This window comes from Mucilaginibacter gossypii, assembly GCF_017569325.2.
In the GTDB taxonomy this organism is placed as follows: Bacteria; Bacteroidota; Bacteroidia; order Sphingobacteriales; family Sphingobacteriaceae; genus Mucilaginibacter; species Mucilaginibacter gossypii.
On record NZ_CP071878.2, the window covers coordinates 5,994,493 to 6,052,163 of the forward strand.

A 57,671-nucleotide genomic window follows, 5' to 3' on the forward strand; every position below is an offset into this window, starting at 1 on the left:
GGCTGATGAATATTTTATGGGCACTGCCTGCCCTGTTATTGGTGATCGCCATATCATTTGCGCTGGGTAAAGGATTATGGCAAATATTTATAGCCGTTGGCCTTTCCATGTGGGTTGAAGTGGCGCGCCTGGTGCGCGGCCAGGTAATGGGCCTTAAACAGGTGGAGTACATTGAGGCCGCACGTGCATTGGGTTTTAGCAACAAGCGTATTATAGCTAAACATATTTTGCCTAACATAACCGGGCCAATACTGGTTTTGGCCTCCTCAAATTTTGCCTCGGCTATACTTTTAGAGGCGGGGCTTAGCTTTTTGGGTTTTGGCGCACAACCGCCTATGCCAACCTGGGGCGGCATGATCAAGGAGCATTATGGATATATTGTTATGGACTCAGCTTTTTTGGCTATCATTCCTGGTATGGCCATTATGCTGCTGGTTTATGCTTTTAACCTGGTAACCGTTGGCTTGCGCGATGCCTTTGATATAAAATCACAAAGTACTCGTATTTAAAAATTATTTCCTCTATTTTAGTCAGCGTACTTATATCAATATGCTGAATGTAGACGACGGTTCCGGCGAAGACGAATTGATCAGGCTTTTGCTCAAACGGCAGTCGGAATTAAATTCTTTATTGGAAATAACGCGGGCCATAAACAAAAATACCGCTACTCCTATCCTCATTCAAATGCTGGAAGTTATTCTGCAAAACTATTTGCAGGTAGGTAAACTCAGGTTTTTGATTGAAAAGGATGATAAATTTGCCTGTATAGCCAAGTATGGCGGCGACGTTGAATCATCGGTAGTGCTGGCGCGTGCGTGTAAAAAGCTGAGTAAAGTTAAAGCGCCTATAGCTATTGCCGGGCATCGCGACCCCCTCCTTAAAAAATACAATTACTTTATCCCGGTATATCACAAAAGCAAAGCTCTTGCCTATGCCCTTATCGGCGATTTTAATACCTCGGGCGAGATGCTTAACAATGATCTCAATTTCATCCAAACGCTGATGAACGTGATCATTGTGGCGCTTGAAAATAAAAAACTTTTCCGCGAACGGCTGCAATCAGAACGTTTTTTGCGCGAGATGGAGCTTGCGGTGGAAGTGCAGAATATGCTGATCCCCATGCGTGAACATAAAGATGATAGTGTGGAGATTGGGGCTAAGTATCTTCCGCATCAAAACATCGGCGGTGATTATTTTGATTTTATCCGCCTTAATGAGCATGAGTTTTTATGGTGTATTGCCGATGTATCGGGTAAGGGTATTTCGGCTGCTTTGCTGATGGCCAATTTCCAGGCCAGCCTGCATGCCTGGGCGGCGGTTGAGGATGATTTGACCAATATTATTGACCGTTTAAATAAGATTGTACTCAGCAATACCAAAGGCGAACGGTTTATCACCCTGTTCCTTGCGCGATATAATCAAAAAAAACGACGGCTTAATTATATCAATGCGGGGCACAACCCAACTATACTTTATTCAGAAGGCGGTGCCATTCCACTTAAACTGGGTACCACCATGATTGGGGTTTTTGAAGATCTGCCTTTTTTAAACGAGGGCGAAGTTGATGTGGAGCCCGGCAGCCTGATCTTTAACTATACAGATGGGCTCATGGATTTTGAATCGCCCAGCACCAAAATATGGAATGAGGATAAATTACTTGATTTTGTGCTTGCGCATGGCGAGCTATCGCCCGATAATTTTAACCAGGCGCTGTTGGATTATTTGAGCAACGTTTATAAAAGCAAGCCCATTGATGATATTACCCTGCTTACGCTAAAAATTTTTTAAGTAAAGGATGCGTTAACTACATGTTGAAAAACACATCATACTAATTGTTTTACTAACACGTTTACAACTCTTATTATATTTGCCGGATGTTATCAGCCAGGTACCAGTACGAATTTTTGGAAGCAGGATGCGATGAAGCGGGACGAGGATGTTTGGCCGGGCCTGTTTTTGCCGCCGCAGTTATTTTACCCCCTGATTTTGATCATCACCTGCTAAACGATTCCAAACAAGTTACCGAAGAGATAAGGTACCAGCTTCGGGCCGAAATTGAGGAAAAAGCGGTGGCTTACGCCGTAGCATCTGTTGATAATCTGGAGATAGATGAGATCAACATTCTCAATGCATCATTCCTGGCAATGCACCGGGCCATCGAAAAATTACATCTTGAACCCCAGTTCCTGATCATCGACGGCAATCGCTTCAAAAAATACCGGAACATCCCACATGAGTGTATTATACAAGGCGATGGAAAATATTTCAGCATAGCGGCCGCATCTATCCTGGCCAAAACCTACCGCGACGATTATATGATGCAGATAGCGGCCGAACACCCGGAATATGAATGGCATACCAACAAAGGCTATCCAACTATAAGGCATCGTGAAACCGTAATGAAGATTGGTTTTACGCCCTATCACCGCCGTACTTTCAGGGTAACCGACCCGCAGTTAAGTATTTTTTAATGAAGTTTTGAATACCACGTTCAGGATGGTATTTTTGTTAAAAACCAAATCCACCGTTTGAAGATCCTAATTTTAACACATCGTGTACCATTTCCGCAGAATGGCGGTTACGCTATTGTGGTTTGCAATACTATAAAAGGGTTGATTGCACTTGGGCATGAAGTTGCATTGGTGGCTTTAAACGGGAAAAGATATCATGGTAGTGTACAAACAGGCGAAGATGAGCTGATACAGAAGATCAGGTACACATCATATGATATTAACATCAATGTATCGGTACTTGATTCCATAACCAACCTGTTCAACAAAAAATCAAACGATGTTGATCGTTATTACAATGCCGAATTTGAAAAACTCCTGCTGCGCGAATTGCGCCAGACGTCATATGATGTTATCCAGTTTGAAGGCCTGTTTGTAACGCCTTACCTGGCCGCTATGCGTAAGTATACCAAAGCCAGGTTAATTTACCGGTCGCATAATATTGAACACCAGGTATGGATGAGGCTGGCACAACGAAAAACCGACCTGTTTAAGAAGTGGTACTTGCATTTGCTGGCCCGCCGGGTGAAAGATTATGAGCTGCAGCAGCTTAATAAATTTGATGCCATTGCTGTATTTACCAATGAAGATAAAAAAACGCTGTTATCATACGGTGTTACCATTCCGGTTGATATTTTTCCGGTAGGTATTTCCCTGGCCGATTATAAGCCGGACTATAATAAAACGGAGTTCCCAAGTTTGTTTTTTTTAGGTTCGTTAGATTGGATGCCCAACCGGGAAGGGATTGAATGGTTTATTGAGAATTTTTATAAAGACCTTACCGAGGGCGACCTCCGCGTAAAATTTTATGTTGCCGGGCATAACATCCCCGATAGCTTTGATGAGTACGAAGCGATGGGAAAGATCTTTATCCAGGGTGAGGTTGACGATGCTTCTGAGTTTGTGAACAGTAAGGCTATTATGGTGGTGCCCTTGCTTTCAAGCGGTGGCATGCGGGTTAAAATAGTAGAGGGTATGGCAATGGAAAAATGTATTATCTCAACCTCATTAGGTGCCGAAGGCATCAATTTTACCAATGGCACTAATATCCTTATTGCTAATAACCGGCAGGAGTTTTATGATGCCATTGAACGCTGTATTACCGACGAAGAATTTTGCCGTAATATTGGCCTCAACGCCCGCCGTTTAATTGAAGAACAGCACGATGTGCATGTAATAGCACCGGGCCTTGTTGCTTTTTATCAAAGCCTGAACGTTGATTTACCTGAATAAGGGATTCCCTATGCCGTTGTTGGTGTGGCAACAATTTTTCCGCTGCTGCCGCCAACTGGAAACTGCCACTGCCAACTAACCTACTGTTGCTGTTGTTGCTGCTGTTGTTGAATGATCTCCATATATCGCTGATAGCTGTTTTTAGGAAATTCGGCTACCGCGTGCATAGCCGGCGATTCGTGGGTTTTATCCTCAAAAACAATAGTATCTGCATCGTCAACAATTACTGACACTTCCAGCTTGTGGCCGTAGGCTCCTTTATAAACACCTTTAACCGGCGAACAATCTGAAAAATTGCGGCCCACAGCCAGGCGTACGTGGGTTTCATTGGCAATACAGTTATTTGTAGGGTCGATGCCAAGCCAGCCGTAGTCGGGCACATACACTTCGGCCCAGGCATGGGTTGCACCTTCACCGCGCATAGCGCTGCTATGGGTGCAGATATAGCCGCTTACATAACGGGATGGTATTTTAAGCTGGCGGAGCATCACCATTAAAATATGGGCAAAATCCTGGCAAACGCCGGCTTTAAGCTTCCATACTTCATCCAGTGTAGTTTCAACCGTGGTAACGCCTTTGATGTACTCAAAGTTTTTGTAAACCCAGCCGCAAAAACGAAGTGCTATCTGAAAGGGAGTTTCATCTTTACGCCGTTCCTGTTCAACTATTTCCTGTAGCTCGGGCAGGCCTTCAAAATATTCCTGCTTTAAAAAATCAATATAGGGCACCATGTATTGAAGCCGTTTAAGATCCTCCCATTGCTGCTCCGGAAAAATATCATTAACCGGAAGGGGGCGCTGTCGGGTAATGACAACCAGCTTTGAGTTTATAACCAGCATGTTGTGCTGGTTGCTGTAGGTGAAACTGCCAACCTCGTTGCCATAGTAATCGATATGAGTATCAACAACCGGGCTGCCTGTTATATTTAGCTCCTGTTTTACCACTTCCTGGTATTCATCTTTTATCGGGAACAGGATGATTTGGTTGGCACTGTCACGAACAGGGCCTTCATAGGTGTATTTGGTGATATGTTGGATCTTAAATTCAGGCATTGTTTTAATTTTTTAATTTGAGGATTTGAGGATTTGAAAATGAAAAGATAGACTGGCATTTTCAAATCTTCAAATCAAAACATCTTCAAATTGTGATCATGAATTAGCAAAGTAATGTTGGTTTAGTGAATTGCCTATGCCGTATAGCTCACTCCTGATCTGGGTGAGGAACAAGTGCAAGCCCTCCTGCTTGATACTTTTTACCGAACTATACTTTATGCGGCTTTGCAACCGGCCTATCTGAAACGACATTTCCCTGTAGTCATCGGCATTGCTGTCATTCTTCAATCTGTCGAAATAACGCTGAATATTATTTACCGAATAAATAACCGAGCGCGGAAAATCGTTGTTCAGTACAACCTGTTCCAAAACGTTTTCGGCCTCAAAACCTTCTCGGTATGTTTTTAAATACAGTTCGTAGCCACCCAATGAAAGCAGCAGGTGTTTCCAGTAAGTGGTATCAGTAAGCAGATCGGGGTTATCACTTATCGAGCTGAATTTAGTATCCAAAATATCAACCGACTGGATGGCCCGCTCCAGGTATTTGCCAATGTTCATAAAGGCACGGCCTTCGCCGCGCTCCATAGTGATCTCCACCGTGCCGTAATAAAGCATTACTTGTTTTATCAGCACGTCCAGTACCCCTATCGGGTCTTCCCGGTGCAGGGCGCGTTCCAGTCGCGGATCTTTTACGGTGTGGTAATATTCATTCAGGCATTGCCAAAGGTCTTTGGTGATGTGCTCCTGTACACCGCGGGCGTTTTCTCGTGCCAGTGTAATGATGTTGAGTATGGAATTAGGATTATTTTTCCCGGTAACCATATACTTTAAAACCGACCGGCTGTCGTTGTCGAGCTTTTCGGCCTCGCCGGCGTTTAGCCCGGCAAAAATCCTCATTACGGGCTCCCAGGTAAATTCCTGCACCGTATCCTGCGATGAGGCATAATTAATTTTGAGCATCCGCAGCATACCATCGCTGCGCTCAATGTAACGGCTTAACCAATAAAAACTTGCTGCAACCCTGCTTAACATATGATCTGAATTTCGGAATTAGGATGTTCAATTTCGGATTTACTTAGCTCCGCATCCTTTTTGTTTTTTATTTTGATTTAAAGGCCTTTTACCTTTCAGGCTAACACCCACGTGTCCTTACTGCCGCCACCCTGCGAACTGTTTACCACCAGTGAACCTTCTTTTAACGCCACACGGGTTAGGCCGCCGGGGACTATCTCAATGCCATCGGGGCCGTACAGCGCGTATGGCCTTAAATCAACCCTGCGTGGCTTTAGTTCGCCCTGCATGTAACATGGCGCCGCCGAAAGGCTGATGGTTGGCTGTGCTATGAAGTTACGTGGATCTTTCAGGATTTCCTTTTTATATTCATCTATTTCCTGCTCGCTTGCTGCATGCCCCATCAGCATCCCGTAACCGCCGCTGCCATTGGTTTTTTTAACCACCATTTTATTGAGGTTTTTAAATACCATTTCGCGTTCATCCGGATTGCCTAACTGGTGTGTTGGCACGTTTTTGAGTATGGGTTCTTCGTTCAGATAATAGCGGATCATATCGGGCACATAGGCATAAACCGCCTTATCGTCGGCAACGCCTGTGCCTGTAGCATTTACTATGGCTACATTGCCTTTACGGTAAGCTCCCATAAGGCCTGCTACGCCAAGCATACTTGCCGGGTTAAATACCAGGGGATCGAGAAACTCATCGTCCACCCGGCGGTAGATCACATCAACCTGTTGCAGCCCGGTGGTGGTTTTCATGTACACTTTATGGTTGTTCACTACCAGGTCGCGTCCTTCTACCAATTCAACCCCCATCAGGCGGGCCAGCGTGGTATGCTCAAAATAGGCCGAATTATAAATACCCGGCGTAAGTAAAACAATAGTTGGGTTATGGATCTGCCGGGGTGAAAGCGCCAGCAGGTTTTTATATAGTATTGACGGATATTCGGTAACGCTGCGCACACTGCATTGCGGTAGCAGGTCGGGAAATAGGCGCTTGGTGATCTCCCTGTTCTCGAGCATATAGCTTACGCCCGATGGGGTGCGCAGGTTATCTTCGAGCACGTAAAAAGTGCCGTCTTCATCACGGATAAGGTCGATGCCCGAAATATGTACATAAATATCATAAGGCACCTGGAGCTGGTACATCTCGCGCAGAAAGTGCGGACACGAATAAATAATATCAATAGGTACTATGCCGTCCTTTACAATAAACTGATTATGGTATATGTCCTTCAGAAATAAATTAAGCGCATTAAGGCGCTGCTTGATGCCTCGCTCAACAAAAGCCCATTCATCGGCAGTGATGATACGGGGGATAATATCAAAAGGAAAGATCTTTTCAATGCCTTCGCCGCTGTTATAAACGGTAAAGGTGATGCCCTGGCTCATGAAAAGGCGCTTGGCAAGCTCCTCCTTTTTGTTCAGGTCGTCGGCCGATTCCTTCGAAATGTAGTCAATAACTTTACGGTAATGCTCCCGAACATTAGCATCCAAGCCATACATTTCGTCCCAAACATTATCAATTGGGCTGTATTTGTCAAAATAAGCTGATTCTTCCATGAAAAAATTACAATAAATTAAAAATTGACAATCAGTTATCTTTCAGAATTGTAATTTATGAAGTGTTTTTGAAAAAAAAGCAAATTATTTTGAAATTTTTGAAGATATTTTAATTAAATTTTCAATTCATGGCAATTTTTAAAATATAATTCTTGTTTTATAGGGATGTTGATACAAAACTGACGGGCTTTAAAGTATTAAACAAAGGGATGCAATTCTCCTCCCGCTTTCCTAAAATCAGAAGGATTCATACTTCTGTATTTTTTAAAAATACGGTTCAGGTGGCTTTCATCATTAAAACCAAGCTCGTTGGCAATTTCAACCATACGCATGTTGCTGTGCAGTAAACGGTTCTCAATCAGCTTCAGTTTGTAATTGATGATATACTGCTGCATAGTTTCGCCGGTATGTTTTTTAAAATACTGGCCAAGGTAGTTTTCAGAGATTCCCGCTTTATCGGCTATTACTTTAGCTTTTAGTTTTTCGGGGAAGTAGATGTTGGCCTGGATGTATTGCAGGATATCAAGCGTTTTCTCTTCGGTATTCTCACTAACTTCATCGGGCATGCTCATAGCCACATTACGGGCGGCGATTACTATAACCGTATTGATATATTGCTGAAGGAGCGCTTTACTGTAAAGCCCTTTTTTTTCTTTTTCACTGATGATGGCCTGCATAATGGGTTTTACAACGGCCTTGTCTTCATCGGTTTTTAATATGCATCCCGGTGCCTGGCCTGCGTTTTTTAGCAAAAAATTGAGATGCTCGGTTGTTTCGCTGCTAAGGCCGCGATCTTTAATGTAAAGTGGGTTGAAGCGGATAAACAGGAACTGTGTTTCGGTTAGTATCTCAAAATAATGTGAATCATCAGGTGTAAGTAAAAACAGGTGACCGGGTTTATAGGTAAACTTGCTTTTGTTTATGCACTGTTTTCCGGTACCGCTTACAATATAAATAAACTCGAAAAAGCTGTGTGAATGTTCGCTGCGGGGACAGGCGCTGAGTGGTTCGCGCAAAACAACTTCAAAAGGCTGGTATAAATTATCTTTTACCATAATGTAAATGTACAAATGTTACGAGGGATTGTACAAGGAATATGGCTGCCTCCTTGTATAATTTTGTATTGTAATTAAACAACAACACAATGGAAACTCAAAATACAACAATGCAGGCCCTTATCGCTCCTGAAGCAAATGCGCCTTTCACAATAACCGCAGTTGACCGCCCAATTGCCTCCAAAGGCCAGGTACTGGTGCGTATTATAGCCAGCGGCGTCAGCGTATTGGACAATAAGATCCGTACCGGTAAAGGGGGGCATGCCAGGCAGCCCTTACCTGCAATTTTAGGGATGGACTTTGCCGGCATAGTTGAAGCAGTTGGTGCTGATGTAAATACTTTTAAACCTGGCGATGAAGTGTATGGCCTTGCAGGTGGTATTGGTGGGCTACAGGGTACTTACTCGGAATATGCTGCCTTTGATGCAGACCTGCTTGCTATTAAACCATCTCACTTAAGTTTCAGACAGGCGGCTTCGATGCCGCTTAACTTTATCACTGCCTGGGAGGGCCTTGTAGACAGGGCAAATGTACATGAGGGACAAAAAGTGCTGGTACATGGTGGCGCCGGAGGCGTTGGCCATTTAGCGGTTCAGGTAGCGAAAGCCTTTGGTGCGGACGTATATGCTACCGGCAGCGCGGCCCAACAGCAATATATTGAAAGCATTGGCGCTACTTTTATCGATTACCGCGCCACAACAGTTGACGAATATGTGAACAATTATACTAACGGCGAAGGGTTTGACATTGTATATGATACCCTGGGCGGAGCCACTTTAGATGCATCATTTAATGCGGTACGTTATTATACCGGTCATGTGGTAAGCTGCCTGGGTTGGGGTGAGCATAAGCTGGCGCCCTTATCATTCAGGGGAGCTACATATTCCGGAGTGTTTACTTTGATGCCGATGCTCACCGGTAGAGGCCGCAAACATCATGGTGAAATTATGCAGCAGGCTGCAAAACTTGCAGAAGCTGGTAAAATTGTTCCGCTGGTAGATGAGCGTACATTTAAATTGGCTACCGCCAATCAAGCCCACGAGATATTAGAGAATGGTAAGGCGAACGGTAAGTTGGTGATTGATGTTGCTGAGTAAGGTGGTTCGCCCTTAAATAAGATGACCGCTCAGTTTTCAAAGCCCGGCATTTAAAACGGCCTGAATAACGGGCGGCTGATCAATGGCGAAAACGACCAGGGGATGGAACTTAAAATAACCAGCAGGGCAATGGTTAGCCAAATGGCCGTGGTTTTAAATTTGTCCTTATCAATTGTTTTTCGTTTGGTTTTTGATGAGGCAACAGTGATCAGCGTTATGCCGATCAGCATCATGGTAACGTGTTCCATACCAAAAAACCTGATCTGCCGCTCGTGCACCGCCTCTTTAAAATGGCTGATGAAATAATTGGCTATCGGGCTGATGAAATACAGCCAGAGCCCAATAGTTAGCTGGATATGGGCAATGTTGGTGGTAATAACCCGTACGCGGTCGTCAAATTTTGAATAACTTTTGTTAGTAAGCCATCCGCTGTAGGCGCGATAAAGGGCAAAAAGCAGGCTGGCCAAAACAAACCAGCGCGTAAGAGAGTGTAATGCTAAAATAAAAGCGTGCATATATTAATGTATGACGACCGGCAAAGGAAAAGATTTTATCCGAAATAAAATTATTTTGATACCAATCCCCTTATATAAATTTCACCGGGTTTATCAGTTGGGTGCCTTCCGGCAACAGGACCTTTGCGGGCTTCAGGTGCCAGCATCCAAATGTTGATCGTTACATCCGGCGACCCGTCTTTATTCTTTTTCCAGGTTAGGTTTATTTCGTTGATGTCCTGCGCCGAAATGAGCATACTTTCATCGTCAACAAAATAGCCGTCAACAGCAAACCTCACATTACCACTTACTCCAAACCTTCTTTTTATATCGTCAAAGGTATTTGTTTCAATTTTCACTTCTTTTTTAAGGGTTATCGTTATTATACCAAACCTGCTTAGGTTGGCGACGTTTGCCGGAACATCCTTGTCTTTAAAAACTGTCAACCAGGTAACATCATTTGGATTTATATGGCCAAGACTGGTAATGATTTTGGAGTTAACAATAATTAATGGCTGCCGTTCCTTTGCATCAGGTAAATGGCGGTATAAGGAATCGGCGGGAGACTTAGACTGGTAGCTTTTATATGCATTAGTTGTGTCTTTAAACGAGGGGCTTTGATTGGGGTTTAACAAAGCTTTGCCGGTATCTGGCTTTGCCTGCAAAGGTTGAGCTGATTTACTTTGAGGCGGTGGCGTTTGAGGTAGGGCTGCCTGGGCAAAAGCGGTAATTCCATAAAATAAACACACTAAAACAGCCAAGAGATTTTTCATGTTGTGATTTTACGGATAAGATGCAGGCGCTGTGTGATTTCCATAAATTATTCAAATTATTTATAACGGATTAGTAATCCACCACGTATTTCCGAAAGGGTCTTTTACCCCTGCGCTCCTGCCGTATGGTTGATCGGCCGGCGGCATAATGCTTTCGGCTCCGCTATCAAGGGCCTTCTGGTAAGTTTCGTCACAGTTTTCTACATATACAAACATACCTGAATTTTGCTGTTGATAAGTATCGGTACAATCGGCAAACATGATGGTGCTGCCATTGATGTTAACCTCGGCGTGCATAATGGTGTGTTCATCGCGCATGGTTTTAAACTGTTCCGTTGCACCAAAAACCTTTTGGGTAAACCCGATAAACTGCGCGCCGTTTTTAACAATGAGATAAGGCATAACAGCCTGGTAATTTTCGGGAATGTTTATTGTTGCCATAATTTGTTTTTTCTCAAAATTAGCTGTCCCCCTGTTCTCAAAATTGTAAAAACCGGACATTATGTGTTCCGGTATTCAGTTCCCTCAGCCTTGCCTGAAAAATAAAAGCCCGGATGATAGCCTGTAAACTCCTTCACGTCATGAATAAAGTGCGACTGGTCATAATACCCGCATTCCAGCGCTATCTGGGTTAGTGTTTTATCTGCATTGTATTGAGTCAGAGCATCCTGAAGGCGCACCAGCCGCATATAAGTTTTAGGGCTAAAGCCCGCAGACTCCTTAAATCTACGGTCAAACTGCCGTGCCGATAAATTATAGGCATCAGCCAGTTGAGCAACCGTTCTGTATTGCTTATTATGGATCACATTCCTGATCGCTACCGCTATGCGATCGTCTTTTAACACATTTTGACGTAACCGGGCTATTAAAAATGCAGACAAGATCTCTGCCCGTTTATGGTTATTTCCGGCTACCATGATCTGCTCTTCCAGCTCCCGGCCCGGCCGGCTTAAAAATGTATCGAAATCAAATGCGAGGTTACTGGTTTGGCTGCTGGGGATATTAAAAAAATAAGGCACGGCAAAAGGATAAATATAGGCGCCAAAAATGCCAAAGCTTTCGGTTGTTATAAACCTGCGGTATTGTGTAGTTTGAAATTGAATGCCTGATAAGCTTGGGCGTTGCTCATTCTTCTCCTTCAATTCATTAAACGATGAATGGTAGTGAAATACCAATTCGGTACAGGCATCAGCAACAGAACGATAAATATATGACGAATGATCCGGCTCCAGTTCATGCTCAAGCACCCAGTAAAATCTTACATAAGGTTTAAGCTCGGCCGGTGGCTGGATGGTGAAATAACGCATCTTTCTGATTTCGGAATTCGGATGTTCGATTTCGGGATTAAATAAATTTAGGGTTTTTATTTAAAAGAAGACCATCCGCCAGTTTAGTTATTATTCCTTCACTATTTGAACACCCGTTACTTGCCGCGATTTACCGGCCTGTATTTTTCAGTTGCTTGACTTTAATTAGAATCCGAAATCAAAATCCCTAATTCCGAAATTCACTTACAACCCTTTCGTTATCGCTTCGTAAACCACATCCTGGATCCTCGGCCTGATATTAAGGCTGCCCAATTTACTGGCCACCGAGGGGTTCACCCTGTTTGACAGGAATACATATACCAGGTTGTATTTAGGATCAACCCAGATACAGGTGCCTGTAAAACCGGTATGTCCAAAAGCCTGATCTGACGCCAGTTTTGAAGGATAGTGTCTTTCGGCTATCGGGTCCCAGCGGTCAAAACCCAGTCCGCGGCGGCTCACCGGCGATTGTTTGGAGGTGAACAGGTCAACAACCTCCGGCTTAAAATATTGGGCACCGCCATAACTCCCCTTGTTTAAAACCATCTGGTATAATATGGCCACATCATTGGCACTGCCAAATAAACCGGCGTGCCCTGCAACGCCACCCAAAAGCGCTGCTGTTGGGTCATGTACATATCCATCCAGTAATGACATGCGGTACTCCTTATCATTTTCGGTAGGGATTATCCTGTCGGGCGTAAAGCGGTATAAGGGTAAGAAGCCTGCAGTTTGCATCCCCAGCGGAGTATAAAAATGCTGCTGTACATAAATGTTGAGCGGCACGGCAGTAATGTTTTCAACAACCTCCTGCATAAATAGCATGCTTACATCACTATATACATACTGCCCCCTTGTTTTCAGCGGCGAATTCAGCATATCGGGCAGCATTACATCTTTATAATAGTCTTTACGCAGGTAATAATGATCAGATACTTTTGTTGGATAGGCGGCAGACGAATCGGTACTATGATCTGTCGGTTTTACTTTTTCAAACGACTGGATATCGGGGATCAGGCCCGCCTGGTGCAACAGCACTTCGCGGATCCGGATGTCGTTTTTATTGCTTTTACGGGCAAGGGGAATATAATCGCCCAGGGTTTTCTCCAGGCTTAATTTCCCCTGGTCGGTAAGCTGCATGGTTTCCATGGTAGTTGCCGATACTTTGGTCATGGAGGCAAGGTCAAAAATATCGGTCAGCTTGTCTGGGATCACATTATCATAGGTGTGATAACCGTAAGCTTTATTAAATATCACTTTACCATCTTTAGCAACCAATACCACACATCCCGGGGTGGCATGCTCACGGATGGCTTCCTGTGCTATCTTATCAATGCCCTGCAGATTGGCAGCATTTATACCGGCTTCTTCAGGAACAGTATATTGCAGTCTCGTTTTCTCGGTAGCAAACCCCATCCCGGTTTTATAAACGGCACTGTAGTTTTTCGCTAATTTTTGAGAGATACTTACCCCGCCGAATATAGCTTCGGCACTGTACATGGCCGATACCTCGGATACCCGTTCTGTCCAGATCACGGGGGCGGTTATAACATCAAGCTTGCCTAATAGCGAACCGCTGCCAAAAGCCGCTACAACTATGTTCTTGTTTTTTTGATTGGTGCTGATAAAATCAATCACATCCGGATTGCTTAAATCGGCATCATTTACCTGTACTATAATGGTGTTGTAAAACTTCAGATCGGAAGTAAGATTGGCCAGCGTTTTATTACCCGAATAAGTGGCACCGTCAAGCAGTTGTACTTTGTTATATTTATTAAGCAAGCTATCAAAAACGGCGGCGTACTGGTTATTGAAATGCACACTGGCAATTTTTAAATCCTCCAGCTTTTGCAGCGGCACCAGGTATGAGGCATTGTTAAGTAACACGGTAGAGTTGCCAACCAACCTTTCTTCGGCAATGAAGGCCTGCCCTGTTAACGGTGGATTTTGTGCACAAGCGGTATTAAATAATGCAAACCCTAATAGTACTAAAGGAACACGGCCCCATTTATTTTTTATCATATACTTTAACTCCGTTTATATAGGTTTGGGTCACTTTGGTTGCCGGGATCTCGCTGCCTTTTACTTTCATAATATCTTTGTCCAATATCACGAAGTCGGCGTATTTGCCGGGTTCAATGCTGCCTTTTTCTTTTTCTTCAAAATTGGCTTTGGCTGCCCAAATGGTCATTCCCTTTAATGCTTCAATCCGGGTCAGGGCGTTTTCAGGTTGAAAACCACCTTCCGGGAAACCTTTCAAATCTTTGCGCTCAACCGCTGCATAGAACGTATAAAGCGGATTAATGTTCTCAACCGGGAAATCGGTACCCAAAGGGATCCAGCCGTTTTGCTTTAACAATTGTTTATAGGCATAAGCCGTTTTAAGCCGTTCGCGGCCCAGCCTTTTATCGGCCCAGTACATATCTGATGTCGCGTGCGTAGGCTGTACCGATGGGACAATACTGTATTGGCCAAACATGTCCAGGTCTTGCGGCGATACTATCTGCGCGTGTTCGATACGCCACCTCAGGTCGTTTTTGCCTTTTAAATTAGCCGCATAAATCTTAAGCATTACCCGCACTGCCGAATCGCCAATGGCATGGGTGCACATCTGGAAACCGCGGGCCGCTATTTTTGGAGCTATTTCTTCAAAATGCTTTGGGTTACTCAACAAAAAGCCGCTCCATTTGGCCGAGTCGGCATAGGGTTTTAGCAGGCAGGCCCCTCTTGAACCGAGGGCACCATCGGCATAAACTTTAAAAGCCCTTACATTTAAACGGGGCGTTTTAATAATTCCCTTCTTAAACAGGTAGTCATAATTCTCCTGTCGGTCGGCCAGCATCACATACAGGCGCATTTTCAGGTCGCCTTTATTTTGCAGCTCGGCAATGGTGTTTACCATGGTATAAGGTAGCCCGCAATCATCAACTGTAGTTAAGCCAGCGGCAAAACAATTTTTCTGTGCCGATAGCAAGGCTGTATCTATAATAGCAGCCGTAGGTTCAGGGATTTTACGGGTAACTATACCTACCGCGTTGTCAACCAAAATACCGGTAAGTTTCCCGTTACTGGTTTCTATTTCGCCGCCATTAATGGTTTGCCCCGGTTTAACACCGGCAATGTTCAGTGCGGCCTGGTTAGCTATTGCGGCGTGCCCGTCTACACGGCTAAGGATCACCGGCCTCATCGGGAACAGCGAATCCAGCTTTGCCTTATCGGGGAAATGTTTATTTGTCCAGTCGTTTTGGTCCCAGCCATTACCAATGATCCAGCCATCGGTATTACGTTCGGAATAAGCTTTTACCGAGTCAATAATTTCGGGCCAGCTATGGGTGCCTACCAGGTTTACTTCCTGCAGGCCCATACCATATTCATAAAAATGGGCGTGGGCGTCAATAAAGCCGGGATAAACCGCGGCGCCTTGCGCGTCAACTACTTCGCGGGCGTTGTATTTTTGTTCAAGGGAATCGGCATTGCCTACTGCAAGTATCTTGCCTCCGCTTACTACAAATGCGCTTGCTGTTGTAAAATTGCTATCTACGGTGTACACAACCGCGTTTTTTACCAGCATATCGGCATTGTATTCCTTTTGTTTGCAGGCTGCTGCCAGTAATAGCAGCGCGGGCAATAGTCTCTTCATAAAGTAATTGTATGTTTATTGTAATTGTATTAAACCACAAAAGTATATACAACTATCAAATCATAAAGTTATGCCTTCAAATATTTAATTTAGCATCGAAATAGAAATTGGAGGGAATTTTTTTTAGATGTCAGACATTATTCAGCTTTTACCGGATGCCGTTGCCAACCAGATTGCCGCGGGCGAAGTAGTGCAGCGACCGGCTTCTGCGGTAAAGGAATTGGTTGAAAACGCTATTGACGCAGGTGCGGATAAGATCCAGCTTATTATTAAAGATGCCGGTAAATCACTGATCCAGGTTATTGATAATGGCTGCGGCATGAGCCTTACCGACGCCCGCATGTGCTTTGAGCGTCATGCAACTTCAAAAATACGCAAGGCCGAAGATCTGTTCGCGATCCGTACCATGGGTTTCAGGGGTGAGGCCATGGCGTCTATCGCCGCTATTGCCCAGGTAGAGCTGAAAACCCGCCGCCATGAAGACGAACTGGGCAGTTGTATAACTATTGAAGGCTCCGAAGTGATAAGCCAGGAACCATGTGCTGCTAACGCGGGCACATCAATCTCTATAAAAAACCTGTTTTACAATACCCCTGCCCGCCGCAATTTTTTAAAGAGCAACCCGGTAGAGATGCGCCATATTATTGACGAGTTTCAACGTGTGGCCTTAGCACATCCCGAAATTTTTTTCACCCTTCACCATGATAGCCAGGAAGTTTATCATTTGCCGGGCACCACACTTAAACAAAGAATAGTACACCTGTTTGGCAATAATTATAACCAGCGGCTGGTACCTGTTGAAGAAGATACAACCATTATTAAGCTGCGTGGATTTGTAGGGAAGCCCGAGTTTGCGCGCAAAACCCGTGGCGAACAGTTCTTTTTTGTAAACAACCGCTTCATCCGCGATTCCTACCTTAATCATGCTGTAACTACAGCGTTTGAAGAACTATTGCCCGATGATTGTTTTCCGTTTTATGTTTTGTTCATCGATATCGACCCTTCAAAAATTGATATCAACGTACACCCAACCAAAACCGAGATCAAATACCAGGATGAAAAGGCTATTTATGCCATAATCCGGTCGGCAGTGAAGCGGTCATTGGGCAGATATAATATTACGCCCAGCCTGGATTTTGACCAGGAAAACAGTATCGAGCACCTGATAACCCCCAAACCGTTTGAGGAGATCATCGCCCCTACTATTTCCTTTAACCCAAACTTTAACCCCTTTGCCGATAAAGCAGAAAAACCCCGGCAGGAGCATCCATTTTTAAGGGAGAGCGGGGGGTATAAAAAAGACCCTATTCCACAAAACTGGGATACTTTGTATGAGATCAGTAAAAAGGAAACCCTTTTTCAGCACGAGATCCACGAGGAAAAAACCATAGCGGTTGATGAGCAGGATGTAAGTAAACCAAGCGAGCGGCAACTGTTCCAGATCCATAACCGGTTTATTCTGTCGCAAATAAAATCGGGCTTTATGCTCATTAACCAGCAGGCCGCGCATGAGCGTATTTTGTACGAACGCTTTTTGCAGCAGCTGCAAAATCATTCGGGGATGAGCCAGCAAAGCTTATTTCCGCAGTCGGTAACACTAAACGGTGCCGATTTTGAGTTATTGAAAGAGCTTTTGCCTGATATCCGGTCGCTGGGTTTTGATATCCGCGAATTTGGAAAAAACACTGTGGTAGTAGAGGGGATCCCGGCCGAACTGAACAACGTTGGCGAGCATGAGCTTTTAGAACATTTACTGGAAGGTTTTAAAAACAATATGGCCATCCTTAAATTAGATAAACGGGATAACCTGGCCCGGTCACTGGCCCGTAACGGCGCTATTAAATCAGGAACCAAGCTATCCCTGGAGGAAATGAACCAGCTTATCGACCAGCTTTTTGCCTGTGAATCACCTAACCAGGCATTGAATGGTAAGCCCGTAATCAGTACCTTTACGATGAACGAATTAATGGAACGATTTGAAAAATAGCCCCAGGCTAAATTATATATGAACGGATACAATCAATCGCCTTTTGCCAACCTTACACCTGTTGTTAAAAACCTGCTGATTATAAATATAATATGCTTTTTGCCATTTGTACTGTTTGGGCAATTTTATGAGGCCAAAATAGTGCCATTGTTAGGCGGCTTTTATTTTAATTCGCCTTATTTCAAGCTATGGCAAATCATTACTTACATGTTCCTGCACGGGGGGTGGGGCCATATTTTCTTCAACATGTTTGCCTTGTTTTCCTTTGGCCCTATTGTAGAATATGCTATCGGCTCAAAAAAGTTTTTTAATCTCTATTTTTTATGCGGAATAGGGGCAATTCTGTTTCAAATTGCGGTACAGGCCATAGAGGTGCATGGCATAACCGGCAGCTTTACCATTGCCCATCCCTCACTTCAGTCATCTTATGCAGAATATGGCGAAAATGCTGAAAAACTTATTGATATTTATGCTACACCGATTGTGGGGGCATCGGGAGCAATATTTGGTTTGCTGATTGCTTTTGGCATGCTTTTCCCAAATCTTGAACTGATGATATTGTTTATACCTGTGCCTATCAAGGCAAAATATATCATTCCTGTATATGTAGTGATAGAATTATTTTTAGGGGTAAAGCAATTTTCCGGAGATTCGGTGGCGCATTTTGCACACCTTGGCGGTGCGCTTATCGGGTTTTTATTAGTTAAAATTTGGCGATTACAACGGCCAAACAATTTTTATTAATAACAGTAGTTATCTTTGTAATACAGCTTTATTATGAGCACCCTTTGGCAAAATATCCACTACAAAATGCTGCGCTCCGGCAATAGGCTGAACCTGCTTATCGGCATTAATGTGATTGTTTTTTTAGCTATCAGGATACCGGCAGTAGTTGAACAATTGCTGACTCATTTTGATAACAGCTCCATTTTATTTTACGCCAATAAGTATCTGAATATGCCGGCGTACCTGCCCGATTTGCTGAAGCGTTTTTGGACGCCTTTAACCTATATGTTCATGCATGCAGGTATACTTCATATACTGTTCAATATGCTTTGGCTTTATTGGATGGGGCAGATATTTGAAGAGTACCTTGGTAATAAACGTACTATAGGTTTATACTTAATGGGCGGCCTGGCCGGTGCTTTGTTATACCTGCTGGCCTTAAACCTGCTGCCTGCATTTACCAGTGCTAACGCTGCACAGAACAGTACTATTGTTGGTGCATCGGCCAGTGTTATGGCTATTGTTGTGGCAACAGCCACACTGTTGCCCAACTACACCATATCATTAATTTTATTTGGGCCGGTAAAATTAAAATGGCTGGTATTTGTAATCCTGGTTATTGATTTTTTGGGTATAGTTGGTGCAAACGCGGGCGGCGAAATTGCACACCTGGGTGGCGCTTTAATGGGGTTTGTATACATTAAGCAATTGCAAAAAGGCCATGATTGGGTGGGCGGAATAGCCGGGCTGTTTAAACGGAAACCCAGGTTAAAAGTGGTTTCAAATAATATGGGCAAAAACGCATCCGACTACCCGCGCCAGGAAGAAGTTGACCGTATTTTAGACAAAATATCGCAATCGGGCTATAATAGCTTAAGCAAACAGGAGCGGGAAATTTTATCGCGTGCAAGCAAACAGGAATAAATGATAAAAAAAAAGCAAAGTATTTTTAGCAGGGTATTGTTATGGATAAACCTGTTTTTCTGTTTTGCTTTACTGATAGGATATTTAGCCCCCTCGGTTGATCCACGCAAATATTGGTTATTCGCTTTCTTCGGCCTTGCCTACCCTCCTATACTGTTGGTTAATATAATCATGATGCTATATTGGCTGCTGCGCAAGCGCTGGCAGTTTTTATTTTCGCTGGTCAGTATTTTAATTGGCTGGGGAGTACTTAATAACAATATCGGGTTCAGATTTAAATCAAGTTTTTCGTTACCCCCGGGGCTCAATGTTGTACATGTCATGACCTACAACGTGCATAACTTTAAACATTTTGGCTTTAATAACGATATATCAACCAAGCATGAAATCCTGGAGATCATCAATAATGAGCAGCCGGATGTGATAGGGTTCCAGGAGTTTTATACCCGCAATAAAGGGCAGTATGAAACACGCGACTCTATCAACAAAATATTAGGCAGCAATAACTTTTACTTTGAACCCTTTAGTTTTAACAGCAGTGAAGCCATTGGCATGGCTATCTTTTCGAAATTCCCTATTCTATCAAGAGGTATGATCCGCCTTGCAGCCGACAGAACGTCCGGCAACCAGTGCCTATATGCTGATATAAAAAAGGGGGATAAAATTTTTAGGTATTATAATATCCACCTGCAATCCATCAATTTTGACCCCGATGATTATAAATACATCGACAGTGTATCAAAAAAAGGAAAAACAGATATCAAATCAACCAAGCGCCTGGGGAGCAAGCTTAAAATAGCTTTTATGAAAAGGGCCGAGCAGGTTTTTAAAGTAAAGGCGCATGCTGCCCAATGTCCATACCCTTATATTATAGCCGGTGATTTTAATGATACCCCGTCGTCATTCGCGGTTAACCAAATGGCCAAAGGCTTAAACAATTCATTCCGCGAAAAGGGATCAGGCTTAGGGCGCACATATAACGGCGATTTCCCCAATTACCAGATAGACTACATTATGAGCAGTCAGGAGTTTTCGGTTTTCAACTACAAGGTGATTGAAAAAAAACTTTCAGACCATTATCCTTTACGCAGCGATCTCGTACTGAATTAACATAGGTCATTGCTCTTCGTTTGTAAAAATAAACCTGAAAGCCGGCAGGCAGTAACTTAAAATTGAAAAAATCGTAAGTTTGCGCTCATGCAACAAAATTTGTTTGTTTACAACACTTTAACCCGTAAAAAAGAATTATTTAAGCCCATTAACACGCCGCATGTTGGCATGTATGTTTGCGGGCCTACTGTTTATAGTGATGTTCACTTAGGCAACTGCCGTACTTATATATCTTTCGACCTTATGTTCAGGTACCTTACAGCTATTGGCTACAAGGTGCGCTACGTGCGTAATGTGACCGATGCGGGCCATCTTGAAGGCGATGCCGGCGACGAGGGTGAGGACAAAATTGCAAAAAAGGCCAAGCTTGCACAGCTTGAGCCAATGGAGATAGTACAAAAATATACCGTTGGCTTCAGGGATGTGATGAGGATCCTAAACAACCTGCCGCCAAGCATTGAGCCCACAGCTACCGGCCATATCATTGAGCAGATAGAAATGGTGAAGGAAATACTTGCCAGGGGCTATGCTTACGAGGTAGATGGTACCATTTATTTTGATGTTGAAAAATATAACAAAAGCCAGGACTACGGCATATTAAGCGGCCGTAATCTCGAAGATCTTTTAAATAATACCCGCACGCTTGGCGGTCAGCAGGAAAAACATGGTAAGCTTGATTTTGCCCTGTGGATAAAAGCCAAACCCGAACACCTGATGAAATGGCCTTCGCCATGGGGTGTGGGCTTTCCGGGCTGGCACCTGGAATGCTCGGCCATGAGCCAGAAATACCTCGGCAGCCACTTTGACATTCATGGCGGCGGGATTGATCTTGTGCCAACGCACCATACCAATGAAATTGCCCAAAACGTAGCTTGCTGCGGTTCCAACCCGGCTAATTACTGGGTGCATACCAATATGCTTACGGTAAACGGCCAAAAAATGTCGAAATCATTAGGCAACAGCTTTTTACCGCGCGAATTGTTTAGCGGCGAAAATTCGATACTAAACAAAGGCTATAGCCCCATGACCGTGAGGTTTTTCATGTTGCAGGCCCATTACCGTAGTACGCTTGATTTTGGCAACGAAGCAATGGAGGCATCCGAAAAAGGGTTTAAACGCCTTATGAACGCCTTCACCCTGCTAACCGACGGATTGAAAGCATCTGCCACTACCGAAGTTGAAATAGCACCATTAATGGAGCGTTGCTATGCGGCTATGAACGATGATTTTAACAGCCCCGTTTTAATAGCCGAGCTCTTTGAAGCATCGCGCATTATCAATTCGGTGTATGATGGTAAATTGAAAATTGATGCCGCGAACCTTGAGCAGTTAACCGCGCTTATGAATTTATTTGTGGTTGATGTACTGGGTTTACAAAATGAGCAGGCGGCTAATGACGATCTGCCAAAAGTGTTAAACTTTATTGTCGATCTGCGCAGCGGTGCTAAAGCCAATAAGGATTATGCCACGTCGGATAAGATCCGTGATGGTTTATCACAGATAGGTTTCCAGCTAAAAGATAGTAAAGAAGGTACTACCTGGAGCAAAGCCTGATAACAGGCCATGATTTTAAAGTGAGTTGTAGTAGCTGAATAATTTAGCTAAGGCAGCATCGCTTTTGAAATTAACTTTGTTGGTTTTGATATACTCCTGCATTTTATCGCCCTTGTCGCTCATTGCTGCGAGGATGGTTTTTTGCGACGGCCTGATCTTTGTCATTTGGTTATTGGCAAAAAGGTAATAGCTGTTGGCCGTCATGAAGGTTTTGGTGGTTACCTGCGAAGCAAAACCCGTTGACTCAAGTACTTTTTTCTTGTAATAACGAAGCAGTTTTACCCTTCCGTCTCCCACTACCTGGTAAAAAGTTTTTGGGGTTTGATCATCCACAGCCGGGAAGCCGCTGCTAAAGTTCATATCCGTTTGGTCACTTTCTTCAAGCGCAATGCCTTTTACTGAAAAACCCTTCACCGGGTCAACAAAGGCCTGTACCGATGAATCCCGGGGGCTCTTAAATAAAAGTTCATCCGCGTAAATATTATAGTTCAATATTGCATTAGCTGTTTTGCCGTTAACGAAATAAACAGTGCCATTCAGCCAGTTATCGGTAAGGAGGGCGCTGCCTTGTATGCCATCATTGGCTTTAAGATAATATGGACGGCCGGTATAGTCAGAAAGGTATTGCGCTTTCGCCTTTACACACAGCAATAAAAGTACAAATACGCAGTATAGCTTATACTTTTTCATGAAAGCAATTTATATTGATTTAAACAAAAACAGATTAGTTGGGTTATGAAGTTAAGTGTTTTTTTATTCAACTTCATTATTAAGTAAATTTAAATATTTACGCATATTTTATATGATCAAACCCGCGCTCTGCAATTATTTGCCCATATCTTCGTTTCAGGATAAAACAAAAATAATGCAATTGTTAAATTATGCTATGCTGTATAATGCATTTTGACTATTGCGTTTCCGACTTAAAATTTATTACTAAATTGCTCCCTAAAACCCGAATATAAATATGAAGAAAATAATATTAGCTGCTACATTTATTGGTTATAGTGCTTTTGCCCTGGCGCAGGACGCTGTTAATGTAAACAAGGTAGTTAGTGTTGAACAAGCTTTTGATAAGTTAGTTGAACGTAAAGGAATAAAAGATGGTTTCCTGGCAGTTGCCGATCCAGATGGCATCATATTTAAGCCCGATGTAGTAAAGATTGTTGATTTTTATAGTAAGATTGATAAACAGGCCGGCAAGCTTAGCTGGCAGCCCAAATTTGCCCGGATCTCGGCCAATGGCGACCTGGCTTTCACCGCGGGCCCCTATGTATATCAAAACGGCAAAACTGATGATGATAAGGTGTTTGGCGATTATGTATCTATCTGGCGTACTAACGCCGATGGTAAATTAAAGCTTCTCATCGACCTTGGTATCCAGCATCCTGAAGCTGAGGAAGAAGTTGTTACCGATTTTAAAGAGCCCGACCCGGCGCACCGTTCAGGCCCAAGTAAGGATCCATTCGGCGCCAAAAATGTTATTATTGGTACCGATAAAACATTTAATCATGGGTTAACATTATCGGCTATGGCCAGTTATAAGGAATTTTTAAGCCCTGAGGGCCGCTATTATTTCCCCGGCTTTCCGCCAATGACCGGTACCGATGTGGTGATGAAATTTATCAATAACGAAGCCATCAGCATCACTGCCGAAACTACCGATGGTGGCCGCGCCGCGAGTAATGACCTTGCTTATACCTATGGTCACGCCCGCATTACCAAAGGCAATGTTGTAGGCAACTACAATTATGTAAGGGTTTGGGAAATTGACAAAACAAAAAAATGGAATATCCTTCTTGAGATTTTCTCACCTATTGAGAATGAATAACCATTGTCTGAATCAGAATTTGCAGAATTTTAAAATTAACAGAATAAAAAAGGCCTTGTAAACTAAATTACAGGGCCTTTCTTTTGACATTCTAAAAATTCTTTAATTCTGCAAATTCTGATTCAGACAATCAAAACAACTGCTCAATAATATCAGCTGCTGATAAGCCTTCGGCTTCTGCATGATAGCTGCGCACTATACGGTGGCTTAAAATAGGTTTGGCCACTGCCTGTACATCTTCAATATCGGGCGAGTATTTACCGTTAAGTACCGCGTGGCATTTAGCACCTAATACTAAAAATTGCGATGCCCTTGGTCCTGCGCCCCAGCTTAGCAAACGGTTAATTTGTGGTGTGGCAAACTCGCTGTTTGGACGGGTTTTGGATACCAGTTTCACCGCGTACTCCATCACATTATCGGTAACCGGAATATTGCGCACCAGTTGCTGAAAATAGATGATCTGCTGGGCGTTTAATATTTTATTTACTTCTGCTTTATTAGTACTGGTGGTGTTCTTAACAACCAGCAGTTCCTCTTTAAATGAAGGATAGCTGAGCGCTACGTTAAACATAAACCTGTCCAGCTGTGCTTCGGGCAGTGGATAAGTACCTTCCTGCTCAATAGGGTTTTGGGTAGCCAATACAAAAAAGGGCTGTGCAAGTTTGTGTGTTACGCCTGCTGCGGTAACCGCTTTTTCCTGCATGGCCTCAAGCAGGGCTGCCTGCGTTTTTGGCGGTGTTCGGTTTATCTCATCGGCCAGGATAATGTTTGAAAAAACAGGGCCGTGGATAAATTTAAAATTGCGGTCTTCACCTAATATTTCAGAGCCAATGATGTCTGAAGGCATCAGGTCGGGCGTAAACTGGATCCTTTTAAAGTCAAGGTCAAGCACCTGCGATACCGTTTGCACCAGCAGGGTTTTTGCAAGCCCGGGCACACCAACCAATAAACAATGCCCGTTACTGAAAATAGAGATCAGCACAAATTTTATCACTTCATCCTGGCCTACTATTACTTTACCTATTTCGGCGCGTATTTGCTGGTAGGCCTGTTTTAAAGCGTTTGCGGCTTCTACATCAGAGCTGTGTTGCATAAAATTATTTAGATGATGATTTGGTTTTGGTCTCCGGGATTACGGGCGAGGGATTGGTATTTACCCATTTCTTCAACACATCATATGCCTGATATTCTTTATCAATTTTAATGAAAGTTTCCTTGCGGCGTTTTTCGAACCATTGAGATACCGTTCTGTTAACCTTATCATTATAGGCATACTCCTTAAGTTTAGGGAAATCCTGCTCTAAATTAGCTTTATGGGCATTTGTGGCCGATTTAAGCATCAATATTTTGTAGCTCTTTTTACCATCGGCGCCGGTAAACAGATCAGGTTTTGAAATGCTGCCAATTTTCATCGTATCGGTAATAAGCGCCACTTTAGGATCAAGTTTATCGGTAGGGATAAATGTTGAACGGCTTTGTACGTCTTCGGCATTAAGCATCATACCACCGTTGTATTTAGTGTCTTTATTGTCTGAGTAATAGGCTGCGGCGCTTGAAAAATCGACACCTACATTTTTGTCTTTTATAAGTAAGTTGTAAATACTATCGGCTTTTGCTTTCGCCCTATCCAAACTGGCCTGCGTAACAATGGGTGTAATGAGAATATGCCTTACGTGAACCTGTTCGCCGCGGCGCTCAATCACCTGTAAAAAGTGGAACCCAAAATCCGTTTCAAACACCGGGGAAATTTCACCAGCTTTTAACTTGAAGGCGTTTGCGGTAAATTCCTTCACAAAAGTGGTGCGGTCGGCAAAACCAAGGTCGCCTCCTTCAGGCGCCGAACCCGGATCCTGCGAATAAAGCCTGGCCAGTGTACCAAAGTCTTCGCCCTTTTTAACACGCTGCCTTAACTCTTCGGCCTTAGCTTTGTAAAGGTCTTTTTCTTCTTTAGTTAACTTAGGCTGAAAAACAATCTCACCAACTTCAACTTCTTTATTAAATGAAGGCAAGCTGTCCTTAGGGATTCCATCGTAGTATTTTTTAACATCCTGAGGGGTAACATTCAGCTTCTCGGTAATGTGCTGCTGCATTTTTTGAGCAACCATCTGCTCTTTCAGGTCGGGCCTGATCTCATCTTTGTACTGGATAACCGAACGGCCTAAAAATGCTTCCAGTTTTTCCTGCCCGCCCGCGCGCTGTGTCATTTCGCGCATACGGCGGTCAACGTTGGCATCAACATCTTCTTCCTTTACTTCAATACTATCAATTGCGGCTTGCTGGGCAAGCAGTTTTTGGGTTAACAAAGTTTGTAAAATACGGGCTTTAACAGATGGGTCAGGTTGGTTTCCCTGTACCAGGAAGTTAGCGTACGACAGTTCAATGTCTGATAGCAGTATCGGGCTGTTACCAACTACGGCTGCAATTTTATCAAGCGTTTTGCCGGATGTGGGGGCAATAACCGAATCGGCTTTAACCAGTTTTTTTGCTGCTGTATCTGATGCTACCTGTGCCTTTGCAAATGTTATTGTTAAAATAAAACTTAGTACTAATACTCCTAACTTTCTCATGTAACGCTGTTATACTAAATAAAACGGGATAGTTAACCCGTTAAAAACTACGAATTTCGGTAAAATTTATTAATTATAACCGAACAAATATTTTCTGCAAAACCAACCGGCTATAATTGTGCTAATATGCCTATAAAGCTTGAAACCGTTTAACTACTTTTGGTTAAAATTTGTTAAAGTGAAAGTTGAGAACCCCGCCGCGTTTCGTTTTTTGTTAGAGGATGAACTTTACCTGCTCAATGCAGATAAACTGTTATATGATAAAATTACTGAATCCGAACTTCCTGCGGCAGTACCACTATCTCCTGTAACTGAAAATGCCAAACCGGTGTCGGCAACCATTGTTCCATCTTTAACTCCTGAACCTCAGGTAGTAATAAAAACGCCAGTTGATGAATTTAAGTATTTGGGTAAAAACTTAAAGAACTTTTTGGTGCTAACATGGTATAAAAATGCCGGGTTTATAGTTGCCGAACATTTAACCGCCCTTGAAAACATCTTGAAGCGTAAAGAACTTAACCCCGACGACGTGGCGATATTCAATCTGGCAAATTACAGTGAAACCAAATTCAGTCAGTTAAAAACATTTTTTAAACCAACCAAGGTACTTGTTTTGGGCGGGGATGCCCTGCCACAGGACATAAAGGTGCTTAAACCTAATAAACCGGTAACCTCAAACGGAATCACTGTGCTTTACAGTTATTCATTTGATGAAATGATGGATAATGTGGATTACAAAAAAACCTTTTGGGAGTTGGTTAAAACATTATAAATAAAACACGCCACTAAGAAGCTGTTTAAAAACGGGTGAAAGAAAATGTTATGTGTTGAAAAGTTGATAAAAAGGCCATCGCTGATAGCTTGAATAAATACTAATTGTGAATAACCACAAACCCAATTAGAATGACAAATTACCCAAGCAACTTAAGCGATAGCCAATGGCAATTTATATCAAAATACTTTGATACACAACGTACCCGTCGTTATGAACTGAGAGAAATCATAAATGGTATTCTTTACCTGGTAAAAACGGGCTGTCAATGGCGTATGCTACCAAAGGATTTTGCACCCTGGCAACTGGTTTATTACTATTTTAACACATGGAAAAATCAGGAGATCTTTGAAGTAATTCAGGAGAGCCTCGTTCAGCAAACGAGGTTAAAGCAAGGGAAAACCGAGCAACCAACGGTTGGTATAATTGATGCTCAATCTATCAAATCAACACTTGTAAGCAGCGAAAGCAGGGGTTTTGACGCAGGAAAAAGAATAAAAGGGATCAAACGTCACATTATTGTTGATACGCTTGGGATGGTGCTTGCTGTGGTTATTCAAAGTGCTTCGGTTCAGGATAGGGACGGAGCGATGGATGTAATCGCTAAGCTATTTGAAACATGGAACAATATCATTAAAATATTTGCCGATAATGGTTACCGGGGCGCGCTAATCGATAAAGTGAAAAACAAATTCAAAATAGCTTTTGAGGTAATAAAAAGAAGCGAATTACACATCTTTAAAGTATTACCAAAGCGCTGGATCGTAGAACGGACATTTGCATGGATCGATACTAACAGAAGAGCCGCTAAGAATTATGAGCGTTTTAACAATACAAGTACTGCCATCGTTCATTTATCTGCCATAAGAATTATGTTGAACCGTTTTTAAACAGCTTCTAAGATATATGCAGCAATTAGTTTTTGCTACCAATAACCGCCATAAGCTTGATGAGGTTTCGGCCAAGCTCAATGGCGCTATCCAGTTACTAACCCTGAACGATATTGGTTGTCATGATGATATTGAGGAAACAGGTACAACTTTTAAAGCTAATGCTTCCATCAAAAGTCACCATGTGTATGCCGAATATAAGCTTAACTGCTTTGGCGATGACAGCGGGCTGGAAATTGACGCCCTGAACGGAGAGCCGGGCGTATACTCGGCCAGGTATGCTGGCGCCCATGGCAATCATGCGGCAAACATCAGTAAAGTGCTCGATAATTTGAACGGCGAAACTAACCGTAAAGCCCGCTTTCGCACGGTAATTTCATTGATATGGAACGGCGAGGAGCATTTTTTTGAAGGCACTGTTGAAGGTAGCATCCGGCAGGAGTTAAGCGGGAGCGGCGGTTTTGGTTACGACCCCATTTTTGAGCCCGAAGGATACGACATTACCTTTGCCGAGATGAGCATGGAGGAAAAAAATGCCATTAGTCACCGGGCAAAAGCTATGGAACGCTTGATCGCATTTTTAAATGAAGCCGGTGAATGACCGCTTTAAGGTATCAGCCTCAATTTTAGACTTAGCACCTTACCATACGGAAGTTTACCGGTTGTGAGGGTTTTTTTCTGTTTGGTAAAACGTTAAACTAAGTTTATTCGATATTCGTGGCATAAACGAAACCTTGCTGGCATATCCCCCGTAAAATAGAGCTATAAGGAATAACCTATGAACATTATTAAGCAAATCGGTAAAATTTTATCGGAAAGGGATACTAACCCTAAGTTTATTAATAGCCTTAAAAAAGTGCGTGAAGCCGACCAGATTGCCGAATCAATCAGTAAAAGGCTAATTGAATTAGAAAAACGCGCCCGCCAGCAAGCGGTGAATTTATAATTACATACTTTGGCAGGATTTATGCTATTTATGCATAAAAATATACTGTCATGAAAAAGTTAATTCAGACCTCAATCGCAATCTTTTCACTTGTTTTGGTCATTTCGGCCTGCTCGTCAACCAAAAGCACAACTACGTCTAATGTATCGCGCGGTAAATTTGTTGGTACCTGGACCTGCAATAATGTAAGTTATGACGGCCTTGTACAAAATGCAGTACAGAGCGTATTTGATCAGGCTCCACCCGAAGCCTTTGTTGGCAGCACATGGAAGCTCACCAACAGCGGTAATGGTATCTACACTTTAACCAACGGAACATCGCAAACCATTTTCTGGTCGGTTTATAACGGTGGTACAACCGGTACCCAATTCCAGTTCAAAAAACTTTATGAAGGGGATAAAGCCAAAAACGTTTCAGAAGGATATCGTTTGGATATTGCCAGCAACGATGGCTCAACCATGACCCTGAAATCGCCCGTTACTGTAGGCAACAGTACCGGATATATAGTTTATTCGTTTACTAAAAACCCTTAATTGAGGATAAATGTAAAAGGCGAAAGGTTAAAGGTTTCCTTTCCAGCTGATAAAACGAAAAAGGCGAAGTTCGGAATATCTCAAACTTCGCCTTTTTCATTTTCAGCGCGAGGCCAAACCTTTCGCCTTTTACCTTTATCCTTTCACCTTTTTACTCCGCTGGTGCAAATTTTAAACATACCGGGTTGCCAATATCAACTCTGATACCTGTTTGGGCAAGTTTACCGGTGTTTTGATCTATTTTAAATACCCACATGTTATCGCTGTTCTGGTTAGCTACTATCAGGAAATTACCTGTTGGGTCGATAGCAAAATCGCGTGGGTTTTTGCCATAGGTGGACTGGCGCGCTACAAAAGTAAGCAAACCTGTTTCCTGGTTAACAGCATAAATATTGATCTCGTTGGTTTCCAAACGGTTTGAAGCATACAGAAAACGGCCATCAGGCGACAGATGAATAGCGGCACCTGCAGTTTGGCCGGTAAAGCCATCTGGCAGCATGGTAATGGATTGTTTCTGTTTCAGCTTGCCGTTATTGTAATCAAATGCAATTACGTTCGATCCCATTTCAGTTACCAGGTAAACAGTCTTTTTATCGGCCGAAAATTCCAGGTGCCTTGGGCCCTCACCTGCAGTAACACTTACAAAGGCCGGTGTTGCGGGTACAATACGGGGCTCTTTTGAAGGACGGTAGCGGTAAACATTTATTTTATCGGTGCCAAGGTCATTATACAATACATATTTTTCATCGGGTGTAAGGACCGCCATATGCGCGTGAGCAGATTCCTGCCTTTCCTTGTTTATGCTATGGCCATCATCATGTACTGTTTGAATTCCGTTAGCTATCGAACCATCTTTATTTAAAGGCATCACCGCAACGTTGCCGCTTGAGTAGTTAGCTATGATCAGGTTTTTTTGTGCTTTATCAACAGATATGTGGCATGGATCGGCACCCAGTGTTGATTGCTTGTTGATAAAAGTCATTTTGCCCGTTTTGGGCTCAAATGAAAATGCGCTTACCTCGCCTTTAGGCAGTTCGTTAACCGCGTAAATAAATTTATTATTGGCGCTTAACGTTAAATACGACGGATTATTTACGCCATCAATTTCACTGAGGTAGGCCAGCTTGCCGGTTTCGGCATAAAAACGGTATACCACAATACCTTTACTTTTGCCGGTGGTATAAGTACCAACCACCAGGTCGAAAGTTTTAGGCCCTGTTTTTTTATTTTGTGCAAATGTTAGCGCCGGTGAAAGCATAGCTATGATCAAAAGAAATTTCTTCATGGTCGATTATATAAGGTCTATTTAATTAATTCACAAATAGCAAAAATACTGACAATCATATAGCTTTAAGCTTTATGCATTCAGCTTAGCCTTACAATTATTGCTGTGCAAGATAACAAAATAGACAAAAAAAATGCCCCGCTGTTTAACGGGGCGTTTTATTATTTCATAAGGTGTTTTAACTGGATCACCTCTTTTTCATCAAGGTAACGCCAGCGGCCACGCGGAAGGTCCTTTTTGGTAAGGTTTGCATAAACCACCCTGTCCAGTTTTACCACTTCGTAACCAAGGTGTTCAAACATACGGCGCACAATACGGTTTTTACCACTGTGGATTTGGATGCCGATCTCGCGTTTTGAACCTCCGGTAACGTATGATACCGAATCAGGTTTAATAACGCCATCTTCCAGCTCAAGGCCAAAAGTTAATTTATTCAGGTCGCCCTGGGTTAAGCTTTTGCTCAGTTCAACCTGGTATAATTTAGTGATGCTGTTACGCGGGTGCGAAAGTTTATCGGCCAAATCACCATCGTTGGTCATTAATAATAAACCGGTGGTGTTACGGTCAAGACGGCCAACAGGGTAAATACGCTCGCGGCTTGCCTTTTCAACCAGGTGCATTACGGTACGGCGCTCCTGCGGATCATCTGTAGTTGTGATATAATCCTTTGGCTTATTTAACAATACATAAACCATTTTCTCGCGTTTCAGCGTTTCGCCGTTATACTTAATAGTATCCTTAAACGGATCAACTTTGGTACCTAATTCTGTTACCACTTCGCCGTTTACAGATACTACACCCGCGGTAATCAGTTCATCGGCCTTACGGCGTGAACAAATACCCGCGTTTGATATGTAACGGTTCAGGCGGATCAGCCCATCGTCTTCTGATTTTTTAGCTGGAGAATTTTTACGCCCGCGCATGATTTTAGGGGCATCCTGTTGGTTTTCCCTGTCATGCGGCCTGTGTGCCGGCCTTTCGCCAAATGGTGATTTCTCTTTAAAGCCGCCTTCGCGTTTTTTGATGCCCCCCTCGGTTCCTCTTGGTGCAAATTTACGTTCGCCGCCTGCATCACCGCCAAAGCTTCTTTTAGGCTTTCCCTCAAAACTGGCTGAAGAACGGGTGCGCGGAGATGAGTAAGGTTTTTTTTCGCCTTGTGATTCGCCGCCGAAACTTCTTTTTGGCCTTTCGTTATCGCCGGTTGTTGGCCTGCCGCTGTAAGGTTTACGCGGGCCGCCACTAAATGACTTCCTTTCGCCTGTGCTATCGCCGCCAAAATTTCTTTTTGGCCTTTCGTCGCTGTCGGATGCAGGCCTGCCAGAGTAAGGCCTTGGCTTAGCGCCTGATCTTTTATCGCCAGATGATTCACCTCCCCTAAAATTGCTTTTGGGCTTATCGTCACTGAACCTGTTGCTTTGGAATGTTTTTTCCGGTCTGGAAAGTATTTTTTTCTCTCCGTTTGGAGTAGCTTTACCTTTTGGGGTTGATGCTGATTTTTTTGGTCGGTCGTCGGATCTTGAACTCCTTGATGACGACTTTCCGGGTTTGTCGTCGCGACTACCTGCTGGTCTCTTAAATACCATAATTTTTTGTTTAGCGCTTTCGCAGCGTGAGGGTCAAAGTTACGCTTTTTTGCCAATTTTTATCTAAAAAGATCAAAAAAATATCCGCTTGGAAAATCGCCGTTTAAACGGTTTTAAACGCCGTTTTTGAACCAAAAACCAACTCTAAAAAAGTTAGCAAAACGGTAAGTATTTGATTATGTGATCTGTATAACCTATCTTTGCAGCACATTCTACCAAATGTATAGTTAAATGATAGGAAAAGAAATGATTAAAAAACACTTACTTACGTGCTCCGTAACACTGGTGCTGGTTCTCATTTCAGAGCTTAATATTTTCGGTACAACGATCATCGAAAAGGCTGCAAAAGCGGCAACTTTAAGCGCCCGAACCTCAGATTTTATTTTTCTCAAAAGCTCAAAGGCAGTTGCTTACAACTTTGCCAATGAGGCTTTACCAGTTAATGACGCAAGGGTTACGCGTAAACTCAACAAATCGCTCAGGCAGCATGACTATAAAAGCGTGCAAAGCAATATATTGCACCGCAAAGCCGAGCTATGGTTCCCCGTTATCGAACCAATTTTGAAGTTTTATGGTATCCCCGAAGATTTTAAGTATGTACCGCTGGTCGAGTCAGGCCTTAAATCGGGTACATCATCTAAAGGAGCGTCGGGTTTTTGGCAATTTATGCCGGGTACAGCGCGTACTTACGGACTTAGAGTAGGCCATGGCGTTGATGAGCGGAAAAACCTTCGCAAGTCAACCATTGCAGCCTGCAAGTATATCAAAGAACTATACGATGAATTTAACAGCTGGACACTGGCTGCTGCTGCCTACAACAATGGCTCGATCAAATTAGCGCGTGCCATTAACAAGCAAAAAGAAGATAACTACTTTCGCATGAAGCTGAACCGCGAAACCGGTTCATATGTTTACAAGCTAATTGCCATGAAAGCAGTTATAGAGCAGCCAAAAGAGCACGGGTATGATAATTATTTTGTCATTCCGCCTGCATCACAGTTGCTGGCAATTAATTAACAGCAGGTAATCATACTGTAAATTAATTAAAAGATTACATTACGGAGCACTTTGAGGCCGGTCATCCACAGTGGATGATCGGCCTTTTTTGCTTATATTTGTAGCAAACTGTTGATGGTTTAAGCCAAAAATTTTAGGAAAGCAGGGTTTTGTAAAAAACAGGTAACTATAATAATTAGCTTCAAACAATGTCAATAAATCCATATTAATAAAGTATGAGTACAAAACCTCTTGTTGACCTGGGCGAGCAAAGTGAAGTTGAAGTTTATGGTGCCCGGGTGCATAACCTGAAAAATATAGATGTTTCCTTTCCGCGCAACCAACTGGTGGTAATTACCGGCTTGAGCGGCAGCGGTAAGTCATCACTGGCATTTGATACTATTTATGCTGAAGGCCAGCGCCGTTATATGGAAACATTTTCGGCCTACTCACGCCAGTTTATGGGCGGGATGGAGCGGCCGGATGTTGATAAGGTGTCGGGCCTGAGCCCTGTTATTGCTATAGAGCAAAAAACCACCAGCAAAAACCCGCGTTCCACCGTAGGTACTATTACCGAAATCTATGATTTTATGCGTTTGCTCTTCGCCCGTGCGGGTGATGCTTACTCGTATACCACCGGCGAAAAGATGGAACGCATGAGCGAAGACCAGATCCTCAAAACCATCAGCGAAAAATTTGACGGGCAGCCGGTTAATATCCTGGCTCCGGTGGTAAAGGCACGTAAAGGCCACTACCGCGAATTGTTTGAGTCCATCCGCAAGCAAGGATTTTTAAAAGTTTGGGTAGATGGCGCCATTGCCGATGTTGAACCCAAAATGCAGGTTGACCGTTACAAGATCCATGATATTGATATTGTGGTTGACCGCCTGGTGGTGAGTGAAAAGGATAGCAAACGTTTATATACTTCCGTTCAGCAGGCTTTAAAAATTGCCAAGGGCATTATCCGTATTGCCGATAAGGATAATAATGTATCCTATTATAGTAAATACCTGATGGATCCGGTTTCGGGCATCTCATATGATGAGCCTCAACCCAATACATTTTCGTTCAACTCTCCTTATGGTGCCTGCGAAAAGTGTAACGGACTGGGTTATATTTTTGAGGTTGATGAAGCTTCGGTAATCCCTAATCCGAAACTGAGCATCATGAATGGCGGTTTAGCCCCTATTGGTGAATACCGCGAAACATGGATTTTCCAGGTGTTGAAATCGTTGGCTAAAAAGTATGAGTTCTCGCTCTCAACCCCTATCGAAAAGCTGAACCGCGATCAGTTGGATATGATCCTGAACGGCGCCCCTGAAACATTGAGTGTTGCTGTAGAATATAACAAGTGGAATGTTCAAAGCTATCAGATCACGTTTGAAGGCATCATCCGTATGCTGGAGGAGCAGCAGGAACGCCGCAATGACGAGGGGATGGACGATATGGAGAACTATCGTGTGCTCCGTACCTGCCCGGTTTGCGAAGGCGCAAGGCTTAAAAAAGAGTCGCTGCATTTTAAGGTAGATGGTAAGAATATTTTCGAGCTGGCCTGCATGGATATCAATCACCTGCAGGATTGGTTTGATGGCCTGGAAGACCGTCTTAACGAGCGCCAGAATGTGATTGCTAAAGAGATCCTGAAAGAGATCCGCGCACGTATAGTGTTTTTGCTGGATGTAGGTTTGAGCTATTTAACGCTTGATCGTACTGCCAAGACCCTATCGGGCGGTGAAGCGCAGCGGATCAGGCTGGCTACACAAATTGGTTCACAGTTGATGAATGTGATGTACATTTTGGATGAGCCAAGTATCGGTTTGCACCAACGCGATAACGAACGTTTGATCAACGCCCTTAAAAATCTGCGTGATTTAGGAAACACGGTACTGGTTGTTGAGCACGATAAAGACATGATACTGGAGGCCGACCACGTAATTGACATGGGCCCGGCGGCAGGTGTACATGGTGGCCAGGTTGTTGCCGAAGGTACTCCGGCGCAGCTAATGGAAAAGCATACGCTTACCACTTCATATATCAATGGCGAGCGCGAAATAGCTGTACCTAAAAAACGTCGCGAAGGTAATGGAAAAACCCTGAGCCTGAAAAAAGCTACCGGTCACAATCTTAAGAAAGTATCGGTCGATTTCCCTTTAGGTAAACTGATCGGCATAACCGGTGTATCGGGCAGCGGTAAATCAAGCCTGATCACCGAAACTTTATACCCTATTCTGAACCATCATTTTTTCAGGGCGAAGAAACAACCGTTACCTTATGAAAAAGTTGAGGGATTGGAACATATTGATAAAGTAATTGAGATAGATCAAACCCCCATCGGTCGTACACCGCGCTCAAACCCTGCTACCTATACCGGGGTGTTTTCGGACATCCGCAATCTGTTCGTGGCACTACCGGAATCAAGGATCAGGGGATATAAACCAGGTCGTTTCTCGTTTAACGTAAAGGGCGGCCGTTGCGAAACCTGCCAGGGTGCAGGCATGAAGGTAATTGAAATGAACTTTTTGCCCGATGTGCAGGTACCATGCGAAGAATGCGGCGGCAGGCGCTACAACCGAGAAACGCTGGAAGTGCGTTATCGGGGCAAGTCCATCAGCGATGTGCTGGATATGAGCATTGAGGACGCTACGCCATTTTTTGAACACATCCCATCTATTTATCGTAAGGTAAGAACCCTGAACGACGTAGGTTTGGGTTATATAACTTTAGGACAGGCTTCAACCACACTATCGGGCGGTGAGGCGCAACGTGTTAAACTGGCTACCGAGCTATCTAAAAAAGATACCGGTAACACCTTTTATATATTGGATGAACCTACTACAGGTTTGCACTTTGAAGATATCAACGTATTGTTAGGTGTACTTAACCAATTGGTTGATAAAGGCAATACTGTTTTGGTAATTGAACATAATCTTGATGTTATTAAAGTGGCCGACCACGTAATTGACCTTGGCCCGGAGGGCGGCTCGGGCGGCGGTAATATCCTGTTCTCCGGTACACCCGAAGGCTTGTGCAAAGTGAAGAGCAGCTTTACAGGCAAGTTTTTGAAGAAGGAAATGGGATTGTAAGCATTAATCAAAACTTCGTAAGTTTATCTCTTAACGTAAACCAAAACAACATGTACAGAAACTTGTACATGTTGTTTTGGTTTTATACCTTTATAAAAACTAATTTGAATGGAGATCACAACTTACACTGCCTTCAGGCAGCAACTAAAATCTTTTTTAGATAAGGTGCGGAATGATCATAAGCCTTTGGTAGTGACAAGTGCCAATGCCGAAGATATTGTTGTGATATCGAAAGCTGATTACGAAAGCATGGAGGAAACTTTCTATCTTTTAAAAAGCCCTAAAAATGCAGAAAGATTACTTCATGGTATCCAGGAATATGAAAAAGGTTTAGGCAAGGAAAGAAAGCTACTTGAAGAGTGAAGATAATTTTCCAAAACCCTGCATGGGAAGATTACCTTTATTGGCAAACGACAGATAAATCTATTTTAAAGAAGATCAACTCTCTTATCAAAGAAATAGAACGAACTCCATATGAAGGAAGTGGAAAGCCCGAACCGTTAAAACATAATTTAGCTGGTTGGTGGTCGCGCCGGATAAATCTCGAACACAGGCTAATTTACAGAGTAGAAGCAGACGCGATATTTATTCTGCAATGCAGATATCATTATTGATTATATTTTCCCTTTCCGTAGCTTTATCGTTTAAACAACACCCTCATGAAAAAAATACTACTCATGCTATTCATAGCAGGTTCGTTTGCAGCCTGTAATCAACCTAAATCAACAGACACCGCCAGCGGCATTCCAGCCAATAAGGATCTCGCCAAAGTTTTTGAAGATTATTTCCAGGACGGCTTAAAACTTTACCCGCTTAATGCAACCTACATTGGCGACAGGCGCTATAATGACTTGCTACCTAACGATGGCTCTGCTGAGTTTTTGAAAAAGGCGCATGATTATAACTCGGTTTACTTGTCGAAAGTGAAAAACTTTGACCGCGCAGAACTGAACGAAGACGATAGGCTATCATACGATATATTTACCTACGAGGTGCAACTGGCCCTTGATAATTTCAAGTATCATTTTGAGTACATGCCTTTTAACCAGTTTTATGCCCTGCCAATTACCATGGGGCAGCTGGGCTCGGGCTCTGGCGCGCAGCCCTTTAAAACGGTTGTTGATTATAACGACTGGCTGAAACGTTTATCTGCTTTCCAGATCTGGGCGGATACCGCCATCTCCAATTTTAACAAAGGCATCAAAACAGGCGTAGTGCTGCCAAAATCGTTAGTTGTTAAAATGATTCCCGAAATGCAGGACCTGGTATCACAAGATGTAGAAAAAAGCCTGTTCTACGGACCAGTTAAGAATATGCCGAAGGATTTTTCGGATGCGGATAAAAAACAGCTGACCGAGGCTTATAAAAAAGCGATAACTACCATAGTTAACCCAACCTACCAAAAACTGGCCGATTACCTGAAAAATCAATACCTGCCCCACGCACGTGCAACCTCGGGTTTTTCATCCCTGCCGGATGGTACTGCTAAATACACCTATTTAGTTAAACAACAAACCACTACCGATAAAACTCCGGAAGAAATTTACCAATTGGGTTTGAAAGAAGTTGCCCGGATCCGTGGCTTAATGGATAGCATCAAAAGCAGTGTTGGCTTTAAGGGCGATTTGAAGGCGTTTTTTGAATACATGAAAACTGACCCTAAGTTTACTCCTTACAAAACCCCGAAGGATGTACTTGGTGCTTTTGAAAACATTCACAAACGCATGGAGCCAAACCTGCAAAAAATGTTTAACCATGTGCCTAAAACCCCTTTCGAGATCAGGCAAACCGAAGCCTTCCGCGCGGCATCGGCCAGTGCCGAATATAACCAGGGTTCGGCAGATGGTACCCGTCCCGGTATTTTTTATGTGCCGATACTGGATGCAACCCAATTCAACACCACATCGGGTATGGAATCATTGTTTTTGCATGAAGCAATTCCTGGTCACCATTACCAGATTTCGTTAACCCAGGAAAACGCTTCATTGCCAAAATTCCGTCGCTTTGATGGCGGGGAAACTGCCTATGTAGAAGGCTGGGCGCTGTATTGCGAATCATTAGGGAAAGAGCTCGGCTTGTACACCGATCCGTACCAGTATATGGGTGCGTTAGGCGATGAGATTCACCGCGCTATCCGTTTGGTGGTTGATGTCGCCATCCACACCAAAGGAATGACCCGTGAGCAGGCTATTAAATATATGATGGATAACGAAGCTATCAGCGAGCAAGGTGCAACTGCCGAAATTGAACGTTATATGGCTATTCCCGGCCAGGCATTGAGCTACAAAATAGGCGCACTCAAAATTCGCGAACTGCGCACTAAATATGAAAAGCAATTAGGCGGCAAATTCAATATCGCCGAATTTCATGACCAGGTTTTAAAAGATGGCGCCATGCCAATGGCGGTTTTTGAGGCTAAAATGGATGCCTGGGCTGCGAAAAAGTAAGAGAGAGAATTGCTATAATACAACGCGTCATTGCGAGGCACGAAGCAATCCTCGACCTACAGAGCGAATCTGCATAGTTTGGGATTGCTTCGTGCCTCGCAATGACGCGTTAATTTTTAGATCTATCTATCAACTAAACACCGCCAGTACCCCGAAATAAATCAGCATACAACCTGAGCTAATGAAATTCATACGCATAGCGTTTTTAAAATTTGCATTAGCTGTTGATTGTCCTACTTTATAAAACCAATAATTAAAAAAGAAAAATATCGGTGCGGCGCATGCAATAAAGAAATAAAAGTTAAGCATCATCCCGGCCAGGTGCCAGTACCAGTAAGAAAGGGCTATCCCCGCGGCAAACAATACGCCCGAAAAAATAAAAGAGCCTTTGTAGCCTAAAACAATACTGAGCGTTTTATCGCCCCGCCTGCTGTCTTCTTCATGCTGATACACCTGGGTTAAGGGGTATGATGCCCCGATGAGGCAGGAGCTGATAGCCCCCGGAATGATCAGCCCTAAATCCCAATGGTCAAACAGGCTTGTGCCGGTAAGGGCGGTGTAGGTGGTGTAATAAATAAAGCATCCCTGGAAAATGAACACCGTTAAAAAGCTGATGATGGGATATTTCTTTAAACGGGTAGCCGGGTGACTGTATAATTTTGACATAATGCCATAAATAAGCACAGCACAGGCAAACTCCCAGCTAATAATAAAGCCAAGCAAAAACGCAATAACCTCCAGCAAAATGGAAAAATAATACAGGCTGAGATCCACTTCGGGCGGTTTGGCTAACAGGGCAATACTGTCTTCATCCTTGTCAAAATAACTGTTATAGCCATTGCTGGCCGGAAATGCTAAAAAATGCCAGATGAAAAACACGAGCACAGCTGCCCACGTTTTCACTGCACTGGCCTGGCTAAAGGCAAACAGGTACACCGGCAGCAAAAAAACAGAAAACACAAGCCTTAAATGCGCAAATGCCGACCGGGTAGGGATAAATTGTTTAAACTTCATGGCGTGTTTTACATTATAAATTACTGTCGGAGGCAACATTAGGTTGCCTGATTACGGTTATAAACATACAACCTTAAGTACAAAATTCCTTCAGTATAAATTATTATGTTTGAAACAACGTTAATGTAACATGAATAAGAAAATTTATATAGTTGTACTTTTAATTTTCGCGACGGCAGCAGGCTTCGCGCAAACGGTATCTAAATCAGATATCAGTTTTAAGATTAAAAACCTTGGCTTTAATGTTGGCGGCACCTTTGGCGGTTTGCAGGCCGATATTAAGTTTAAGCCTAATGACCTGGAAGGCAGCTCTATTGAAGCGTCAGTGTTATCCAACACTGTTAATACCGATAACGAAAGCCGTGATAAGCATCTTAAAAGCGAAGATTATTTTGACGTAATTAAATATCCAAAGATCACGCTAAAGTCAGTTTCCTTTAAACGTAAAAGCGGGAGCAACTATATCGGTAATTTTAACGTAACTATAAGAGATAAAACAAAGTTGATTGAAGTACCTTTTACGTATACGGAATCAGGTAATACAGCACAACTGAAAGGAAGCTTTATGATTTCGAGGACAGATTTTGGCATAGGCGGCAAAAACCTGATCCTTTCAAATGAGGCCAATGTTTCGGTTGAGGCAGAGATCAGCAAATAAAACGCTTAATCATTTTTAATGGAGAGTTGCATTAGTGCTATCGGGATAGCAAATCCCGCCAATCGTATTGCCCAGCAGGATATTTACCATTTTATGGCTAACGCCTTTAGGCTGGACGCAATCAATGCAGCAAGGTTAAAGGGGATTTATGACCATTCGGGAATTGATTACCGCTATTCGGTAATTCCTGATTTTGGCTATCGTGATGCGGCAGATTTCACTTTTTTTGAACAATCAGCAGGGCTCGAGCCATTCCCTGACACACAGAAAAGGTTAAAGCTTTACGAAAAGGAAGCCATCGCCATAGCTGTAAATGCCGCAAGAAACTGCCTTCAAAAATTTGGAGATGACATTATCGGCAGCATTACACACCTGGTAACCATTAGCTGTACGGGTATGCACGCACCTGGGATTGATATCGAACTTGTGGACCGGCTGCAGCTAAACCGCGATACCGAACGTACCTGCATCAACTTTATGGGCTGCTACGGCGCCATAAACGGGCTCAAAGTAGCCGACTATATTTGCCGGGCCGATGCCGGCGCAAAAGTGCTTGTTGTTAGTGTAGAGCTTTGTACGCTCCATTTTCAAAAAGTGAATACGCTGGATAACTGGGTTGCTAATTCACTATTTTCAGATGGGGCTGCTGCCGTTTTGGTCGAAAATACGGCTAACCGTTTAGGCAGTGGCAATTACCTTTTACTCAAAAACTTCTATTCAGAATTTGTTACTGAAGCACGTAATGAGATGGGCTGGTATGTGGGCAATACTGGTTTTGAAATGAAACTCACCTCCAGGGTATCCAAACAAATCAAGAAACATATCAAATCACTTACACAGCGCTTTTTGCAAAAGGCCAAAACTGAGATGGATGATATTACCGCTTATGCTGTTCACCCCGGCGGGCGTACCATTTTAGAAGCAGTGGAAGACGCCCTGGAATTACCTGAAGAAAGCAACGCCTTTGCTTATCAGGTTTTGCAGGAATACGGTAATATGTCGTCGGCTACTATTTTATTTGTGCTGGATAAAATGCTGAAGGCAGGTAATTTGGTTGATCAAAAGATATTGAGTTTCGCCTTTGGCCCGGGGTTAACCGTTGAGGGGATGATACTCGAAATGCACTAAGCCGGTATGAGCGATGTAATTGTAATTGGCGGAGGCCTGGCCGGATTGTTCAACGCCATCTTGCTTAACCGCGCGGGGCTAAAAGTGACAGTTATTGAAAAAAAGACTTACCCGATGCACCGCGTTTGCGGCGAGTATATCTCTAACGAGGTGATCCCTTTTTTGTCTTCTTTGGGCATCAATCTTGATGAACTGAATGTTGCCCGCATCAACCGGCTCGAAGTAACAGCAACATCCGGCACCAAACTTTCGCAAAAGCTTGACCTGGGCGGCTTTGGTTTAAGCAGGTTTACTTTCGATAATTTTCTGTACCAAAAAGCCCTCGCCGAAGGAGTTGATATTTTAACCGGCACACGGGGGGAGGATATTCGTTTTGCTGGCGAAAAATTTGAAGTTGTAACTCCCGGCGAAACATTAACAGCCCCGTTGGCTATCGGCTCGTTCGGTAAACGCTCCAATCTCGATCAAAAACTTAAACGACCGTTCTTTTATAAACGCAGCCCATACCTGGCAGTAAAGTTCCATTTACAGATGGATTTCCCTACCGATCTCATCCAGCTTAATAATTATAAAGACGGCTATTGCGGGGTAAGCAAAACCGATGGCGACAGGTATTGCATGTGCTACATGGCACACCGGGATGACCTGCGCAAGTACGGCACTTTACAGGCTCTGGAAGAGAACGTGATCCGCAGGAACCCTTACCTCGATGAGATCTTTCGTAACGCCAGGTTTTTACTGGATAAACCGGAGGTGATCAACGAAATCTCCTTTGAGAAAAAGGCGCCTGTTGATAATCACATCCTGATGAGCGGAGACACCGCCGGGATGATAGCCCCACTTTGCGGTAACGGCATGACCATGGCCATCCATTCGGCCAAAATCCTTTCCGAAAAGATCATTACACACTATAAACCAGGCAGCTTTAATCCTGAAAAGCGCGCCAGCCTTGAGCAGGATTATGCCCAAAGCTGGAACAAACAGTTTGCGCAAAGGCTTTGGGTTGGCCGGCAGTTACAGCGTTTATTTGGCAACGATAACATAACGGCCCTTACTTTAAATACGCTCAATCACCTGCCTTCTGTTGCACAATACCTGATAAGTAAAACTCACGGCCAACCATTTGTATAGTTCAGGCGTATATATTATATGCCCGATTTAAGTTACCGTACGAATGCCCCTGAGATCATGGATGATTTTGATCTGCCATCGGCCGAAATAAACCCAGTGCTTGAAGGTTTGGGAAAGATGAATGCCTTGTTTGGTGGTCATAAAAGCATCATCGGCTCGTTGAAAAAGCTTCCCATCTACAATGGTTATTCGGTAATTGATTGGGGCTGTGGAGGAGGAGACACCCTGATAGCTATTGCTAAATGGGCCGAAAGCAAGCAAATCGATCTTAACTTAAACGGCGTTGACGCAGCACAGGCTGCTATTAATTATGCCCGAAAACAGGCAATGGATTATAACAATATTAATTTTATCCAAGCCGATGTTATTGACGAAGCATATCTCATTAAACCGGCTGATGTGATCATTTGCAGCCTGTTTACACACCATTTTGATGATGACCGCTGGATTAAGCTCATCAAAAACATGCAAGCCTCGGCACAAAAAGGAATTATCATTACCGACCTGCACCGTCACTGGCTTTTATATCATGCCATAGTGTTTATAACCCATGTTTTTACCCGTAGTGCCATGGCCCAAAATGATGGTCCGCTTTCGGTTAAGCGCGGTTTTAAAAGGTACGAATTGTTAGCTTTATTAAAAAAAGCACAAATTGATAATTTTAAATTAACATGGCGCTGGCCTTTCAGGTGGGAGTTAATCATCTATAAATCGTAGCTTTACGCTATGAATTTGCGTGTACTGGTTTTAACAACCTCGCTTGGCGTGGCAATTACGCTCTCGGCCGTTAATTTTTATTTTCAGCATAAATGGTACGATGTAATGGTTACTTTCTCGGTGGCCCTTGGTGTAAGTTACTTCGTTTTTTACTACCTCATCGAAAAATACATCTACTCCCGTATCAAGCTAATTTACAAACTGATCCATAACCTGAAATTAGGACGCGACCTTAGAGATGCCCTTGGAGAACACGTGAGCGCCAACCCCATTGCCGATGTAGAGCAGGAGGTTAAGGAATGGGCAAAACAGAAAAAGACCGAGATAGACGAACTCCGCAAACAGGAAAAATTTCGCCGTGATTTTTTATCCAATATCTCGCACGAGTTTAAAACCCCGCTATTTGCTATCCAGGGTTACATTGAGGCCCTGCAGGATGATGATTTTGATGATAAGGAAATGGCCCGCCAGTTTTTGGAAAAAGCTTCAAAAAATGTTGACCGGCTAAGCTACCTGATCAAAGACCTTGATGAAATTTCCAAACTTGAATCGGGCGAGATGCCTATTAATTACACTAAATTCAAGATCAACGACCTGATCAAAGAGGTTTTTGAATCATTGGAGATCAAAGGCAAGCAGTACCACATTAAACTTATATTTAAGCAAAAGTACGATGAGCCTATTGTAGTGAATGCCGACAGGGAAAAAATAAGACAGGTGCTCGTGAACCTGATAGATAATTCGTTTAAGTACGGTAAAGAAGAAGGCAGTACTTCGGTAAGCCTTTTTGTACTGCATGACCAGGTTTTGGTTGAAGTTACTGACGATGGTATAGGTATTGAAGAAAAGTTTTTGCCAAGGTTATTTGAGCGTTTTTTTCGTACAGACAGCAGCCGTTCAAGGCAAATTGGCGGCTCCGGGCTGGGGCTTGCTATTGTAAAGCATATTATTGAAGCCCATCAGCAAACCATCAATGTGCGCAGTACAGAAGGGCTTGGCTCAACGTTTGGTTTTACATTAGCAAGAGCTAAACAAACCATTCCTTTTCCGAATTTACCTGTGTTAAAAAGTTAACAATAATTTAACATACTAACTGTACCTTTACACCAATTTCAAATCACTATGTCGCTAAACAGTATATTCCAGTATTTTGTACCCAAGGATAAAAAAATATTCTTCCCGCTGTTTGAACAAGCCGCGGCCAATGTTGTAGCTATGGCTACCATACTGGTTGAAGCAGTTAATTCAAACAACCCTGCAACCCGCGAGGATTTATATAAACAGATTGACAAGCTTGAAAACAAAGGCGACGAATATACTCACCAAATTTACCTGGAGCTTGGCAAAAACTTCATTACGCCTTTTGACCGTGAAGATATCCATGCCCTTGCAACAGCTATTGATGATGTGGCTGACTATATACAGGGTGCGGCCAACCGCATGAGCCTGTACAGGATAGATGATTTAAATGAGCACATCCGTAAGCTATCTGACCTGATACTGCAGGCCAGTGTTGATTTGGAAAAAGCTGTAAGAGAACTGAAAGACCTTAGGAACGTGCGTAATATCGCCGATTCATGCATCAGGATAAATAGTGTTGAAAATCAGGCTGATTATGTTTTTGACCGCGCTGTAGCCGACTTGTTCCTGTATGAAAAGGATGCTATCCGCCTGATTAAATACAAAGAAATATTAGCCGCCCTTGAAACTGCTACCGATATGTGCGAAGACGCAGCTAATGTTATGGAGTCAATCTTGGTTAAAAACGCTTAAGTAAATCTTATCCCCAGCTAAATGGTTACTTCCCTACTTGTAGTTATTGTTGTACTCGCCCTGTTGTTTGATTACACCAATGGCTTTCATGATGCCGCAAACTCTATAGCTACCATTGTATCTACAAAAGTATTAACACCGTTTCAGGCAGTGTTAATGGCCGCGGTATTCAACTTTGCAGCTTACTTTTTTATAAAAGATCATAAGGTTGCTAATACCGTATCTAAAATTGTATTGGAGCACTATGTTACCCTGCATGTGATCCTGGCTGGTTTGGTAGCAGCCATCACCTGGAACCTGTTTACATGGTGGTTCGGAATCCCTTCAAGCTCGTCGCATACCCTTATTGGGGGCTTTGCCGGTGCCGGTATGACTAACGCGCTTTATATGGGTGCCAACGCCCTGCATGCTGTTGAAATGCAATATGTGCTTAAAATTGTTGCCTACATCGTACTTGCCCCGTTTATTGGTTTAATTATAGCTTATGTTGTAACCATTTTAATACTACACCTGTGCAAGGCTGCCAGGCCGGCCACCGCGGAACGCTGGTTTAAGCGTATGCAGCTGGTTTCATCCGCGGCATTAAGTTTTGCTCATGGAGGTAATGATGCTCAAAAAGTAATGGGGATTTTGTACGTAAGCCTTATTGCTTCAAAAGTGATAAAGCCAGGCTCAGTAATGCCGGAGTGGATTCCTTTAGCTTGTTACTCAGCTATTGCTGCGGGCACCATGTCGGGCGGTTGGAAGATCGTTAAAACCATGGGCTCAAAAATAACCAAGGTTACCCCGCTTGAAGGTGTAAGTGCCGAAACTGCTGGTGCTATCACCCTGTTTATTACCGAGCGTTTCGGGATTCCGGTTTCAACAACACATACTATCACCGGCTCAATTATAGGCGTGGGTTTAACCAAACGTGTATCGGCCGTGCGCTGGGGCGTAACCATTAACCTGGTTTGGGCGTGGATCATTACCATACCTATTTCGGCCCTGATTGCCGCCGGTGTATTTGCATTATTACATTTCTTTGCCTAAACAAACCGGTAGTAATTTTGTTAGTTTTACTACTATGAAAACAAGACTACTCATTATCCCCGTCTTAATAGCTTTAATTACATTCACCAGCTGTGATACGCTAAACCAGGTAGCTAACGCCACTATTCAAAACCAGGGAACACCAACGTCGCTTGAAATAGGCAACGGTTTAAAACAGGCCCTTGAAATAGGCACAGGTAAAAGCTCGGATCAACTATCGGCAGTTAACGGTTTTTTTGGCAATGCCGCTATCAAGATCCTTTTTCCGCCCGAAGCGCAAAAGGCAGAGAAAACCTTACGCGGACTTGGCCTGAACAGCCTTTGCGATAATGTGATCCTTTCGCTTAACCGCGCAGCCGAAGACGCTGCAAAACAGGCAAAACCTATCTTTGTTGATGCTATTAAGCAAATGACCCTGCAGGATGTTACCAATATTTTATTGGGCAGCCAGGATGCGGCAACACAATATTTTAAACGTACAACTACCGCGAAATTAAGCCTGCAATTCAAACCTGTTATCCAGGGCAGCTTAAACAAAGTGAACGCTACCAAATACTATACTGACGCGGCCCAGGCTTACAATAAAGTTCCGTTTGTATCAAAGCTTAATCCTGACATCAGCGATTATGTGACCCAAAAGGCTATCGACGGCTTATTTGTGGAGATAGCCAAAGAAGAGCTTAACATTCGTCAAAATCTTGGCGCGCGTACAACGCCTTTATTACAAAAAGTATTTGCTTTTGCTGATAGGAAAAAAACTACCGGACAATAAATAGAAAAAAGAAAGAGATACCAAAAAAGGCTGCGTCGATGTTATTCAACGCAGCTTTTTTATTGGGCATATTATTTTTGCTTTTGGAATTTAACCTTTACAGTAACAACTTCGGGTTTGTTGTTAGTACTGCCAACCCATGAGGGGCCATTTTTTATAAGCTCTATGGCTTTTTGATCGGCCGCTTCATTCAGGCCTTTTTTAATGCTAAACTCATCTGTGATGCCGCTCGGGAATACCGTAAATGTTACGGTCACGGTGCCGGCAGTACCATCAGGCAGTACAGCATTAGTTTGTAAATATTTTTTCAGGCTGCCCCAGCCCAGTTGCGGATGAGCCGCAGTGACACTTACCTCACCGTTGTCATCGTCTTTTTTAGTTACAACCACCTCGCTAAGGGCCCTGGAATCTGGCTTAAGCGCTACTTTAATACTATCGCCGCGTGTGGCGTTAACCTGCCTCGGCTCATAACCAATATAAACCACATCAAGTGTCGCCTTATCCCCCGGCGAACTGAGTGCGAATTTTCCGTTAAGGTCAGTTACCGTGCTCCGGTTGGTGCCTTTGATCCTGATTGCCGCACCAATTAAAGGCGAGCCGTCATCTCTCGAAATTATAGTACCGGCAATGTATAATGATTGTGCTGCTGATTTACTGCTGCCAAAAATAGTTGCTGGTGAAGATGTAACACCGTCAACCTTTCCGGGTAATTTAAATTGCAGCGGAGCTTTTGCTTTCGCTACGGTCGTATTCGCTCTTAGTGCTATCACATCCGGGCTTACTGTATCTTTTTTTGCAATTGGAGCTGTGTATCCTGCTACTATCCGCTCACTTAAATTGCCTTCTTCTTTCAAAGCAACTTTATCTTTAGCAGCGGGTGGCGGAGTTGCCGGTTCTGCTAAAATATTGCTGCCCACAGGAGGAGCAACATCATTAGAAGCTGTTTTATTGTCACCAGCGGAAATTTCCTGCTGATAAAGTGCATTAGCCGATTGCTTGGCCCGTCTTGATTTTTTGCTTACTGCAATTGATGGGGCCTGTATGAGCGTATTGGTATTCGCTTTTTTAACTGTATCGCCGGTCTTTACGGTATCGGCGGCAGCTACCACGGGCGGAACAGAATTTTTGTTTCCTGTTATGTTATTACTTTGCAATTCGGATTTAGGAGATCTGTTAAGATAAAGGCCTCCCAAACTTAGCGTTATTAAAACCGAAGCCGCTATGGGCCAAACGGTCCACGGTATTACACGGCCTTTATTCTCTCCGGTACGCTGCCGCAGTCTTGAGGTAAGGTCAGCAAGGTTTAACTGTTGACTTGTCCCCATGTTTTCATATCCTTCCAATGCATCCATCAAAAAAGGGTCGTTTAGTGCCTCCATTTCCAGCTTATGCATAGCACGGGCATCAAGCTCTCCGTTGAGATACTTCTGTATTTGCAATATATTTGCCTTTTTACTATGCACTGTTCCGTTCGAGGCAAATTTTCAAATTCCTCTTACCGTTTTGGATATAACTCTTTACCTCATTTAAAGTATATCCTGTTATCCCGGCAATTTCTTTATAACACTTCTCTTTTAAATAAAACAGGTGGATACTTTGTTTTTGTCCGCCGGTTAACCCTGCTATGCAGTGCTCCAAAGCTTTCAAAGCCTCTTCCCTGTTATTATCCTCAGGATGCAAAAAGGGGGTAAATTCCACAACTTCATCTAAATTAACCAACTCCATCTTTTTACCACTCCGTAACTGCATCAAGCAATAATTGCGCCCAAGTACATACACCCAACTCCTGAACTGGTTAATCTCATGCTTTTTAACCTTATCAACCAGCTCCTCAAAAATGCCCATTACCGCGTCTTTGGCCAGTTCTTCATCTTTCAGATATTTAAGGCAAACGCCATAAACAAGGGGCATATATCTTTCATATAAGCTGCCCAAAACTGTTAGGTTACCGCTTGCGCGATAATCACTAAGTAGTTCTTCGTCTGTTGATTTCCCTGGTTTTTGGGGTTTTATAAATAGGCTCATTAAACATACAAAATTAATTTATTAAAATGGTTTATGGAAATTAACTGCCTGCAGACGGCTCTATTTAAGGAAAATAAGCTAATAACGAGGTGCTTTTCATATGTATTGGCCCATTTCTATTATAATCCCTGAATACACTAAGTCAAGGCTGGAATAACAATAGCATAAAGCACAAACAAAAAAAGCGATGCCCGGGAGCATCGCTTTTCTATAAATATCGTAACAGTTTTACCTTGCCGGTTGAGGCTTTGGCAGCTCTTTGCGCGGTATCATTTCGGCGCGTTGTGCCGTATGGTAAACAAATGAAGCAACAATGGTAGCGGCTTGTTTCAGGTCGTCTTCAATAAGGCGATCGTAAGTGTCCTGATTACTATGATGGGTACGTGAACCGTAATCAATAGCATCCTGGATAAACTGGAAGCCCGGAATGCCAACGGCATCAAATGAAAGGTGATCGGTACCGCCGGTATTACGAATGGTAAGCGTGGTGGCGCCAAGATCTTTAAAAGGTTCAAGCCAGGCTTTAAAGATAGGTGCCGCGGCCGAATCTCCCTGCAAATACACTCCACGGATCTTGCCGGTTCCATTATCAAGGTTGTAATAGGCCGAAAGCTTTGCTTGTTCGGGTTTAAGCTCCATCGTTTTAGGATCGCCAAAATGATTGGCCACATATCCGCGCGAACCAAATAAGCCCTGCTCTTCCGAACTCCATAGGGCGATGCGAATGGTGCGTTTGGGTTTAAAGTTAATCGCTTTTAAAATACGCATGGCCTCCAGCATTACCGCGCTGCCCGCTGCATTATCGGTAGCACCGGTAGCGGCATGCCATGAATCAAGGTGGCCGCCAAGCATTACTACCTGGTCTTTCAGCTTTTTATCCGTCCCGGGAATTTCAGCGACTACATCATAGCCCTGCATGTCGTCGGTAATGAATTGGGTTTTAATATCAGCTTCCAGTTGTACCGGCTGACCGCCTTTTATAAGGCGCAAAATGCGCTGGTAATCTTCGCTGCTGGTTTCAAGCTCGGGAGCTACTGCCCTCGCGGTATCGGCGTATGAAGCGCCGTTGGTGGTAAACACTGTACCATCAGTACCGCGGGCCTGGCTTAACACCAAGCCAGCTTTTTCATCAACCAAAAATTGGCTTAATGCAGTCCTGAAAGCACGTAATTTACGGAAAGCAGCCATTTGGGCTGCGTTGGGGTCTACAGCGTTCCTGCGCGGGCCGGCCGGCGTAGCTTTCGCGTTGGCCATTTCGGTAAGTTCCTCATCGGTATAACGGGCGGCATCCACTTTCCAGGTACGTTCTGTTGGTGCTTTAGTATCAAATATCACGATCTTGCCGGCCAGCTTACCTTTATATTGCTCAAGCTCTGCTGCCGAATCGGCTTTGATTATCATCACTTCGCCTTTGATTAAGCCATTTGTACCCGGTGTCCATGCTTTAGGTATGGCGATGATAGCGTGATAGTAAGGAATCGTGATAGCTGCATAGTTTTTTTGAACCTCCCAGCCTTTGCCAAATTTACCCCAGGCTTCCAATTTAGAGTTGGCCATGCCCCAGGTTTTAAGCTGATTAACAGCCCAGTTTTGGGCGCGCTTTAAGCCCGGAGAATTAGCAAGCCTTGGGCCCGAAACATCTGTAAGATAAAAAGCCGTTTCCATTACCTTTGAATGGTTAAGGCCTTCTTCCCTTATTTTTTGAACCATTGCAGCATCAACAGGCTCCTGTGCAAACGACGGTACTGCAATACCGGCCGTAATTAAACAGGAAAAGAGTAGTTTTAATTTCATATATAATAATTATAAGATCAGTTAATAACAAACCTATTTATTATAAATTAAAATCGGGAATATTATATGTTAACAAAGTTGTTACATGGGAGGGGATTACACAAGGTTTCTGGCGGATACAGTAACTTGTTAAAGTCACGCCATTGCTCACAACTTCAACCAGTTGAAAGATTCTGTGTGTAACTGGCTAAAGGCTAATTGACATTCATAATTATCGGGTATTTTTTTGTTCCAACTTGCTTTCTGTCGTCTATGATCATTACAAGCTTGCCCCGTAAATCAATCGGCCCTGTTCTTGGCTCGTAAGTATGCCTAATGGTAACAGCCTGTCCGGTGTATTCAAGTATTCCTGCCTGCGGCTGTTCTACTTCTCTTTTTAACATGGCCTGGTCTGTAAGTGCTGTGGTATCCGGGTTTTCAGTATAGTTGATCAGTTTCCCGGTAAAGTAAACCATTTGACGGCCTAAGATGATATCCTTGTCAATTTTAAGGCGCTTGCCATTAACCTGTTTTTTTACAATGATAGTTAGCAAGTGATTGGGGAACCGGTTACCGATGTACAGATACAGTAAATTGGTACGGGAATCAAAATCAATAACCCGGCACTTTACAACCACTTCTTTACCTAAGTGAGAGCTGATATCTTTAACAGCTATGGTATCTGCTTTTTGGCCAATTGCTGTAAAGCATGAGAAAAGAAGAATTGTAAGGATTGTCCATTTCATAGTGATTGTTTGTTTAGGAAAAGATTTATAACAAACTAAATTGAAAAATGTTATTATAAGATTTCAACCGCTGTTAAATGATAAAAGCCCCATTACTGACGCTTAGGATTGCTACATATACAGAACGGGTATACAACTACAGTTAAGCTGAAAGCTTAACTCATTTTAGGAGGAAGTTACGCTATCACTAAACCTTAGACCAGTCCCGGAGGCCTTCTCTGAGAATACAGACTTACGAAGTTTTTGAAACTTCGTAAGTCTCCGCTTTGTGAGAAAGCCCCAACAAAAAAGGGCTTATCCGTTACAGATAAGCCCTTCAATATTATAAAGCTGATTATTCAATTACAGCTTGCGTTTTACTTCTACATTTTCGTACGCTTCAACAATATCGCCTACTTCAATGTTGTTAAAGTTGTTGATGTTCAAACCGCACTCGTAGCCTGCGCTTACTTCTTTCACGTCATCTTTAAAGCGTTTCAGTGAAGCCAGTTCGCCGGTGTAGATCACCACACCATCGCGGATGATGCGGATCTTGCTGTTACGGTTAATTTTACCATCCAATACCATACAACCTGCAATAGTACCAACTTTGCTGATCTTAAAGGTTTCGCGGATTTCGACGTTAGCCACAATCTTCTCTTCAAAGGTTGGTGCAAGCATACCTTCCATTGCCGCTTTGATCTCGTTGATCGCGTCGTAGATGATAGAGTACAACCTGATATCAATCTGTTCAGCTTCGGCCAGTTTACGGGCACTACCTGAAGGGCGTACCTGGAAACCAATGATGATCGCGTCGGATGCCGATGCCAGCAATACGTCTGATTCGGAGATCTGACCTACCGCTTTCGAGATGATGTTCACCTGGATTTGCTCGGTAGACAGTTTCAACAATGAATCTGACAAGGCCTCGATAGAACCATCCACGTCACCTTTAACAATGATGTTAAGCTCCTTGAAGTTACCAACTGCCAAACGACGGCCGATTTCATCAAGGGTGATGTGTTTTTGTGTACGTAAGCCCTGCTCACGTTGTAACTGCAGGCGTTTGTTAGCAATTTCACGTGCCTCAACTTCACTTTCAAGCGCGTTGAACTTATCGCCCGCGGTTGGTGCGCCCTGCATACCCAACACCTGTACCGGTGTTGAAGGCCCTGCCGAGTCCACACGCTGGCCACGCTCGTTGGTTAACGCTTTAACACGACCGCTGTAGCAGCCTGCCAATATCGGGTCGCCTACTTTTAAGCGGCCTGCCTGTACAAGGATGGTGGTAACAATACCACGGCCTTTATCTAAAGCTGCCTCAATAACAGTACCTACGGCACGTTTGTTAGGGTTAGCTTTCAGTTCGAGCAATTCGGCTTCAAGCAATACCTTTTCCAATAGCAAGTCAACATTTAAGCCGGTTTTGGCCGAAATTTCCTGCGACTGGTATTTACCGCCCCACTCTTCAACCAAAATATTCATGGCCGATAACTGTTCCCTTACCTTATCGGCATTGGCGCCCGGCTTATCAATTTTGTTAAAGGCGAAGATGATTGGTGCACCTGCAGCCTGCGCGTGGTTTATGGCCTCGCGGGTTTGCGGCATCACGCTGTCATCGGCAGCTATCACTATAATTACAATATCTGTAACCTGCGCACCCCTTGCACGCATAGCGGTAAACGCTTCGTGACCCGGTGTATCCAGGAAGGTGATCTTTCCTTTGTTATCAGGCAATGTTACTTCGTAAGCACCAATGTGCTGGGTTATACCACCCGCTTCGCCGCCTATTACGTTGGTTTTACGTATAAAGTCGAGCAATGAGGTTTTACCATGGTCAACGTGGCCCATGATGGTTACGATTGGTGCACGTGTCACCAGGTCGGCCGGATCATCAGGCTGGTCAAGGTTGGCTTCTTCATCCTGCGGCTTCACAAATTCAACCTGGTAGCCAAACTCATCGGCCACAATTGAAAGTGTTTCGGCATCAAGCCTTTGGTTAATGGAAACAAACATACCCAGGCTCATACAAGTAGATATGATCTGCGTTACAGATACATCCATCATGCTTGCCAGCTCATTTGCCGTTACGAACTCGGTAACCTTCAATACTTTTGATTGCAGTTCCTGTTCCATTGCCAGTTCTTCGGCACTTGCAGCAACGTCATCACGTTTTTGACGACGGAATTTAGCACGCTGTGCAAACTTGCCCGACTTACCTGCGCCACTTAAGCGCGCAAGTGTAGCCTTGATCTGGTCTTGTATGTCTTTTTCTGACGGTTCTTCCTTCGGTCCTGTATGTTGAGGCGGATTATTGCGGTTGTTCCTGAAATCCGGGCGGTTACCACCGCCATGACCTCCCTGGCCCTGACCTGGCCCGCTGTTTCCGGGTGCTCCATGTGTACGGTTCCTGAAATCCGGGCGGTTAGGATTAATGGTACCACCACCGCTGGGCTGTTGACCTTGTTGCGGGTGATTGCCACCACCGCCCTGCTGGCCATGCGGATGGTTACCGCCGCCTTGCTGCGGGTTGCCCTGGTTATCTTTACGCTTACGTTTGCGTTTGTGATCGGCCGAGTTATTATTTGAATTTGATGATGAAGCTACCGGGTTGCGTTTTGGCGCGTTAACCGGCAACTGGATCTTACCAATAATATTTGGCCCGGTTAGACGCTCGGCTTTAGCACGGATCACATCCGGTTCCTGGCTTTCATCAGCTACTGGTGTAACCGGAGTTTCGGGAGCAGCCGGAGGTGTTGCAACCGGTGATTTTTCAGCAACAGGCGCTTTAGGCTCTTCTGCTTTAGGTACTTCGGCTACCGGCAGTGCAACCGGGGCTGCCGGTTTTGGCGTTTCAACCTTTGGTGGTTCGGGTACAACCGGGGCTACCGGCTGTGGCGCTTCAACTTTTGGCTCGGCAGGTGCCGGAGCCGGTGTTGGCGCAGGTGCCTGTGCAACTGGCTCGGGTTGTTTAACAACTACTTCCGCTGGTTTTTCAGCAGGCTTCTCCGCCTGTGGCTTAGCATTCAGGTTGTTAAGGTCAATTTTTCCAACCACCTTAACACCAGGTAATACGTCATTGCGCTCATCAGAACGTGCAGGAGCTTGCGCTGCCGGAGCAGGCTCGGCCGGTTTTGGTTTTTCAACCTGCGGCTGTGCAAAGTGCCCTGTATTCTTGATCAGTATCTCTTCGTTCTCAAAATCGCGCGAACGGCGGTTCTCAACCGGCTTTTCAGGAAACTGTGCAGCAGGCTCTTCTTTCCTTATCTTTCCGATACTGATCTGCTTAGCTTCCTCCTTAATACTTTTGTCAACAGCAAATTCCTTTAACAGGGCATTGTACATGTCATTATCCAGCTTGGCCATAGGATGCTTGTCAACCTTGTATCCTTTGGTAGCTAAATAATCGACAAGGGTACCCATGCCAATGTTCAGTTCTTTTACTGCTTTAATTAATTTTATGGATTTGTCTTCTGACATTTAATATTACTTTCTCTGCTTATTTAGTGCAAAAATACGATTTTAATTTGCTTATTCCGCTTATTCAAACTCCGCATTCAATATTGATAGCACTTCTTTTACTGTTTCTTCCTCTAAATCGGTACGTTTTACCAATTCACCAACGGTTAAGGCCAGTACTGATTTTGCTGTATCTAAACCAATACGTTTAAATTCATCAATGATCCAGCCTTCAATCTCGTCAGAAAATTCTTCAATGTCCACATCCTCGTCATGCTCATCAGCCTCGCGGTAAACATCAATTTCGTAGCCTGTCAATTTTCCTGCCAGCTTAATGTTATGTCCGCCACGACCGATAGCTAACGATACCTGGTCGGGTTTTAAATACACAGCAGCTGTTTTTTTCTCATCATCTAATTTAATAGAAGTGATTTTGGCAGGTGATAATGCACGCTGAATATATAGCTGGACGTTGTTGGTAAAGTTAATAACGTCGATATTTTCATTTTTTAACTCACGTACTATACCGTGGATCCGTGAACCTTTCATACCTACGCAGGCACCAACCGGATCGATACGGTCGTCATATGATTCAACGGCAACTTTAGCGCGTTCGCCCGGTTCGCGTACAATTTTCTTGATGGTAATTAAGCCATCAAAAATTTCCGGCACTTCAAGCTCAAACAAGCGCTGTAAAAACTCAGGCGCTGTACGTGAAATGATGATCTTAGGGTTGCTGTTCAGCATATCTACTTTTGATACAACAGCTTTAACACTGTCGCCTTTCTTGAAGTAGTCGGCCGGGATCTGCTCCGTTTTTGGCAGTAACAGCTCGTTGCCTTCATCATCAAGAACTAAAGTTTCTTTTTTCCAAACCTGGTAAACCTCGCCTGTAACAATTTCACCAACGCGGTCTTTATATTTTTTGAAGATCTCGTCTTTTTCTAATTCCAGGATTTTTGATACCAGCGTTTGCCGGGCGGCTAAAATAGCACGGCGGCCAAAGCTTTCTAAAGTGATCTGTTCAATATAATCATCACCAACTTCAAGGTCGGCGTCATACAGGTGTGCTTCGGCAAGTTCTATCTCCAGGTCATCATCTTCGCTAAAGCCATCTTCCATAACTTTACGTGTACGCCAGATCTCTAAGTCACCGTTATCGGTGTTCACAATTACGTCGCAATTTTCGTCCGTACCGTACTTTTTCCTGATCATGCTCCTGAAAACGTCTTCCAGAACGCTCATCATGGTAGGGCGGTCAATGTTCTTGAAATCTTTAAATTCCTGAAAAGAATCAATTAAATTAATATTGCTCATTTTTTACTTAAATGATATTAAAACCTTTGTTTCTGTTATTTGGTCCATTGGGATAACGCTTTCTATAACCTGCGCTTTTTTCCCTTTTTCTTTTACTTTTTCTTCAATGGTGATGGCATCCTCTGTAAGGCCGGTTAATGTGCCTTCGCGTTTAGCGCCATCTTTCATTTTAATGCCCAGGTTACGGCCAACATTCTTGGCGTATTGCCTTGGCGACGACAGCGGATAATCAATGCCCGGCGATGAAACCTCCAGGTTATAAGCGGTTTCAATCACGTTTTCCTCTTCCAGATGGAAACCTACGTGCCTGCTTACCTGTACACATTCATCAATACCGATGCCGTTATCGCCATCAAGCAAAATGATCAGCTTCCCGTTCGAGTGCATTTTAATATCCACTATAAACAGGTTTGGTTTATCTGCTATCTTCTCTTCTACCAGTTCTTTTACCCTTTTTTCAATATTCATTACCCACCGGTGTTTTTGACAGAATAATTTTGATTGATAAAATAAAAGAGGGGACTAATTGCCCCCTCTTTTATTAACGGTTGCAAATATAATCAAAAATATTAAATTTTCAAGCATATAGGTAGTTTATTGCTTAAAAATCAAATCTGTATAGTGTAAGGCTCCGGGTTTGCTGCGGCTTTTTATCAAATCGGTTAGCGTACTACCTGCACTGAAATCATAGTAACGAAAAAAATACGTTTGCTGTGTGCTAAAGGCCGTATCGGGGTTAAAAACAACTACATTGTTATGAACGGTATAACGACCCGGCTGTGCGGGCTGCAGGTTTCGCATGCTGGTATCGGCGGGCATGCGGTAAACGGCCATGAGCGTTTCCCAGGCTTTGGCAGATGAATCACGGCTGATCTCGTTAATGATGGCCGGATCGAAGCCTGTTATCTGCAATGCTTTTCCGTTATTAACTGTCTTAATGGTTACCAATGTTTTGGTTGATCTTTCTGTACAACTGAATAAAAACATTAACGGAAGTAATAAAGGAAAAAGTTTTTTCATTTCACAATAATAGGTTTATTGTAATAAAAAGCGGATATTTCTGTTTACAACACAAAACCTGACACAATTGAAACCGAGATTTTTATTCCTGCTCTTCTCAATGTTTTTTTGCTGTATTAAAACATACGCGGATGCACCCCGGGTAGACCTTAACCG

At 43.5% G+C, this 57,671-nt stretch carries 54 protein-coding genes (2 of these 54 only partly in view); 30 read left to right on the top strand and 24 right to left on the bottom strand.

Going from position 1 to position 57,671, the window contains the following annotated elements:
- From J3L18_RS25480 to J3L18_RS25495, 4 genes are all read left to right on the top strand, one after another.
- Positions 1-509, top strand: partial view of an ABC transporter permease gene (locus tag J3L18_RS25480; RefSeq protein WP_129571930.1) — the 3' portion only. It extends 700 nt beyond the left edge of the window; only the last 509 of its 1,209 coding nucleotides appear in the window; its start codon lies beyond the left edge, outside the window; it ends in the stop codon at positions 507-509.
- Between the two features lie 40 nt (positions 510-549).
- Entirely contained in the window at positions 550-1,788 is a 1,239-nt protein-coding gene (locus J3L18_RS25485) for a PP2C family protein-serine/threonine phosphatase (protein ID WP_091169137.1), read from the top strand.
- 86 nt (positions 1,789-1,874) lie between these two features.
- Positions 1,875-2,471 (top strand): ribonuclease HII, encoded by a 597-nt coding sequence (gene rnhB, locus J3L18_RS25490; protein ID WP_090532602.1) that lies wholly within the window; start codon positions 1,875-1,877, stop codon positions 2,469-2,471.
- Positions 2,472-2,528: 57 nt separating this feature from the next.
- Entirely contained in the window at positions 2,529-3,743 is a 1,215-nt protein-coding gene (locus tag J3L18_RS25495; RefSeq protein WP_129571931.1) for a glycosyltransferase family 4 protein, read from the top strand.
- Positions 3,744-3,823: 80 nt separating this feature from the next.
- Here J3L18_RS25495 and J3L18_RS25500 read toward each other — a convergent pair whose 3' ends face one another.
- The 4 genes from J3L18_RS25500 to J3L18_RS25515 form a co-directional block, all read right to left on the bottom strand.
- Complete coding sequence (locus J3L18_RS25500; protein WP_129571932.1) at positions 3,824-4,795, bottom strand: transglutaminase family protein; 972 nt, start codon at positions 4,793-4,795, stop codon at positions 3,824-3,826.
- A 96-nt stretch (positions 4,796-4,891) separates the two neighbouring features.
- A complete protein-coding gene (locus J3L18_RS25505) occupies positions 4,892-5,827 on the bottom strand; it encodes an alpha-E domain-containing protein (RefSeq protein WP_090532596.1) in 936 nt (311 codons plus the stop codon).
- Positions 5,828-5,922: 95 nt separating this feature from the next.
- A complete protein-coding gene (locus tag J3L18_RS25510) occupies positions 5,923-7,371 on the bottom strand; it encodes a circularly permuted type 2 ATP-grasp protein (RefSeq protein WP_090532594.1) in 1,449 nt (482 codons plus the stop codon).
- 197 nt (positions 7,372-7,568) lie between these two features.
- On the bottom strand, positions 7,569-8,426 hold the full coding sequence (locus J3L18_RS25515) for an AraC family transcriptional regulator (RefSeq protein WP_129571933.1): 858 nt from the start codon (positions 8,424-8,426) through the stop codon (positions 7,569-7,571).
- Positions 8,427-8,515: 89 nt separating this feature from the next.
- Here J3L18_RS25515 and J3L18_RS25520 point away from each other — a divergent pair, with 89 nt between their 5' ends.
- Positions 8,516-9,523 carry a zinc-dependent alcohol dehydrogenase family protein gene (locus J3L18_RS25520; protein ID WP_208102380.1) on the top strand — a complete coding sequence of 336 codons (1,008 nt, stop codon included), beginning with the start codon at positions 8,516-8,518 and terminating at the stop codon, positions 9,521-9,523.
- 50 nt (positions 9,524-9,573) lie between these two features.
- Here J3L18_RS25520 and J3L18_RS25525 read toward each other — a convergent pair whose 3' ends face one another.
- The 6 genes from J3L18_RS25525 to J3L18_RS25550 form a co-directional block, all read right to left on the bottom strand.
- Positions 9,574-10,038, bottom strand: coding sequence for a hypothetical protein (locus tag J3L18_RS25525; protein WP_129571934.1), 465 nt, complete (start codon positions 10,036-10,038; stop codon positions 9,574-9,576).
- Between the two features lie 50 nt (positions 10,039-10,088).
- Entirely contained in the window at positions 10,089-10,790 is a 702-nt protein-coding gene (locus J3L18_RS25530) for a hypothetical protein (protein WP_129571935.1), read from the bottom strand.
- Between the two features lie 60 nt (positions 10,791-10,850).
- Positions 10,851-11,231 carry a VOC family protein gene (locus J3L18_RS25535; RefSeq protein WP_189549502.1) on the bottom strand — a complete coding sequence of 127 codons (381 nt, stop codon included), beginning with the start codon at positions 11,229-11,231 and terminating at the stop codon, positions 10,851-10,853.
- A gap of 59 nt (positions 11,232-11,290) precedes the next feature.
- On the bottom strand, positions 11,291-12,097 hold the full coding sequence (locus J3L18_RS25540; protein WP_129571936.1) for a helix-turn-helix domain-containing protein: 807 nt from the start codon (positions 12,095-12,097) through the stop codon (positions 11,291-11,293).
- A gap of 204 nt (positions 12,098-12,301) precedes the next feature.
- Positions 12,302-14,119, bottom strand: coding sequence for a serine hydrolase domain-containing protein (locus J3L18_RS25545; protein ID WP_129571937.1), 1,818 nt, complete (start codon positions 14,117-14,119; stop codon positions 12,302-12,304).
- Positions 14,106-15,737, bottom strand: a complete 1,632-nt coding sequence (locus J3L18_RS25550) for an amidohydrolase (RefSeq protein ID WP_129571938.1) — start codon at positions 15,735-15,737, stop codon at positions 14,106-14,108. Before J3L18_RS25550 ends, J3L18_RS25545 begins: the two co-directional genes overlap by 14 nt.
- A gap of 127 nt (positions 15,738-15,864) precedes the next feature.
- Between J3L18_RS25550 and mutL the strand changes: the two genes are divergently transcribed.
- The 5 genes from mutL (at position 15,865) to cysS (ending at position 22,038) form a co-directional block, all read left to right on the top strand.
- Entirely contained in the window at positions 15,865-17,724 is a 1,860-nt protein-coding gene (gene mutL, locus J3L18_RS25555) for a DNA mismatch repair endonuclease MutL (RefSeq protein ID WP_091169172.1), read from the top strand.
- A gap of 18 nt (positions 17,725-17,742) precedes the next feature.
- The gene (locus J3L18_RS25560) at positions 17,743-18,468 is read left to right on the top strand and encodes a rhomboid family intramembrane serine protease (RefSeq protein ID WP_091169174.1); all 726 of its coding nucleotides are present in this window, start codon (positions 17,743-17,745) and stop codon (positions 18,466-18,468) included.
- A 33-nt stretch (positions 18,469-18,501) separates the two neighbouring features.
- Positions 18,502-19,374, top strand: a complete 873-nt coding sequence (locus tag J3L18_RS25565; protein ID WP_091169178.1) for a rhomboid family protein — start codon at positions 18,502-18,504, stop codon at positions 19,372-19,374.
- Entirely contained in the window at positions 19,375-20,484 is a 1,110-nt protein-coding gene (locus J3L18_RS25570; protein WP_129571939.1) for an endonuclease/exonuclease/phosphatase family protein, read from the top strand. It begins immediately after the preceding gene.
- An 87-nt stretch (positions 20,485-20,571) separates the two neighbouring features.
- Complete coding sequence (gene cysS, locus J3L18_RS25575) at positions 20,572-22,038, top strand: cysteine--tRNA ligase (protein WP_129571940.1); 1,467 nt, start codon at positions 20,572-20,574, stop codon at positions 22,036-22,038.
- Positions 22,039-22,053: 15 nt separating this feature from the next.
- Here cysS and J3L18_RS25580 read toward each other — a convergent pair whose 3' ends face one another.
- Complete coding sequence (locus tag J3L18_RS25580) at positions 22,054-22,728, bottom strand: hypothetical protein (protein WP_129571941.1); 675 nt, start codon at positions 22,726-22,728, stop codon at positions 22,054-22,056.
- 277 nt (positions 22,729-23,005) lie between these two features.
- Here J3L18_RS25580 and J3L18_RS25585 point away from each other — a divergent pair, with 277 nt between their 5' ends.
- Positions 23,006-23,869 carry a Cif family virulence factor gene (locus J3L18_RS25585; RefSeq protein WP_091169192.1) on the top strand — a complete coding sequence of 288 codons (864 nt, stop codon included), beginning with the start codon at positions 23,006-23,008 and terminating at the stop codon, positions 23,867-23,869.
- Positions 23,870-23,999: 130 nt separating this feature from the next.
- On the opposite strand, the gene J3L18_RS25590 is transcribed toward J3L18_RS25585, so the two are convergent.
- Together J3L18_RS25590 and J3L18_RS25595 are read right to left on the bottom strand one after the other, a co-directional pair.
- On the bottom strand, positions 24,000-24,962 hold the full coding sequence (locus J3L18_RS25590; protein WP_091169195.1) for an AAA family ATPase: 963 nt from the start codon (positions 24,960-24,962) through the stop codon (positions 24,000-24,002).
- A 4-nt stretch (positions 24,963-24,966) separates the two neighbouring features.
- Positions 24,967-26,436 (bottom strand): peptidylprolyl isomerase, encoded by a 1,470-nt coding sequence (locus J3L18_RS25595; protein ID WP_091169198.1) that lies wholly within the window; start codon positions 26,434-26,436, stop codon positions 24,967-24,969.
- A gap of 178 nt (positions 26,437-26,614) precedes the next feature.
- On the opposite strand from J3L18_RS25595, the gene J3L18_RS25600 reads away from it, so the two are divergent.
- The 5 genes from J3L18_RS25600 (at position 26,615) to J3L18_RS25620 (ending at position 29,577) form a co-directional block, all read left to right on the top strand.
- A complete protein-coding gene (locus J3L18_RS25600; RefSeq protein ID WP_129571942.1) occupies positions 26,615-27,208 on the top strand; it encodes a hypothetical protein in 594 nt (197 codons plus the stop codon).
- Between the two features lie 131 nt (positions 27,209-27,339).
- Positions 27,340-28,098 (top strand): IS5 family transposase, encoded by a 759-nt coding sequence (locus J3L18_RS25605; RefSeq protein ID WP_129571991.1) that lies wholly within the window; start codon positions 27,340-27,342, stop codon positions 28,096-28,098.
- A 16-nt stretch (positions 28,099-28,114) separates the two neighbouring features.
- Positions 28,115-28,699, top strand: a complete 585-nt coding sequence (locus J3L18_RS25610) for a non-canonical purine NTP diphosphatase (RefSeq protein ID WP_129568188.1) — start codon at positions 28,115-28,117, stop codon at positions 28,697-28,699.
- 177 nt (positions 28,700-28,876) lie between these two features.
- The gene (locus tag J3L18_RS25615) at positions 28,877-29,044 is read left to right on the top strand and encodes a hypothetical protein (protein ID WP_167516291.1); all 168 of its coding nucleotides are present in this window, start codon (positions 28,877-28,879) and stop codon (positions 29,042-29,044) included.
- 50 nt (positions 29,045-29,094) lie between these two features.
- Entirely contained in the window at positions 29,095-29,577 is a 483-nt protein-coding gene (locus tag J3L18_RS25620) for a hypothetical protein (protein WP_091169207.1), read from the top strand.
- Between the two features lie 151 nt (positions 29,578-29,728).
- Here the strand turns inward: J3L18_RS25620 and J3L18_RS25625 are convergent, their stop codons facing one another.
- Together J3L18_RS25625 and J3L18_RS25630 are read right to left on the bottom strand one after the other, a co-directional pair.
- The gene (locus J3L18_RS25625; protein ID WP_091169211.1) at positions 29,729-30,862 is read right to left on the bottom strand and encodes a lactonase family protein; all 1,134 of its coding nucleotides are present in this window, start codon (positions 30,860-30,862) and stop codon (positions 29,729-29,731) included.
- 161 nt (positions 30,863-31,023) lie between these two features.
- Positions 31,024-32,445 (bottom strand): pseudouridine synthase, encoded by a 1,422-nt coding sequence (locus J3L18_RS25630; RefSeq protein WP_129568189.1) that lies wholly within the window; start codon positions 32,443-32,445, stop codon positions 31,024-31,026.
- Between the two features lie 231 nt (positions 32,446-32,676).
- Here J3L18_RS25630 and J3L18_RS25635 point away from each other — a divergent pair, with 231 nt between their 5' ends.
- The 5 genes from J3L18_RS25635 (at position 32,677) to J3L18_RS25655 (ending at position 38,971) form a co-directional block, all read left to right on the top strand.
- The gene (locus tag J3L18_RS25635) at positions 32,677-33,462 is read left to right on the top strand and encodes a lytic transglycosylase domain-containing protein (RefSeq protein ID WP_243771435.1); all 786 of its coding nucleotides are present in this window, start codon (positions 32,677-32,679) and stop codon (positions 33,460-33,462) included.
- Between the two features lie 215 nt (positions 33,463-33,677).
- Complete coding sequence (uvrA, locus tag J3L18_RS25640; protein ID WP_129568191.1) at positions 33,678-36,524, top strand: excinuclease ABC subunit UvrA; 2,847 nt, start codon at positions 33,678-33,680, stop codon at positions 36,522-36,524.
- A 108-nt stretch (positions 36,525-36,632) separates the two neighbouring features.
- Positions 36,633-36,887, top strand: a complete 255-nt coding sequence (locus J3L18_RS25645) for a type II toxin-antitoxin system Phd/YefM family antitoxin (RefSeq protein ID WP_090532548.1) — start codon at positions 36,633-36,635, stop codon at positions 36,885-36,887.
- The gene (locus J3L18_RS25650) at positions 36,884-37,138 is read left to right on the top strand and encodes a Txe/YoeB family addiction module toxin (protein WP_090532546.1); all 255 of its coding nucleotides are present in this window, start codon (positions 36,884-36,886) and stop codon (positions 37,136-37,138) included. The genes J3L18_RS25645 and J3L18_RS25650 overlap by 4 nt, the downstream gene beginning before the upstream one ends.
- 45 nt (positions 37,139-37,183) lie before the next feature.
- Positions 37,184-38,971, top strand: a complete 1,788-nt coding sequence (locus J3L18_RS25655) for a DUF885 domain-containing protein (RefSeq protein ID WP_129568192.1) — start codon at positions 37,184-37,186, stop codon at positions 38,969-38,971.
- A 129-nt stretch (positions 38,972-39,100) separates the two neighbouring features.
- Here J3L18_RS25655 and J3L18_RS25660 read toward each other — a convergent pair whose 3' ends face one another.
- On the bottom strand, positions 39,101-39,985 hold the full coding sequence (locus tag J3L18_RS25660; RefSeq protein WP_129568193.1) for a UbiA family prenyltransferase: 885 nt from the start codon (positions 39,983-39,985) through the stop codon (positions 39,101-39,103).
- A 130-nt stretch (positions 39,986-40,115) separates the two neighbouring features.
- Here J3L18_RS25660 and J3L18_RS25665 point away from each other — a divergent pair, with 130 nt between their 5' ends.
- From J3L18_RS25665 to J3L18_RS25700, 8 genes are read left to right on the top strand one after another with little or no spacing between them, the layout of a single operon-like run.
- On the top strand, positions 40,116-40,643 hold the full coding sequence (locus tag J3L18_RS25665; protein ID WP_129568194.1) for a YceI family protein: 528 nt from the start codon (positions 40,116-40,118) through the stop codon (positions 40,641-40,643).
- An 18-nt stretch (positions 40,644-40,661) separates the two neighbouring features.
- Complete coding sequence (locus J3L18_RS25670) at positions 40,662-41,771, top strand: type III polyketide synthase (protein WP_129568195.1); 1,110 nt, start codon at positions 40,662-40,664, stop codon at positions 41,769-41,771.
- A gap of 6 nt (positions 41,772-41,777) precedes the next feature.
- Positions 41,778-42,902, top strand: coding sequence for an NAD(P)/FAD-dependent oxidoreductase (locus J3L18_RS25675; protein ID WP_129568196.1), 1,125 nt, complete (start codon positions 41,778-41,780; stop codon positions 42,900-42,902).
- Positions 42,903-42,920: 18 nt separating this feature from the next.
- Positions 42,921-43,619, top strand: a complete 699-nt coding sequence (locus J3L18_RS25680) for a methyltransferase domain-containing protein (RefSeq protein WP_129568197.1) — start codon at positions 42,921-42,923, stop codon at positions 43,617-43,619.
- Positions 43,620-43,628: 9 nt separating this feature from the next.
- Positions 43,629-44,693 (top strand): sensor histidine kinase, encoded by a 1,065-nt coding sequence (locus tag J3L18_RS25685; RefSeq protein ID WP_091169237.1) that lies wholly within the window; start codon positions 43,629-43,631, stop codon positions 44,691-44,693.
- 48 nt (positions 44,694-44,741) lie between these two features.
- Positions 44,742-45,392: a DUF47 domain-containing protein gene (locus tag J3L18_RS25690; RefSeq protein ID WP_091169240.1), complete on the top strand. Its 651-nt coding sequence runs from the start codon at positions 44,742-44,744 to the stop codon at positions 45,390-45,392.
- A gap of 21 nt (positions 45,393-45,413) precedes the next feature.
- On the top strand, positions 45,414-46,424 hold the full coding sequence (locus J3L18_RS25695; protein ID WP_090532528.1) for an inorganic phosphate transporter: 1,011 nt from the start codon (positions 45,414-45,416) through the stop codon (positions 46,422-46,424).
- A 34-nt stretch (positions 46,425-46,458) separates the two neighbouring features.
- Positions 46,459-47,196 carry a DUF4197 domain-containing protein gene (locus J3L18_RS25700; RefSeq protein WP_091169712.1) on the top strand — a complete coding sequence of 246 codons (738 nt, stop codon included), beginning with the start codon at positions 46,459-46,461 and terminating at the stop codon, positions 47,194-47,196.
- 71 nt (positions 47,197-47,267) lie between these two features.
- Here J3L18_RS25700 and J3L18_RS25705 read toward each other — a convergent pair whose 3' ends face one another.
- The 8 genes from J3L18_RS25705 to J3L18_RS25740 form a co-directional block, all read right to left on the bottom strand.
- Positions 47,268-48,635, bottom strand: a complete 1,368-nt coding sequence (locus J3L18_RS25705; RefSeq protein ID WP_129568198.1) for a carboxypeptidase-like regulatory domain-containing protein — start codon at positions 48,633-48,635, stop codon at positions 47,268-47,270.
- A gap of 16 nt (positions 48,636-48,651) precedes the next feature.
- Complete coding sequence (locus tag J3L18_RS25710) at positions 48,652-49,221, bottom strand: RNA polymerase sigma factor (protein WP_129568199.1); 570 nt, start codon at positions 49,219-49,221, stop codon at positions 48,652-48,654.
- A 228-nt stretch (positions 49,222-49,449) separates the two neighbouring features.
- Positions 49,450-51,015, bottom strand: a complete 1,566-nt coding sequence (locus J3L18_RS25715; protein ID WP_129568200.1) for a M28 family metallopeptidase — start codon at positions 51,013-51,015, stop codon at positions 49,450-49,452.
- A gap of 194 nt (positions 51,016-51,209) precedes the next feature.
- Positions 51,210-51,740, bottom strand: coding sequence for a hypothetical protein (locus J3L18_RS25720; RefSeq protein WP_129568201.1), 531 nt, complete (start codon positions 51,738-51,740; stop codon positions 51,210-51,212).
- Between the two features lie 342 nt (positions 51,741-52,082).
- Complete coding sequence (infB, locus tag J3L18_RS25725) at positions 52,083-55,199, bottom strand: translation initiation factor IF-2 (protein ID WP_129568202.1); 3,117 nt, start codon at positions 55,197-55,199, stop codon at positions 52,083-52,085.
- A gap of 60 nt (positions 55,200-55,259) precedes the next feature.
- On the bottom strand, positions 55,260-56,495 hold the full coding sequence (nusA, locus tag J3L18_RS25730; protein ID WP_090532515.1) for a transcription termination factor NusA: 1,236 nt from the start codon (positions 56,493-56,495) through the stop codon (positions 55,260-55,262).
- 3 nt (positions 56,496-56,498) lie between these two features.
- Complete coding sequence (gene rimP, locus J3L18_RS25735; protein ID WP_129568203.1) at positions 56,499-56,963, bottom strand: ribosome assembly cofactor RimP; 465 nt, start codon at positions 56,961-56,963, stop codon at positions 56,499-56,501.
- Between the two features lie 126 nt (positions 56,964-57,089).
- On the bottom strand, positions 57,090-57,515 hold the full coding sequence (locus J3L18_RS25740) for a hypothetical protein (protein WP_129568204.1): 426 nt from the start codon (positions 57,513-57,515) through the stop codon (positions 57,090-57,092).
- Positions 57,516-57,582: 67 nt separating this feature from the next.
- Between J3L18_RS25740 and J3L18_RS25745 the strand changes: the two genes are divergently transcribed.
- On the top strand, positions 57,583-57,671 hold the start of the coding sequence (locus J3L18_RS25745; RefSeq protein WP_223266101.1) for a murein L,D-transpeptidase catalytic domain-containing protein. 517 nt of this gene lie beyond the right edge of the window; the window shows 89 of its 606 coding nt (coding positions 1-89); the start codon lies at positions 57,583-57,585; its stop codon lies beyond the right edge, outside the window.

Bases quoted from the DNA above. Each gene is read 5' to 3' on its own strand.
- J3L18_RS25700 (WP_091169712.1), top strand. From the start codon at position 46,459: ATGAAAACAAGACTACTCATTATCCCCGTCTTAATAGCTTTAATTACA.
- uvrA (WP_129568191.1), top strand. From the start codon at position 33,678: ATGAGTACAAAACCTCTTGTTGACCTGGGCGAGCAAAGTGAAGTTGAA.
- cysS (WP_129571940.1), top strand. From the start codon at position 20,572: ATGCAACAAAATTTGTTTGTTTACAACACTTTAACCCGTAAAAAAGAA.
- J3L18_RS25535 (WP_189549502.1), bottom strand. From the start codon at position 11,231: ATGGCAACAATAAACATTCCCGAAAATTACCAGGCTGTTATGCCTTAT.
- J3L18_RS25515 (WP_129571933.1), bottom strand. From the start codon at position 8,426: ATGGTAAAAGATAATTTATACCAGCCTTTTGAAGTTGTTTTGCGCGAA.
- J3L18_RS25595 (WP_091169198.1), bottom strand. From the start codon at position 26,436: ATGAGAAAGTTAGGAGTATTAGTACTAAGTTTTATTTTAACAATAACA.
- rimP (WP_129568203.1), bottom strand. From the start codon at position 56,963: ATGAATATTGAAAAAAGGGTAAAAGAACTGGTAGAAGAGAAGATAGCA.
- J3L18_RS25615 (WP_167516291.1), top strand. From the start codon at position 28,877: ATGAACATTATTAAGCAAATCGGTAAAATTTTATCGGAAAGGGATACT.
- J3L18_RS25710 (WP_129568199.1), bottom strand. From the start codon at position 49,221: ATGAGCCTATTTATAAAACCCCAAAAACCAGGGAAATCAACAGACGAA.
- J3L18_RS25530 (WP_129571935.1), bottom strand. From the start codon at position 10,790: ATGAAAAATCTCTTGGCTGTTTTAGTGTGTTTATTTTATGGAATTACC.
- J3L18_RS25625 (WP_091169211.1), bottom strand. From the start codon at position 30,862: ATGAAGAAATTTCTTTTGATCATAGCTATGCTTTCACCGGCGCTAACA.
- J3L18_RS25720 (WP_129568201.1), bottom strand. From the start codon at position 51,740: ATGAAATGGACAATCCTTACAATTCTTCTTTTCTCATGCTTTACAGCA.
- J3L18_RS25645 (WP_090532548.1), top strand. From the start codon at position 36,633: ATGGAGATCACAACTTACACTGCCTTCAGGCAGCAACTAAAATCTTTT.
- J3L18_RS25715 (WP_129568200.1), bottom strand. From the start codon at position 51,015: ATGAAATTAAAACTACTCTTTTCCTGTTTAATTACGGCCGGTATTGCA.
- J3L18_RS25565 (WP_091169178.1), top strand. From the start codon at position 18,502: ATGAGCACCCTTTGGCAAAATATCCACTACAAAATGCTGCGCTCCGGC.
- J3L18_RS25580 (WP_129571941.1), bottom strand. From the start codon at position 22,728: ATGAAAAAGTATAAGCTATACTGCGTATTTGTACTTTTATTGCTGTGT.
- J3L18_RS25620 (WP_091169207.1), top strand. From the start codon at position 29,095: ATGAAAAAGTTAATTCAGACCTCAATCGCAATCTTTTCACTTGTTTTG.
- J3L18_RS25560 (WP_091169174.1), top strand. From the start codon at position 17,743: ATGAACGGATACAATCAATCGCCTTTTGCCAACCTTACACCTGTTGTT.
- J3L18_RS25525 (WP_129571934.1), bottom strand. From the start codon at position 10,038: ATGCACGCTTTTATTTTAGCATTACACTCTCTTACGCGCTGGTTTGTT.
- nusA (WP_090532515.1), bottom strand. From the start codon at position 56,495: ATGAGCAATATTAATTTAATTGATTCTTTTCAGGAATTTAAAGATTTC.
- J3L18_RS25675 (WP_129568196.1), top strand. From the start codon at position 41,778: ATGAGCGATGTAATTGTAATTGGCGGAGGCCTGGCCGGATTGTTCAAC.
- J3L18_RS25570 (WP_129571939.1), top strand. From the start codon at position 19,375: ATGATAAAAAAAAAGCAAAGTATTTTTAGCAGGGTATTGTTATGGATA.
- infB (WP_129568202.1), bottom strand. From the start codon at position 55,199: ATGTCAGAAGACAAATCCATAAAATTAATTAAAGCAGTAAAAGAACTG.
- J3L18_RS25695 (WP_090532528.1), top strand. From the start codon at position 45,414: ATGGTTACTTCCCTACTTGTAGTTATTGTTGTACTCGCCCTGTTGTTT.
- J3L18_RS25520 (WP_208102380.1), top strand. From the start codon at position 8,516: ATGGAAACTCAAAATACAACAATGCAGGCCCTTATCGCTCCTGAAGCA.
- J3L18_RS25685 (WP_091169237.1), top strand. From the start codon at position 43,629: ATGAATTTGCGTGTACTGGTTTTAACAACCTCGCTTGGCGTGGCAATT.
- J3L18_RS25680 (WP_129568197.1), top strand. From the start codon at position 42,921: ATGCCCGATTTAAGTTACCGTACGAATGCCCCTGAGATCATGGATGAT.
- J3L18_RS25585 (WP_091169192.1), top strand. From the start codon at position 23,006: ATGAAGAAAATAATATTAGCTGCTACATTTATTGGTTATAGTGCTTTT.
- J3L18_RS25545 (WP_129571937.1), bottom strand. From the start codon at position 14,119: ATGATAAAAAATAAATGGGGCCGTGTTCCTTTAGTACTATTAGGGTTT.
- J3L18_RS25605 (WP_129571991.1), top strand. From the start codon at position 27,340: ATGACAAATTACCCAAGCAACTTAAGCGATAGCCAATGGCAATTTATA.
- J3L18_RS25655 (WP_129568192.1), top strand. From the start codon at position 37,184: ATGAAAAAAATACTACTCATGCTATTCATAGCAGGTTCGTTTGCAGCC.
- J3L18_RS25500 (WP_129571932.1), bottom strand. From the start codon at position 4,795: ATGCCTGAATTTAAGATCCAACATATCACCAAATACACCTATGAAGGC.
- J3L18_RS25665 (WP_129568194.1), top strand. From the start codon at position 40,116: ATGAATAAGAAAATTTATATAGTTGTACTTTTAATTTTCGCGACGGCA.
- J3L18_RS25590 (WP_091169195.1), bottom strand. From the start codon at position 24,962: ATGCAACACAGCTCTGATGTAGAAGCCGCAAACGCTTTAAAACAGGCC.
- J3L18_RS25630 (WP_129568189.1), bottom strand. From the start codon at position 32,445: ATGGTATTTAAGAGACCAGCAGGTAGTCGCGACGACAAACCCGGAAAG.
- J3L18_RS25670 (WP_129568195.1), top strand. From the start codon at position 40,662: ATGGAGAGTTGCATTAGTGCTATCGGGATAGCAAATCCCGCCAATCGT.
- J3L18_RS25660 (WP_129568193.1), bottom strand. From the start codon at position 39,985: ATGAAGTTTAAACAATTTATCCCTACCCGGTCGGCATTTGCGCATTTA.
- J3L18_RS25610 (WP_129568188.1), top strand. From the start codon at position 28,115: ATGCAGCAATTAGTTTTTGCTACCAATAACCGCCATAAGCTTGATGAG.
- J3L18_RS25485 (WP_091169137.1), top strand. From the start codon at position 550: ATGCTGAATGTAGACGACGGTTCCGGCGAAGACGAATTGATCAGGCTT.
- J3L18_RS25740 (WP_129568204.1), bottom strand. From the start codon at position 57,515: ATGAAAAAACTTTTTCCTTTATTACTTCCGTTAATGTTTTTATTCAGT.
- J3L18_RS25635 (WP_243771435.1), top strand. From the start codon at position 32,677: ATGATAGGAAAAGAAATGATTAAAAAACACTTACTTACGTGCTCCGTA.
- J3L18_RS25510 (WP_090532594.1), bottom strand. From the start codon at position 7,371: ATGGAAGAATCAGCTTATTTTGACAAATACAGCCCAATTGATAATGTT.
- J3L18_RS25540 (WP_129571936.1), bottom strand. From the start codon at position 12,097: ATGCGTTATTTCACCATCCAGCCACCGGCCGAGCTTAAACCTTATGTA.
- J3L18_RS25550 (WP_129571938.1), bottom strand. From the start codon at position 15,737: ATGAAGAGACTATTGCCCGCGCTGCTATTACTGGCAGCAGCCTGCAAA.
- J3L18_RS25505 (WP_090532596.1), bottom strand. From the start codon at position 5,827: ATGTTAAGCAGGGTTGCAGCAAGTTTTTATTGGTTAAGCCGTTACATT.
- mutL (WP_091169172.1), top strand. From the start codon at position 15,865: ATGTCAGACATTATTCAGCTTTTACCGGATGCCGTTGCCAACCAGATT.
- J3L18_RS25690 (WP_091169240.1), top strand. From the start codon at position 44,742: ATGTCGCTAAACAGTATATTCCAGTATTTTGTACCCAAGGATAAAAAA.
- rnhB (WP_090532602.1), top strand. From the start codon at position 1,875: ATGTTATCAGCCAGGTACCAGTACGAATTTTTGGAAGCAGGATGCGAT.